The following is a 55,001-nucleotide window of genomic DNA, read 5'->3' on the forward strand; positions in this document are numbered from 1 at the left end:
CGGGTGCACCACGCCTCGGGCACGGGCCTGACGGCGACCGGGGAGGGCTCCGCGCTGGAAGCGGTGGGGTGCGAGATCTACGAGGTGCGCGGCTCCGGTGTGCAGGTCACCGCGCGGGCGACGGCGCATCTCACCGACTGCGACGTGCACCGCACCACCGCCGACGGGGTCACGCTGGACACGGACGCGGTGCTGACCCTCGCGGACTGCCGTATCCACGACATCCCGGAGAACGCGGTCGATCTGCGCTCGCGGTCGGTGCTGACGCTGACCCGCACGACGGTGCGTCAGTTCGGTCGCAACGGCCTGTCGGTGTGGGACCCGGGCACCCGGGTGGACGCCAACCAGTGCGAGATCTTCGACAGCACGGGCGACTATCCGGCGGTGTGGGTCAGCGACGGCGCCACCGTGGTGCTGGACTCCTGCCGGGTGCACGACGTGCCGGACGCCCTGTTCGTGCTGGACCGCGGCTCCCGCGCGGACGTGGTCGACAGCGATCTCTCCCAGGTGCGCAACACGGCGGTGTCGGTGAGTGACGGCGCCACCGCACAGCTCGACGACTGCCGGATCCGGGACGCGGCCACCGGCGCCTGGTTCCGCGACCACGGCAGCGGCGGCACCCTCAACAACTGCACGGTGGACGGCACCCAGACCGGCGTGATCGTCACCAAGGGCGCCGACCCCACCATCGAGCGCTGCACGGTCGACGCCCCGGCCGAGGCGGGCTTCTATGTGTCGGCGGGCGGCCGGGGCACCTTCGAGAACTGCCGGGTCACCGGCAGCGGCGGCTACGGCTTCCATGTGATCGACGGCTGCCGTACGACGCTGCGCAAGTGCCGCACGGAGCGGTGTGCGCGCGGGGGTTACGAGTTCGCGGACGGCGGTCCGGACGCGGGCTCGGGCACCGGTCCGGTGGTGGAGGACTGCACCAGCGACGAGAGCGGCAGCCTGCGGCCGCCCGCGGCGCTCGAGACGGCCGTACAGACCTCGCACCGGTCCCCCGGCCTGCTGGGCGCGATCCCCGGCCAGCGCAGCGCCGAGCAGGAGCCGCTCCTGGCCCCCGCCGCGCCCGAGGAGCCGGCCCGGAACTCCAAGGCGGTACTCGGCGAACTCGACGCCCTGGTCGGCCTGGACAGCGTCAAGCGCGAGGTGCGTGCGCTGACCGACATGATCGAGGTCGGCCGGCGCCGCCAGGAGGCCGGTCTCAAGGCCGCCTCCGTCAAGCGGCACCTGGTGTTCACGGGCTCCCCCGGCACCGGCAAGACGACGGTCGCCCGGCTCTACGGCGAGATCCTCGCCTCCCTCGGGGTGCTGGAGAAGGGCCATCTGGTCGAGGTGTCCCGGGTCGACCTGGTCGGCGAGCACATCGGTTCCACGGCGATCCGCACCCAGGAGGCCTTCCAGCGGGCGCACGGCGGGGTGCTGTTCATCGACGAGGCGTACGCGCTGTCGCCGGAGGACGCCGGGCGGGACTTCGGCAAGGAGGCCATCGACACGCTGGTGAAGCTGATGGAGGACCACCGGGACGCCGTGGTGGTGATCGTCGCGGGCTACACGGAGGAGATGGAGCGCTTCCTTTCGGTCAACCCCGGTGTGGCGTCGCGTTTCTCCCGGACCATCACCTTCAGCGACTACGGCCCGGGCGAGCTGTTGCGGATCGTGGAGCAGCAGGCCGACGAGCACGAGTACCGGCTGGCGCCGGGCGCGTCCGAGGCGCTGCTGACGTATTTCACGGTGCTCCCGAAGGGCCCGGCGTTCGGCAACGGCCGTACCGCCCGGCAGACGTTCGAGGCGATGGTGGAGCGGCACGCGAGCCGGGTAGCCCAGCTCGCCGACCCGACCACCGACGACCTCAGCCTGCTGTATCCGCAGGACCTGCCCGAACTCGCCTGATCAGCGGCCCGGTCGGGGCCGCTGCCCGGGCAGCTCCGGGCGCAGCCGGGCCAGCAGCCGCTCGCGTTCCTCGGCGAAGGCCGGATCCGCCTGGTAGTCGGAGTGACCCAGGATCGGGGCCGGGAGCGGGTGACCGGGGGTGCGGCCGTAGGCGAGCGGGTCCTTCAGGGGCGGGTGGTCGACATCGGGGCCGTCGCCGCCGGGGATCCGCACGGGGCCGCCGATGGGATCGGTGAGCCGGTAGAGGTTGCGCCAGCAGGCGACCTCGCGGTGCAGGGAGCCGAGTTCGGCGGGACCGAAGTGAGCCGGGAACCAGCGGCCGTACAGCCGCTCCAGCGGGGAGCCGTACGTGAGCAGGGCGACCCGCTTGCGGACGGCGGGGGTCAGCTGCCAGGCCGCCGCGGCCGCGAGGACGCTGCCCTGGGAGTGGCCGGAGATGACCAGCCGGCCGCCGGTGCGGCGGGTCCAGGTGTCGATCCGCCAGGTCAGGTCGGGGACCGCGCGCTCGGCGTAGCAGGGCGGGGCGAAGGGGTGGGCGGCGCGCGGCCAGAAGGTGCCGACGTCCCAGAGGATGCCGATGGTGCGCCGCGCGGAGGCGTCCTTGTAGGCGCGCCGCCCCCAGGTGACGAAGAGTATGAAGCCGAGCCCGACCAGCCAGGAGCCGAGCGCCTGCGAGGTCTGGGCCGCGCCGTGCACCAGGGCGTACGTCCGGTCGGCCGCCGTGTCCGGCGTCTTCCCGGTGACCAGCGCCCCCGCCAGCGCCCCGGCGCCGAGCACCAGCGTGGCGGCGCACAGCACGGTGACGACGAGCGGCGTCCGGTCGGTGAGGAGGGCCATGGCCCGGACCCGGGCGATACGGCGGCTGCGGGCCGCGTCCTCCGGCTCTCCGGGGTGGCCGAGGGCGACGGCTGCGCGTTCCGCGCGGCTGAGCCGGGAGGTGCGCCAGGACAGCCAGGCGACCGCGGCGAGCAGCACGACGAGCACCGGCGGGATCACCGAGGCCTGCCAGGTCAGCAGTACCGGTGGTCCGGCGATGGAGGTGCCGGTGCCGTCCAGCCAGTCGGAGACCCGCTGGGCGACCCCGCCCGAGATCACCCCGCCCAGCGCGCAGGCGAGCAGTGCCACCGCGGGCCCGCCGAGTCCGCGCATCGCGGCGCGCGGATCGGGCAGCCGGCGGTGCAGGTCGTGGGCGACGACCGCGAGGACGATCACCAGCCCGCCCTGGGCCAGGGCCAGGCCGCCGAAGACGGTGTCGCCGGCGAGCCGCCCCGGCGAACGCCACCCCGGACGGGACCAGCCGGCGTACCCCGCCGCCAGCACGAGCAGGGTCAGCGCACCCAGCGGCAGACGTCGTACGAGATGCCGGTCGAGTTCCTGGTCGAGGAGGTTCTCGGTACGGCCCCGGCGGCATACCACCCACACCACGGCGAGCGTCCCGGCGGTCAGCGCACCGGTCAGCAGCCATCCGGTCATGTCCAGTGCGGCGGCTCCGCCCGGCCGGCGGTCGAAGGCGGCCGCCGGTGCGAGGACCGCGGCGGCGACGGTGAGCAGAGCCGCCGCGGTGTGGGCGGCGCGCAGCCGGGCGACCAGCCGGCGCCCGTACCAGAAGCCGGGGCTGCCGAGGGAGGTGTGGCCGGGCTCGGGGTCGTGGGCCAGGGGCCGGGCGGACTCGTAGGCGCTCCAGGTGCGGTGCGAGAGGTACCAGAGCAGGCCGGTCAGGGCGGTGGGCACCAGGGCGGCCAGGGCGAGCCGGCGTCCGGGGGCGCTCCACCAGCCGCCGCCCGAGCCGGCGGGTGAGAGGAAGCGGAGCCAGGAGTGCCGGCCGGCGCAGGCGGTGACGCCCGCGCACTGCCAGGCGGTGAGGTCCAGGGCGACCTCGCAGGCGGCGGCTACCAGCAGGACGGTCAGGGTGAGCCCGGCGAGGCGGACCAGCAGGCCGTAGAAGCGCACGGTGCGCGGCCGGTCCTCGGCGGCGGGGCGCATCCAGTGGGCGAGGTTGACCACCATGAACGGCAGAAGCAGCAGCCACAGCGCGCGGGAGGCGTTGCCGGAGGTGAGGTTGCACCAGACGTATGCCTCGGGGACCGGCCGGTCGCGGTAGTCGCCGGGCCGGGACTCGGCGTGGACGTCCTCGGCACGCCTGAAGACGGCGGCGGTGTCGTCGCCGGTGATCCGCACCGTGCGCGGATCGTCGAGCATCTTCCCGGGTGTGGTGCCGCCGACGCCGTGGACCAGGAGTTCCAGGTCGATCTCCGGTGCGGCGGGCCGCCCGGCGGGGCCGCCCCCGGTGCGTTCCTGCGCGCGTTCCACTCTTCTCGCACTTCCCCCGTGACGCGCCGATGGTCTGTGTCCGTGCGGGTTTCAGGATCGCCGATTCCGGTGTGACGCACACCACTCGTCACCGAATCTCCCCGTTGTGTGTGACATCCAGGGCAACACGTGGTGTCCACCTGGCATGTGGGTACGGACACAGGGAGTGGCGCAACCTGTGCGGTCCCGTGAAAGGATGGGGCGCCCGCGCACCGGAGCCGGCCGGAACGTCCTGGTCGGGGGTGGTATGCAGGGCGTGTCTGACGGCTTTGAGGCGAGAGGACCGGAGCGTACGTGAGCGAGAACCAGAACCTCCTCGCGGAGCAGCGCCGCGCCCTGATCCTGGACGAGGTCCGGCGCCGGGGCGGCGTGCGGGTCAACGAGCTGACCCGCAAACTCGGCGTGTCGGACATGACGGTGCGCCGGGATCTGGACGCGCTGGCCCGGCAGGGTGTGCTGGAGAAGGTGCACGGCGGCGCGGTGCCGGTGGTCGAGGCGAGCACCCACGAGCCGGGGTTCGAGGCCAAGTCGGGGCTGGAGCTGACCGCCAAGGAGGACATCGCGCGGGCCGCCGCCGAACTGGTCGTGCCGGGTACGGCGATCGCCCTGTCCGGCGGTACCACGACGTACGCGCTCGCCCATCACCTGCTGGAGGTCCCCGACCTGACCGTGGTGACGAACTCGGTGCGGGTCGCGGACGTCTTCCACGCGGCCCAGCGGGTCTCCGGGCAGCGCCAGGGCGCGGCGACGGTGGTCCTGACCGGCGGGGTGCGCACCCCGTCCGACTCGCTGGTCGGCCCGGTGGCCGACCAGGCGATCGCGGCGCTCCACTTCGACCTGCTCTTCCTCGGCGTGCACGGCATATCGATCGAGGCCGGTCTCTCCACGCCGAACCTCGCGGAGGCGGAGACCAACCGCCGCCTGGTGCACTCGGCCCGTCGGGTCGTGGTGGTCGCGGACCACACCAAGTGGGGCACGGTGGGCCTGAGTTCGTTCGCCAAGCTGGAGCAGGTCGACACGCTGGTCACGGACGCGGGCCTGCCGGCCCCGGCACGTGCGGAGATCTCGGAGCATCTGCGCCGGCTGGTGGTGGCGGGCGAGGCGGAGAGCTGATCGCGTCCGCACCGCAGACATCTGACGGCCCATCAGTTATCGTGTCGGAGCCGGTCAACGGCCTTCTCGGCCAAGGGGGTTCTCGTCCATGACGCGCCGTCTGCGCCCCGTGGGGCTCGACTTCGTCGAGACCGCGCCCGTACGTCTGGTCTTCGCACGCGAGATGTCCGCGCCGCCCGAGCGGGTCTTTCACGCACTCAACGACGACGTGCCCGGCTGGGCGGAGTGGTTCGCCGCGGTGACCCACGCGGAGTCCGTCGACGACGGTGCCGGGCGTGACATCCGGCTCAAGGGCGGCGGGCGTTTCCGGGAGACGGTCATCGCGGCCAAGGAGGCGGAGGTGTACGCCTACCGGGTGGACCTGACCAACGCGCCCGGCGCGCACGCCATGGCGGAGGAGTGGCGGCTCGTCCCGTCGGGCGGCGGCACCCGCGTGCAGTGGACCTTCGCCGTGGACGGCACGGCGCCGTTCCGCCTCGTGGTCAGGATGGCGCGCGCAGGGCTGGGCCGGGCCTTCGGGAGCGCGGTGGCCGAACTGGACCGGCGCCTTACGCGGTAGCGGCTCAGCCGGCCCAGACTCCCGTCGCCAGCAGCGAGTCGATCGCCGCCGCGTAGGGCGCGACGTCCAGGCCCTGCCCGGCGAGCCACGTGTCCGAGTAGTACTTGTCGAGGTAGCGGTCACCCGGGTCGCACAGCAGTGTCACCACACTCCCCTGCCGTCCCTCGGCGACCATCTCGGCGACGATCTTCAGCGCGCTCCACAGCCCGGTCCCGGTCGATCCCCCGGCCTTGCGCCCGATCGCCCGCTCCAGCGCCCGCACCGCGGCCACGCTCGCCGCGTCCGGCACCTTCATCATCCGGTCGATGGCGCCCGGCACGAAGCTCGGCTCCATCCGCGGCCGCCCGATGCCCTCGATGCGGGACCCGCAGTCGCACGTGACGTCCGGATCGCCGGTGGTCCAGCCCTCGAAGAAGCAGGAGTTCTCGGGGTCGGCGACACAGATCCGCGTATCGCGCTGGGTGTAGTGGACATAGCGCGCGAGCGTCGCGGACGTACCGCCGGTCCCGGCGGTGGCGACGATCCAGGCGGGCTCCGGGAACCGTTCCAACTCCAGCTGGCGGAAGATGGATTCGGCGATGTTGTTGTTGCCGCGCCAGTCCGTGGCCCGTTCGGCGTAGGTGAACTGGTCCATGTAGTGGCCGCCGGTCTCCACCGCGAGGCGCGCGGACTCCTCGTACATCTTCCGGGAGTCGTCCACGAAGTGGCACCGCCCGCCGTGGAATTCGATGAGCCGGCATTTCTCGGCGCTGGTGGTGCGCGGCATGACGGCGATGAAGGGCACGCCGATGAGCTTGGCGAAGTACGCCTCGGAGACGGCCGTCGAGCCGCTGGAGGCCTCGATCACCGGCCGGTCCGGCCGGATCCAGCCATTGCACAGGCCGTAGAGGAAGAGCGAGCGGGCCAGCCGGTGCTTGAGGCTTCCTGTCGGGTGCGTGGACTCGTCCTTCAGGTACAGGTCGATGCCCCAGGCCTCGGGCAGCGGGAAGCGCAGCAGGTGGGTGTCCGCCGACCTGTTCGCATCCGCCTGGACTTTGCGGACGGCCTCTTTGAGCCAGTCGCGACATGCCGCGTCGCTGCGGTCGACGTCGAGGGTGACGCCGGTCCGGATCTGCGGGGTGATGCTCACGGCAGGACTCCTTAGGGCTTCGCGCCGACGACGTCCGAGCGCGGCCGACGCCTCGATCATAAGCACCTTCCACACCGCTTCCCACCTGCATAAACGCATCTTTGGGCAGCTCAAAGGCGCCCCTGGGGAGCAGTGGCGAGAACGCTTCGGGGGCGCACTGCGGCGAGTGCTCCGAGCGCCCCCGCCCGGCGGCCCCGGCGTACTGGTGCTGCGCGCCGAGGGCGGGCAGACTGCCACCGGACGGGACGAACGTCCCGAACGGGGGCGCACACTGGATCACGACACGGGCCGGAACGCGCCGGGCCGGGGCCGCAAGCTCCGGACGGCGACCGAGGCACTCGAAAAGGGGCGGGGCAGGATGGCGGAGCCGGAGTTCACGGCGAAGGGCGTGCGGATCGACAAGCGGCTGCGTTCGCTCACCCGGGCCGGTCAGGTCCGGATAAGGGACGGCAGGCTGCAGTTGCTGACGAGCTACGGCAGCGAGATCGACAGTGCGCCCGTGCAGGCCGTACGGGCCTCGAAGCCGTGGTTCGCGTCGCAGGACCGGGCTCTGGCCGACCTCAACGGCCAGCGCTACTCACTCACCCTGGGTGACCACGATCCGGCGCCGGGCGAGTCCGGTCCGCCCGCGGCGCGCCGCTTCATCGAGGCGGTACGGCGGGCCGCGGGGCGTGACCGCTGAACCGCGGCGAGTTGCGGGACCGTGTGCGCTGGGTCACGCTTGTCTCACGTCACTCTGGGTTTACCGGCGATAACGCTGCGAACCAGCCCGCCGGCCACGACAGCAGGCGGCCCCGTGGACGGCGGCGCCCTGCTGGATCCGTTCTCCGTGTTCTTCCGGACCTCACGTCGGGGAGTCGCAGCCGTGATCAAACACCCAAGCAGACACTGCTCGGTGGAGCTCCAAGCATTGCCCCCGCGGATCGGTCAGGTCCGCAGAATCGTATCTGCGCAGTTGCGGTACTGGCGCCTCGACCCGTTGATCGACCGGGCCGCGCTCGGTGTGACCGAGTTGCTGACCAACGTCCACCGGCACGCGCAGCCCGACAAGAACTGCACCGTGGAGATCGAGCTCCAGCTCGACCGCCTCACGGTGTCGGTCCGTGACCACGACCCACGCCTGCCCGTGATCGAGGACGGCACGGAGGTCGCGCTGATGGCCACCTGCGGCCGGGGGCTCGCGATGGTGGCGGCGGTCAGCGAGAGCTGGGGGGCGCGGCCGCACGACGACGGGAAAGTCGTGTGGTTCACCCTGCCCGCGCCGACGGCCGCACCGAAGCCGGCCCGCCCGCCGCGGCGGGTCGCCGAATCGGCGACCCGCCGGATCGGCGAGCCCGAACCCGCGCCCGCCGGTGCGCCCGCCCCCGCCCATGCGACCGCCGGTGCCCCGGCCCCCGCACACGCCACCGCCGCCGTGCCTGGCGCCGCGCACGCTCCCGCCCGCTCGGCTGTCGCCAGTTGAGCGGGCGGTGAGTCTCCTCGCCGCATCTCTCCCCCCGCATTCACTCCTGGGTCGTTCGCTCCCCGTCGACGACCCAGGGCACCTCAAGGCATACCGCCCGCGGGGCCGCTCCCGGCAGGCCTGCGGAGAGCGTCGGCCGCCGGCCCGCCGATGCGTTCCGTCGGCACCGCCGCGTCCACGCCGTCCGGGCTCGTACGGTGGGGTCGCCACCGCCGTACGGCCTCGCGGCGTACGCGACACGAGCCGCGTCCGGCGCCGCGGCGGGCGTGGTCATGCCGCGCCGGGTTTGCCGAGGCGGCCGAACTGCTCCTCCAGGACGGACAGCCTGCGCCAGTACTCGTCCTCGTCGATCTCGCCGGCGGCGAAGCGGCGGCCGAGGACCGCGAGCGGCGAGTCACCCGACGGCCGCCCCTCGTCCATCGGACGCCAGGGCCCGCCGCGGCCGCGCCACGCGGTGCGGCGCAGGAACGTGACGGTGCCGATCACGACGGCCGCCCAGATCAGCGGGAAGAACAGGATCCACGGGCCGGGGCCGCCGCCCCAGTTCGCCAGGGTCTGCATCTTGGTCCAACTCCTCCATCGGGAAGGTCTCGGTGTGCTGCCTTGAGCCTGACTCCGAGGCGGCGTCCGGGTCGTCGTGCGGACGACGGCAGTCGCCGTACCTCCCGGGGAGTACACGACCGCGGGCGCCGGGCTCCCGAAAGGACTGGCGTTCGCCGGCCCCGGACGGCGTAGACGCCGTGCGGGACCGCGGGGAGGCGGGTGTTCCCGCCGACCGGGTGATCCCCGGCCGCCTACGACCGCTGCCCCCGTCTCGGCGTCCAGCGGCGGGCCGCGGCCAGGCACGGGCAGTGGACGGCGGGCCCGGGATGCCGTATCCGCTGCCGCGGGTGCGGCTCCGCGGCCGGTGGCCGCGCCGGGTGCGGAGCACGTCGGCCGGATCCTCGCGGACGACCCGGCCCGGGCCTTCGCCGTCGAGTGCCGTCAGCCCTCAGGCAACGGAGATGTCGACCGACGGGCGGAGCTTCGCCGCGGCGGCCAGCGCTTCGTGGGCCGGGTGGGCCTCGAAGGCGGCCAACAATTCCTGGTCGGCGGGGAGTCCGGCCGCCGGGTAGGCGATCTGCTCGTAGGCCGCCTGGAAGCGCGGGCCCCAGCGGCGGGTGCCGAGGCGGGCCGTGCGGGAGCAGTTGTCGACCATGTACGCCACGTCGCGAGCGTGCATGTAGGGCAGCAGCGAGTCCACCGCCTCGATGACGGACTCGTTGACGATCTCGGACCAGGGGTGGCCGCGCTCGGCGAACTCGTCGACCTGCGCCATCATCGTGGCCACGAACACCCCGGCGGTGAACGGCTCGACGGGCAGCTCCCGTCCGGTCCGCCGGGCCCGCACCCGCTCCCCCGCCGCCCACATCGGTGAACCGCCGATCCGGCTCATCTCCCGCGTCCCGAGCCGGCGTTCGGCCAGGACCACGCTGCGCAGCTCGGTGCCGTCGGCGACCTCGTCGTAGATCTCCGCGACGATCTCGCGGGCGGGTGCGTAGGCCGCCGTGTACGCCCGGTCGAACTCCTCCCGGACGGCCGTGTCGAGGTTCTCCCGGACCGCCCTGATGCCCGCCCGGGAGATGGTCCGGGCGATGGGCCCGGTCACGTTCGCGCAGGACCGCTCGTACGCCGTCACCTCGTCGTCCCCGGCAAGCCGGTAACGGCTGTACAGGCTCTCCACGATGCCGTGCACGGCGCCGAGCAGAATGGCGCGCTCGCCGACGATGTCGGAGCGGTACTCGCTCTCCAGGGTGGTGCGGAAGGTGTACGGCGCCCCGAGCGCGACCGACCAGCCGAGCGCGAGGTCGGTGGCCCGGCCGTCGGGGTCCGCGTGCACGGCGAAACTGCTGTTGATCCCGGCGCCGTTGGTCTGCACGCCCTGTTCGTACAGGCGGCGCACGGAGTCGCCCATCCCCTTGGGACAGACGGCGATCACACCGTGGCCGGCCGGGAAGTCACCGCCGCTCTCGCGGAGATGGCCGAGCAGGAATCCGTGCGAAAGGCCGATGACCGCGCCGGGCCTGAGGACCTCGAAGATCTCCTGGTGGTGGGCGGCGAGGGCGGCGTCGGCGATCAGCAGGAGGAGCAGGTCGCTGTCGGCGGCGACGGCGAGCCAGTCACCGAGAGTGCCGTTCTCCTCGGTGAAGCCGTGCTCGCGGGCGTCGGCGGCCGAGGCGGAGCCGGGGCGCAGGCCGACGGTGACCGTGATGCCGGTGCCGGCGAGGGAGTCACGCAGGTTGCGGGCCTGGGCGCGGCCCTGCGGGCCCCAGCCCAGGACGCCGATCCTGCTCACCCCGGCGAACGCCTGGGGCAGCAGGGGGAAGAGGTGCCGTCCGCCACGCAGGATGGTCTCCGTGCCGCCGGGCACGTCCATGGTCTCGAGTGCGAAGACGCCGGAGGTGTAGCTGGTCGTCGAGGTCATGGTCGAGTTGTAGGCTCCGGGCGAACGTTGCGACAAGCGCAACTTTCGCAGCGGGCTGTTGCGGATTATGAAAGGGCCTGGTCACAGGGTGCTGGACGATCAACGGGGGCTGCGGCTCTTCCTCCACCTCGCGCAGTCGCTGAACTTCGGGCGGACCAGTCTGGACTGCCATGTCAGCCCGGCGACGCTGACCCGGACCGTGCAGCGGCTGGAGACGGAGCTGGGGCACCGGCTGTTCGACCGGGGCCCGCGCGGGGTGTCCCTGACCGCGGAGGGCCGGCGGTTTCGCGAATACGCGGTACAGGCGCTGGAGTTGTGGCAGGCCTACCGCGACGAACGCCCCGATCCGGCCGATCTCACCGGCAGGCTCACGGTGTTCGCCACCGTGACCGCCTGCCAGACCCTGCTGCCCGATCTCCTGGCGCCGTTCCGTACGGCGCATCCCCAGGTGCGGCTCGATCTGCGCACCGGGGACGCGGCGGCCGCGCTGGCCCGGCTCGACGAGGGCGAGGCCGATGTGGCCGTGGCCGGGATCCCGGCACGGCTCCCGGGACCGCTGGTCGGCCGGACGCTCACGGTGACCGACCTGGTCCTGGTGACCGCGCGCGACCGCCCGGACCCCGGTCTGGACGGCCCGTTCGTCCTCCCCCAGCGCGGTCTGGTGCGCGAGGCGGCCGACCGCTGGCTCCGGGCCCGGGGGCGGCCCGGGGCCGTCGCCTGTGAACCGGACGGCCACGAGGCCCTGCTGGCCCTGGTGGCCCTGGGCTGCGGCACGGGGGTGGTCCCCCGGCTGGTCCTGGAACACAGCGCGGTGCGGGACCGGATCGCGGTGCTGCCGGCCGACCCCGCGCCGGAGCCGTTCCCCATCGGTCTGTGCGTACGCCGGTCCGACCTCAGGCGGCCGCTGGTGGCGGCGTTGTGGAGCCTGACGGCGCACTGGTAGGCGGGCGGCGGGCCGGTTACCGAAGTGCCCCCAGCGGGTCGTCCAGCACCGGCTGCCAGGCCAACTCGGCTGCTCCCACGAGGCTGTTGTGGCTCAGCGTGCACGGCAGGATCGGCACGCTGCCGCTCTGGCCCCACAGGCTGCGGTCGGCGACGACGGCGCGCAGCCGCTCCGGGTCGGCGTCCAGCAGGGTGCGGTGCAGGCCGCCGAGGATGACGCGGTCGGGGTTGAGGATGTTGACCAGCCCTGCCAGGCCGAGGCCGAGCCGGTCGATCAGGGCCTCGGTGGCCCTGCGGACGGTCGGGTCGGCGTACTGGTCGCGGATCAGGTCCTCGGCCTGCCGGAGCAGCGACACCTCGGGACCGGGAGCGCGGCCCGCCTCGATCAGCAGCGCCAGCGGATCGGCCTCCACGTCCAGACAGCCCCGGCTGCCGCAGTGGCAGGGGCGGCCCTCGGGGTTCACGGCGAGGTGACCGACCTCCAGCGCGAGGCCCGAACTCCCCGTGTGCAGGCGGCCGTCCAGGACCAGCGCGCCGCCGACGCCCCGGTGCCCGGTGGCCACGCACAGCAGATCCCGGGCGCCCCGGCCCGCGCCGTGCCGGTGCTCGGCGAGCGCGGCCAGGTTCACGTCGTTGCCCGCGAACGCCGGACCGGTGATCCCGGCCGCCCGCACACACTCCGCGAAGATCCGGCGCACCGGTGCCCCGACCGGCCAGGCCAGGTGGAGGGGGTTGAGGGCCAGGCCCTCCGGCTCCGCGACGGCGGACGGCACGGCGAGACCGGCGCCGACGCAGCGGCGGCCGGTGGTGCGCAGCAGGTCGGCGCCCGCCTCCACCACCGAGCCGAGCACCTTGGCCGGATCGGCGTCGACCGCCTCGCAGCCGGGCGCGGTGGCGACGATGCTGCCGCCCAGGCCGACCAGCGCCGCGCGGAAACCGTCGGCGTGAACCTGCGCGGCGAGGGCGACCGGGCCGTTCTCGGCGACCTCAAGGCGGTGGGAGGGGCGGCCCTGCGAACCCGCGGCGGCGCCGGGGTGAGCGTCGACCCTGATCAGGCCGAGCGCCTCCAGTTCGGCGGCGACGGCACCGGCCGTGGCCCGGGTGACGCCGAGTTCCGCGGTGAGCACCGCGCGGGTGGGGGCGCGGCCGGTGTGCACGAGTTCCAGCGCGGGGCCGAGTGCGCCGCGCCCTCGGTCCAACCGGGGTTTCGAGGTTCCGTTCCCCGTCGGGCCGGGGGCCGCCTTTCCGCTCATGAGAGGGAGTCTGCCATGATCCGCAGGAGGGGCCGTATCGAAGGTGCGGCGCCGTCGGGGCTGGTCGCGTCCACGCGGTGGTAGCCGCATGTCGACACCGCCCCGCGCCCCTTTGGGGGCGCGCTCCAGCCGGGGTTCGTCAAAAGCCGCTCACTCTCAGCGTGACGTTGAGGCGGCCGGTCAGGCCCAGCTCCGGGGGCGCCGTGCCCGGGTACACCCTCGGCACCCCGTGGTAGGCGAGCCGCGACTCGCCCCCGAACACGAACAGGTCCCCCGACCGCAGCTCCACGTCCGTGTACGGCTTCCCTCGGCTCTCCGTGTTGCCGAAACGGAAGACGCACGTGTCCCCCAGGCTCAGCGACACCACCGGCGCGTCCGAGCGCTCGTCGGCGTCACGGTGCATGCCCATGCGGGCGTCGGCGCCGTAGAAGTTGATCAAAGCGATGTCGTACGACAATCCGCCGACCGCTTCCGGGCCGAGGGCGTCGGCCGCCGCGCGGCGGCCCAGTTCGTCGAGCCAGGCCGGGAACGGCTTCACGGGGCTGCCGTCGCCGTCGACGGCCGTGCGGGCGTAGGAGTACGGGTACCAGTGCCAGCCCAGGCAGACCTGGCGGGCGGTCATCGTGCCGCCCTGGGGCGTGCGGACCGTGCGCAGGCCCGCCGGGGGCCGGGCCCAGTCGCGGCAGGCGGTGAGCAGCGCGCGCTGCCGGTCCGCGTGCAGCCAGTCAGGGACGTGCACGGCGCCCGGCGCGATGCGGGCGCGCGCCCTCGGGAACAGCTCGTCCTCCATGCCCCCATCCTGCCCGACCGGGCCTGAGCTGCGATTCGGCTAGCCTGGACGCACGATGAGCGACCGTATGACGACTGCCTGGGGCGAGTTCGAGCTGTCCCGTTTTCCGGAGGATCCGCGCGACCGGCTGCGTGCCTGGGACGCCTCCGACGCGTACCTGCTGCGGTATCTCGACCGGGAGCGGATCGGACTGTCCGGCACGGTGGTGGTGCTCGGCGACCGCTGGGGGGCGCTGGTCACGGCGCTGGCGGAGCACCGGCCGGCGCAGATCACCGACTCGTACCTGAGCCAGGAGGCGACCCGGGTGAACCTGGGGCGCGCGGGTGTCGAGCCGGGCGCGGTGCGGCTGCTGACCACCCAGGATCCGCCGCCGGAGCGGGTGGACGTGCTGCTGGTGAGGGTTCCCAAGAGCCTTGCGCTCCTTGAGGACCAGCTGCTGCGGCTGGCGCCCGCCGTGCACGCGGGCACGGTCGTGGTCGGCACCGGCATGGTCAAGGAGATCCACACGTCGACGCTCCGGTTGTTCGAGCGGATCCTCGGGCCGACCCGGACCTCACTGGCCGAGCAGAAGGCCCGGCTGATCCACTGCACGCCGGACCCGTCGCTGGAGCGCCCGGAGAATCCGTGGCCGTACAGCTACGCGCTGCCCGAGGGCGTCGGCGCGGTCTCCGGGCGTACGGTCGTCAACCACGCGGGGGTCTTCTGCGCCGACCGGCTCGACATCGGGACCCGGTTCTTCCTGGCCCATCTGCCGGCCGGAGGACGGCGGATCGTGGACCTGGGGTGCGGGAACGGGGTCGTGGGGACGGCGGTGGCGCTGGCCGATCCGACGGCCGAGGTGCTGTTCGTGGACGAGTCGTTCCAGGCGATCGCCTCGGCGGAGGCCACCTACAAGGCCAACGGGGTGCCCGGGCACGCCGAGTTCCGGGTCGGGGACGGGCTGGCGGGGGTGGCCGCCGGGAGCGTGGACGTGGTGCTCAACAACCCGCCGTTCCACTCCCACCAGGCGACCACCGAAGCGACGGCGTGGCGGATGTTCAGCGGGGCGAAACGGGCGCTGCGGCCGGGCGGCGAGCTGTGGGTGATCGGCAACCGGCATCTGGGCTACCACGTGACGCTGCGCCGCCTGTTCGGCAACAGCGAACTGGTGGCGAGCGACCCGAAGTTCGTGGTGCTCAAGGCCGTCAAGCGAGGGTAGTCCGGCCGGCCGGCACACGGAGCGTTCGTCGGCGTAGTCGAGGACGACGAGGTCGTCGGCGGCCTCCGTGACGGGGGTGCCGGGGTCGGCGGTGATCGCCGCGGTGCGCACCCGTCCCTTCAACTCGCCGAGCAGTTCCAGCACTTCGGTGGTGGTGCCGGACCGGGTCAGGGCCGGCACCCGGTCGTAGGACCGCCCGTGCGGGAACTCCGAGGCGGCGAAGGCGTCCGTCTCGCCGTGCCCCGCCCTCTCGCGCAGTACGGCCGCGGCCTGGGCCATGAAACAGGAGGTGCCGCACCCGACGATCGCGACCCGCTCGCCCGGGGCCGGGAGCGCGTGGGCTTCACGGGCCGCCTGGGCGGCGGCTCGTGTCCAGCACTCGGGCTGGCCGTTCAGCTCGTGGATGATATGGGACTATCACCAGCCCTCCCCTGCGATGATTGTTCTTGCAAGATAGAGCGAGCTTTCAATCACAATCGAGCATTCCGCCTCAGATCGGGTGCGCTAGGGTCGCCGGGAGATCGAGGAACGGAGGGGCGGATGTCGCGCGATGCCCGCTGGAAGGCGCTGCTCGAGCTGCTGGCCGAGCGCGGCCGCCTTGAGGTCGAGCAGGCGGCGGCCGAGCTGGCGGTCTCGGCGGCCACCATCCGCCGGGACCTCGACCAGCTCGCCGAGCAGCAGATGCTGGTGCGCACCCGGGGCGGGGCGGTGGTGCACGGGGTGTCGTACGAGCTGCCGTTGCGCTACAAGACGGCCCGGCAGGCCTCCCAGAAGCAGCGGATCGCCAAGGCGGTGGCGGATCTGGTCACGCCGGGCGAGGCGGTGGGGCTGACCGGCGGTACCACCACCACGGAGGTGGCCCGTGCCCTGGCCGTACGCGCGGACCTCACCACCGGCACCCCGGCGCTGACGGTCGTCACGAACGCGCTCAACATCGCCAACGAGCTCGCGGTGCGGCCCCAGTTCAAGATCGTGGTGACGGGCGGGGTGGCGCGCCCCCAGTCCTACGAGCTGGTAGGGCCGCTCGCGAACGGGGTGCTGGGTCAGATCACCCTTGATGTGGCGGTGCTCGGGGTGGTCGGCTTCGACGTCACGCACGGGGCGGCGGCCCACGACGAGGCGGAGGCCGCGGTCAACCGGCTGCTGTGCGAGCGTGCGGCCCGCGTGGTCGTCGCCGCCGACTCCAGCAAGCTGGGCGCGCGGGCGTTCGCCCGGATCTGCCCGGCGGAACTGGTGGACACGCTGGTCACGGACACGGCGGCAACGCCGGATGCGGTGCGCCGGTTCGAGGAGGCGGGGATCCGGGTCCTGACCGCGTGACGCGACGCGCCGCTGCGGCTCGGCTCTCGGTCACATCCCGCTGGTGTCCGCGCTGACGAATCCCGCGCCCCGCTGGTCGTTGCAGCCGAACACGGGCCGGTCGGCCGGATCCGGCCAGCTCTGCTGGGCCTGGAGGGCGACGCTCACCAGGGTCAGCAGCAGGTCGACGTCGCTCGCCGCGTCGAGCCGGAAGGTCACCCACTGCGAACCCGGCACGATCCGGATCGCCCCCGTGCGCCTGAGGTTCTTGGCGAAGTGCCGGATGGCGTGGGCGGTGAGACGCAGGTCCACATCGCGTTCGGAGTGGAAGTGCGCGATCTCGCCCTGCGACGAACTCACCGCCTGCCCCAGCCCGCAGCTCGGTACGGCCTGGGTCAGGTCGGGCCAGGTCGCCAGTTGCGCCAGAGCACGCGCGGCCAACGTCATGGGGCCATCATGGCCCGCTCACTCTCCGGTAACCAACCAGCGAGCAGTTATTAACCGAGCTGTTGCCGGACTACGTCCGAACACAGACACCGGGGACGAGCGAATGTCCGCGGAATGTCAGCAGTTCGAGGGACGGAGGGTATCTCCCGGACGTCCGGGAGCGCCGTGGCCGGCGTCACGTGGCGCGCGGGTCCGGCATCTGCCCTACGCACGCCTGGCAGTCGTCGCCGCGAACGCGTCGGCGGCGGCGAGGTCGAAGTCCCCGTGATCACTGCCGAGGCCCTGGGCGACCAGTGCCGCCACGGCGTTGCCGAGGACCGCGGAGTCGTACGCGGTGCGGCCCAGCCCCATCCCGTAGACGAATCCGGCCGAGAAGGCGTCGCCGCAGCCGGTGGTGTCCACTACGTCGGTCTCGAAGGCGGGCACCGGCTCGGCGCCCTCTGCGGTGACCAGCAGCGCGCCGTCGCCGCCTCGGGTGACCGCGACCAGCCCGGCGCCGGCGCCGAGCAGCTTCTTCGCACCCGCCACCAGATCGTCCTCGCCGGAGAAGCCCAGCACCTGGTCGTCGTTGGGCAGGAGATGGTCGACGTAGGGCAGCGCCGCCGCGATCTGCTCGAAGCTGCCGAGGGCGCCGGGCGCGAGCAGGTCCACGGAGGTCGTCACGCCGTGCTCCTTGGCGAAGTGCAGGATGCGCGCGGCGGCGTCGACGCCGATCAACTCCGGTCCCCCGAGGTGGAGATGGCCGGCTTCGGCGAGGGCGTCCCAGGGCACGTCGTCGACGCCGTAGGTGATGTTGGCGCCCAGCAGGTGCAGCGAGGGCCGGTCGCCGCTCGGGCGGATGGGCAGCACGCTCGCCGAGGTGGCGGTGTCGGTACGGCGGACGAGGAAGCCGGTGTCGATCCCGGCCCTGCCGAGCAGTTGCACCAGCATGTCGCCGGTCGCGTCGGCGCCGACGGCCCCGGCGCTCTGCACGGTGGCACCGAGTTTGGCGAGGCTGAGCGCGGTCCCGCCGGCGGTCCCGGCCGCGGTCATCCTGATGTCCTCGACCAGGGTGGCGCCCTGGCCCTCGGGTATCGCGTCCACCGGCCGGACCAGCACGTCCAGCACGTGCACGCCCATCGTGACGACTCTCATGGCTTGCCCTCCTGCAGGGATTGGGTGGTGCCGTAGTTCCGGGCGATCGCGGCTTCGATCACCGCAAGTTGCTGCCGTTCGTCCAGGACGCGGGGCGTGCCGAGGGCCGCCGCGTGCTGGTAGACACCGCAGGCCCATTCGAGCAACAGGGCGTTCTCGACCGCCTTGTCGAGGGTCGGGCCGACGGTGACCGAGCCGTGGTTCGCCATCAGGGCGGCGCTGCGGCCGTCGAGCGCGGTGAGCACCGACTCGGCCAGTTCCGGGGTGCCGAAGGTGGCGTACGGCGCCACCCGGACGGTGCCGCCGAGGGCGAGCAACTGGTAGTGGACGCAGGGCAGTTCGTCGAGCACACAGGAGAGGGCGGTGGCCATCGGGGCGTGCGTGTGGACGACCGCGGCGGCGCCGTGACGCCGGTAGACCCCGAGGTGCAGGTCGAGTTCGGAAGTCGGTTGCAGGGTCCCGGCGACGACCTTGCCGTCCAGGTCGACCACCGTCACCTGGCCCGCGGTGAGCTGGGCGAGCACCGCGCCGGTCGCGGTGACCGCGACCCGGTCCCCCACCCGCACGCTGACGTTGCCCGCCGTGCCGATGAGCAGGCCCGCCGCTCCGAGACGACGGCAGACGTCCGCCACCGCGGCCCGCTCCTGAACCAGCGCGGAGCTTGAGTCCGTCATGGCCGCGACGGTAACCTAAACCTGAAACAAAGTCACGTTCAGATTCAGGAGCCGCAGGTGAGCGAGCCGAGCGCCGAGGAGGCCGGGACCGTGCTGCGTCGGACTCCCCAACAGGCCCGCAGCAAAGCCCGGTTGGCACGGGTGCTGCAGGCGGCGGAGCGCGTGCTGATCGCCGAGGGCGTACCGGCCCTGACCACGACCCGGGTCGCGGCGGAGGCCGGGGTGTCGGTCGGCTCGCTGTACCAGTACCTGCCCGACCGGGACGCGATCATCGACGCGCTGGCGGCCACGTACTTCTCCCGGCTCGAAGCGCTGATGGAGGAGTTCGTGCGCAGCGCGGCGACGGAGCGCTGGCCCGACCCGGTCGGCGTGCTGATCGACACGTACGCCGGGCTCTACCGCACCGAACAGGGCTTCAGGGCCCTGTGGTTCGGCAGCGGTCTGACTGACCGGACCCGAGCGGCGGACCGCGAGCACAAGCGCCGGATGGCCGACGGGGTGCGCCGGGTACTGCTCGCGCTGGGCATCGCCGACGACGCGCCGGGGCTCGGCCCCGCGTGCCATGCCGCCGTCCTGGCCGCCGACGCGCTCGCCCAGGAGGCCTTCCGCCGCGACCCCGAGGGCGACACGGCTCTCCTCGACGAGGCGAAGGTCATGCTGCGCGGCTACCTCACGGACCTCGCGGGGAGGCGCGGGCCGCGGGACGGCTGAGCGCCACCGGCCGCACGGCGGGCGCCGTGCCTTCGTACGCCTGCCCGTACGGCGTCCGCGGTTCCGGTCCGCCGCCCCGGCGCAGTTCCTCACCGCCCCCAAGGCCCCGGCCGAGAGCGATCGGCGCGAGCACACCCGTCGGCGGCCGATGCCCCATGCCGCCGCCGCCACCGCCACCGCCACCAGTGGGAGGAGAAGCACCGCACACCCGCTGACGGCGAGCGGGAGGCGGCCGGGGGCCGGTGCCGCGCGCAGAGGTCCGGTCGGCGGCGCGCCCGGCACACCGCCGAGCGCGCCCGCCGCGCGGGCCAGCCCGGCCACCCGCGGACGACGCCCCGGCCCGCGGAACGATCCGCCTGAACGATCCGCGTCGACCGGGGCGGCGGTCCGGTCCCGGTGGCCGCCCACCACCCTTGTCCCGTCCGCCGCCCTCACCTAGCCTGCATTTGTGCCGCTAATAAACAAAATCCGGACGCACAACGCCGTGCCCGGAAACGCCCTCGTCCGACTCCGCGTGGCCCTGACCGTCTTCTTCGCCATGGACGGCTTCGTCTTCGCCGGTTGGGTCGTCCGCATCCCGGCCGTCAAGGAACAGACCGGCGCCTCGGCCGGCGCCCTGGGTCTCGCCCTGCTCGGCGTCTCGGCCGGAGCCGTGATCACGATGATGTTCACCGGCCGGCTGTGCCGCCGCTACGGCTCCCACCTCGTGACCGTCGTCTGCGCCGTCCTGCTCTCCCTCAGTGTCGCCCTGCCCCCGCTCACCCACTCGGTCCTGGCCCTCGGCGCCGTACTGCTGGTCTTCGGCAGTGCCTACGGCGGCATCAACGTGGCCTTCAACAGCGCCGCGGTCGACCTGGTACGCGCCCTCCGCCGCCCGGTCATGCCCAGCTTCCACGCCGCCTTCAGCCTGGGCGGCATGATCGGCGCCGGCCTGGGCGCCCTGATCGCCGGAGTGCTGACGCCCACGCAACACCTGCTCGCCCTCACCGCCGTCGGCCTCGTGGTCACCCTGTTCGCGGGCCGCACGCTCCTGCGCACTCCCGCGCCGGCCACGCCCGAGGACGACCCAGCGCAGACGACATCCGTACCGCACCGCCTGGCCCCCGGCACCCGGCTGCTCGTCGTCACGTTCGGCCTGATCGCCCTGTGCACGGCCTACGGCGAGGGCGCCATGGCCGACTGGAGCGCCCTGCACCTGGAGCAGGACCTCGGCGCCGCACCCGGCACGGCCGCCGTCGGCTACTCCTGCTTCGCCCTCGCCATGACCGTCGGCCGGCTCAGCGGCACCAGACTGCTCGAGGTCCTGGGCCAGACCCGCACCCTGGTCTTCGGCGGCACCACCGCCGCGACCGGCATGCTGCTCGGCGCACTCGCCCCGGCCCTGTGGGCGGCCCTCCTCGGATTCGCCATCACCGGACTGGGCCTCGCCAACCTCTTCCCCGTCGCCGTCGAACGCGCGGGCAGGCTGGCCGGCCCCGAGGGGGTCGCCATCGCCTCCACGTTCGGCTACGGCGGCATGCTCCTGGGACCACCCGCCATCGGTTTCATGGCGGACTGGCTCTCCCTCCCCGCCGCCCTCACCACCGTCGCCGTCCTCGCCGCCACCGCCGCGGCCATCGCACTGCTGACCCGGCGCACGGCAGGGCACTGACCGGAGGTTCCCGCCCGTCCGCCGTCCGCACGCCCGTGCGGACGAGCGTGCGGGCGTGCGGGCGTGCGGGCGTGCGGGCGTGCGGCCAGGGCATCGCCTCAGTCCAGCAGTCCCGGTTCCGGTAGCGGCTCCAGTACCCCGGCCAGCCGCGCGGTGTCGGCGCCTGTCCAACCGGGCGGGCTCGTGATCTCCGCCCACGCGCTCGTCGGCAGGGTTCCGTACCGGTGTCCGAATCCGTCCGGCACGCTGTCGGCGCCTGCCAGGTCGCACGCCACCTGCCAGGACGTCAGCAGCGGGTACCACCGCATCGCCGGTGAGACGTCGCGGGCCCGCGGCCGGTCCAGCCAGTCCGGCCTGCGGAGGGCGAGGCCGGGCGACCACCAGACGACGGGGTCGGAGCCGTTCTGGAGGTAGACCGCGCGGGGCTCGCCCCAGGGCGCGTCCGGGATGCCGTAGTCCGCCGGCACCTGCGCGAAGCGCACATGCGCCCCGTCGGCGACCACCGGCCGCCACTCGGGGCTGCCCGGCTGCCGCCGTGCGGTGACCGTCTTCCACAGCGGGTTGTCGTAGGTCGGGCCGACGAACAGCGCGCCGCCGGTCTCGGCGACGAGCGCGGCAGGGGAACCGTTCAGGGCGGACTCCATGGAGAAGGATCCGAGGCTCTCGCCGTAGAGGACGAGCCGGGGACGGGAGCCGGCGGGGAGCGTCCGCCACTTGGTGTAGACGGCGTCGAAGAGGGCACGTCCGGTGGCGGCGGCCTCGTCCTCGGTGAGCGCGGATACCCAGCTGGGGAGATACGAGTACTGCATGGCGACCTCGGCGGTGTCGCCGTGCCACATGTACTCCAGGGGTTTGCTGCCCTGGTCGTTGATCCAGCCGGTGCCGGTGGTGCCCATGACGGCGAGGACCGTGCGGGAGAAGCCGCCGGTGCGTTCGAGTTCGCGTACGGCGAGGGCGGCGCGTTCACCGAGGGTGTCGGCGGAGCGCAGGCCGACATAGACCCGTACCGGATCCTTCGCCGGGCGGCCGGTGAAGGCGGCGATGTCGGCGCGGGGCGTGGCCGTGCCGACGAAGTCGCGGCCCTTGGCGCCCAGCGTGTCCCAGCGGGCGGCGGAGCCGGGGCTGCCGGAGAGGGTGGGCAGGGTGGACTGGTGGACGCCCTCGGTGGTGCCCTGGTCGGCGAGCGAGGCGCCGCTCTCGATCGCGTCCAGCGCGGCGCGCAGCAGGAAGCCCTGGACGATTCCGACGATCACGAAGGCGGCCAGGACGACCCCGGTGGCGCAGGCGACGGGGCGCGGGACGAGCGCGCCGAACGCGTGAACGACCACGCGGGTGGAGAGCCGTACCACGCGGGCGGCCAGGAGCAGCAGCGCCACGACCAGCGCGGCCACGAACGGGACGAGCGCCCACTGCCACCAGACAATGTGCGGGGGCAGGGTCACCGCCCGGCGGACCTGTCCCTCCCAGCGGACGCTCCAGGCGGTGACGGTGACCACCGCGGCGGCGCCGAGCACGCCCAGGGCGGCCCAGAGGGTACGGCGGGTCCGTGGGCGGACGCGGCCGCCGGCCCAGCTCAGCAGCAGCCGGGCGAGGGTCTCCAGCACGGCGCCGACGGCGTAGCCGACGGCCGCCGAGACGCCGGCCACGAGTCCCTGGAGCCACCAGGCACGCGGGAGCAGGGAGGGGGTGAGGGACAGGCAGTAGCACAGCACCGCCACGCCGACGCCGCCCCAGCACGGCCGCCGACGGACCACCCGGTCGGGGCCCGCATGCCGGCGCACCCGCTCCGCCGTCCGCCGGGTCCCGTCCTTCATACGATTCAGAGCCCTGCCCGCACCACTCACTTGGCCACCTCGGGACCACGATCGGCCACCGCATCCGCCGCCGCATCCGGAAAGTCCCCCAGGTTCACCCTTCCTCGCGGGAAAAGGTGCAAGCCGGCACGAGGTGTCCCATCGTGGTGGGCATGGCCCAGGCCCGGACGACCGCGAACGCACGCTCCACCCCGCCTGCGGCCGGACTGACGCCGACCGCGCCGACCGCGGCGGCAGGCGGCTCGGTGGCCGGTGCCGGTGTTCTCCGGCGGGGCACGAGCGAGCGCGCCGCTCGGCAGGCCGTCACCCGGGCCGCCCGCGCCCTGTCGCCGAAGGCGGGGATCCGGGTCGTCCCCGTCGTCGGCGCCGCACCGGGCGGGGGTCGCGGCGGCGGGCACCGCACGCCCTGCCGCACGCCGGGCGCCCCGACCGGGTTCTGACACCCCCTCGGCATGCCGCTCGCCCGGTTCCCCCGGCTCCCCACCCGCCCCGCCCTGGCGGCTGCGGTGGCCGTGCTGGTATCGGCGAACCTGCTGGACAACCGCTGGGCCGGGTCCTGGATCCTGCTCACCGCGGTCGTCGTCTCGGCCGTCCTGGTGGGGCTGCTGTTCTGGGCCGGGGGCAACTGGTTGGAACTGGGGCTCGGCCGCGACACCCTCGGCGACGGGGCACGTTGGGCGGTCACTTTGATCGGGATCGTCGCGGCGGTCTATCTGGGCGGGGCCTTGCTGCCGGTCACCCGTGGACTGTTCGCGGACCAGCGGACGGACGCGCTGAACGGGCCGGAGATCGCCTTCAAGGCGCTGGTCGTGGTGCCCGTGGGGACGGTACTGCTGGAGGAGACGGCCTTCCGCGGGGTGCTGTTCGCACTCCTGCGCCGCCTGCGCACGGCCACCACGGCGGCCGTCGTCTCCTCCGTGCTCTTCGGCCTGTGGCACATCCTGCCCTCGCTGAACCTCGACAAGGACAAGCCGACGCTGGGTTCGCTCTTCGGGCACTCGGTCGCCGGGGCCGTGCTGGTGGACATCGGCGCGGTGCTGTTCACGGCCGTGGCGGGCTGTCTGCTGTGCTGGCTGCGCGATCGCAGCGGCTCCCTGCTGGCGCCGATGGCCCTGCACTGGGCGGTCAACGCGCTGGGGTACACGGTGGGGTTCCTGCTGCGCTAGGGCCTGCTGCGAAAGTGGCGTCGCCGCCCGAAGGGCGGCCGCGCGGCGTCCGGTGCGGGCTCTGGGGATCCCCCCGGCCGAAGGCTGGGGGGAGTGCCGTCCGGAAGCCCTCGTACCGGGCGTACCCGGGCTTTCGGGCGGTGCGCCGAGAGGGCGCGCCGGGCGTCGCGCGGCAGACGGCACTTTCGCAACAGGCCCCAGCCGCGGGCACGGGCTCGTATCCGGCAGACTCACGGCATGGAGACTGACGAGTTTCTTGAGATCCTCGACCGGGAGGGCCGGTTGCTGGCCACGGCCGCCGCGGCGGCGGGGCTCGACGCCCCGGTTCCCACCTGCCCCGACTGGCGGGTGCGCGACCTGCTGCGGCACACCGGCACCATCCACCGGTGGGCCGCCGGTGTCGTCGCCGACGCCGAGACCTCACCCCGCCCCGTTCCGGACCCGCCGGCCATCGACGGCACCGAGCTGACCGCCTGGTACCGGGAGGGCCACCGCCGGCTCGTCGACACCCTGGGCGGCGCACCGCGGGACATGAACTGCTGGACCTTCCACCCCGCCCCGGTCTCCGCACCGCTGGCCTTCTGGCTCCGCCGGCAGGCCCACGAGACGACCGTCCACCGCTACGACGCGGAGGCCGCGCGGGGCGGCCGGGCCACCCCGGTCGGCACGGACTTCGCGGTCGACGGGATCGACGAACTGCTGCGCGGCTTCCACGCCCGCACCCGCAGCCGGGTCCGCAGCGAACACCCACGGGTGATGGTGGTGCGCACGGTCGACGCGGACGCCGCCTGGACCGTACGGCTGTCGGCGCGGCCGCCGGTCACGGGACTCGGCGCGCACGACGACGCGACGGCCGAACTCGCGGGCCCCGCCGACCAGTTGTACCTGGCCCTGTGGAACCGGGTGCCGGTGCCGACGGTGCACGGCGACCCCGAGGTGGTGGACCTGTGGCTGACGAACTCCGGTATCTGACCGGCCGGCCAGGGCAGGCGGCCGGACCGGCCGCTCTCAGCTCGGTTCGGCGGCCAGCATCCGGGTGAGCACCGCGCGCTGCACCGGCAGCACCTCGCCGTGCAGCGCGCGCCCCTTGCCGGTGAGCGCCACCCGCACGCCGCGCCGGTCCTCCGGGCACATGGTCCGCTCGACCAGGCCGTCCTTCTCCAGGCGGGCGATCAGCCGGGACAGCGCGCTCTGACTGAGGTGCACCCGTTCGGCGATCTCCTGGACCCGGAAGCTGCACGCGCGGTTCGCCGCCGGAGCGTCAGAGAGCAGGTCGAGGACCTCGAAGTCGCTGGCGCACAGGCCGTGGCCGTGCAGGGCGCGGTCGAGTTCGCACTGGGTGCGGGCGTGCAGGGCCAGGATGTCCCGCCATTGCTCCACCAGTGCCTGCTCGGGCTTCTTCGCCGCCATCGGGGCAACGTAGCAGAGAATCCCGACTGTTGCACAGTAATTAAATGCATTTGCATTCGATGCATGTGCATGTAGTCTCTCGGGTCATGACCTCTCCGCTCACCGCCCCCGTCGCCGGGGGACGCTGGACTCCCCGGCTCTGGGGCACCCTGCTGGTGCTCTGCGCCGCCATGTTCCTGGACGCGCTGGACGTGTCGATGGTCGGCGTCGCCCTGCCGTCGATAGGCTCCGACCTGCACCTGTCCACCTCGACGCTGCAATGGATCGTCAGCGGCTACATCCTGGGATACGGCGGCCTGCTCCTGCTCGGCGGCCGCACCGCCGATCTGCTGGGCAGGCGCCAGGTGTTCCTCGTGGCCCTCGCCGTCTTCGCGCTCGCCTCACTCCTGGGCGGCCTGGTCGACTCGGGTCCGCTGCTGATCGCCAGCCGCTTCGTCAAGGGCCTGAGCGCGGCCTTCACCGCCCCCGCCGGCCTCTCGATCATCACCACCACGTTCCCCGAGGGCCCGCTGCGCAACCGGGCCCTGTCCATCTACACCACCTGCGCGGCCACCGGCTTCTCCATGGGCCTGGTGCTGTCCGGCCTGCTCACCGAGGCCAGCTGGCGCCTCACCATGCTGCTGCCCGCCCCCATCGCCCTGGCCGCACTCCTCGCCGGCCTCCGGCTGCTGCCGCGCAGCTCCCGCGAACGCGACCACAACGGCTACGACATCCCCGGCGCCGTCCTCGGCACCGCCTCCATGCTGCTCCTGGTGTTCACCGTCGTGGAGGCCCCGCAGGTCGGCTGGGCGTCGGCCCGCACCCTGCTGTCCTTCCTCGCGGTCGCCGTCCTGCTGACCGTCTTCGTCCGGATCGAACGCCGCTCCCCGGGCCCGCTCATCCGCCTCGGCGTGCTCCGCTCGGGCAACCAGATCCGCGCCCAGCTCGGCGCGATCGCCTTCTTCGGCTCGTACGTCGGCTTCCAGTTCCTGACCACCCTGTACATGCAGTCCCTGCTCGGCTGGTCCGCGCTGCACACCGCGCTGGCCTTCCTGCCGGCCGGCGCGCTGGTGGCGGTGTCCTCGACCAAGGTCGGCGCGATCGTGGACCGCTTCGGCACCCCGCGGCTCATCGCGGCCGGCTTCGCGTTCATGGTCCTCGGCTACGCCCTGTTCCTCCGGGTCGACCTGAGCCCGGCCTACGCGGCGGCGATCCTGCCGTCGATGCTGCTGATCGGAGCGGCCTGCGCCCTGGTCTTCCCCTCCCTCAACATCCAGGCCACCAACGGCGTCGACGACCACGAGCAGGGCATGGTCTCCGGGCTCCTCAACACCTCGGTGCAGGTGGGCGGTGCGATCTTCCTGGCGATCGTCACGGCCGTGGTCACCGCGGGCGCGCCCGCCCACGCGACGCCGCAGGCGGTGCTCGACAGCTACCGTCCCGGCTTCCTGGTGGTCGCGGTCGTGGCCCTCGCCGGGCTGCTGATCACGCTCACGGGGCTGCGGGCCCGGCGCCCGCAGCAGACCGTCGTGATCGCCAGGTCCGCCTCCCTGGAGGCGGAGCGCGTGCCCGCGGGCGACTGAAGGGGGACGGCTGCGCACATGCGCCCGGCGGGGGACGTTGCCCCGCCGGGCGCCCGGCTGTGAGACTGTGGGGATGACGACGCACGGGGGACGGCGCGGTCAGGCCGAGCGGGCCGCGATCACCGTCGAGACCGGATACGCGCTGTGCAGTGCGGCGTTCGCGGCCGCGGCCGTCTACGGGGCGGTGGCCGGTCCGGCGCTGCTGTTCGAGCTGCCCGGCGGCCTGGAGCGCGCGCTGCCCGTCGTGGGCGCGGTGCTCGCGGCCGTGCTGTTCCCCGCCCGGGTCGTCAGCGTGCTGGTGAGGTTCCGGCACTCGTCTCAGCCCAGCCAGCCCGGCCGCACCAAGCCCGACTCATAGGCCAGCACGACCAGTTGGGCGCGGTCCCGGGCGCCCAGTTTGATCATCGTGCGGCTCACGTGGGTCTTGGCGGTGAGGGGGCTGACGACCAGGCGGCGGGCGATCTCCTCGTTGGACAGGCCGATGCCGACCAACGCCATCACCTCTTTCTCCCGTTCGGTCAGCCGGGCGAGCGCGTCGGCGGCGGCCGGTGCCTTGGAGCGGGCCGCGAACTCCGCGATCAGCCGGCGCGTCACCCCCGGCGACAGCAGCGCGTCCCCGGCCACCACCGCCCTGACCGCCCGCACCAGTTCGTCCGGCTCGGTGTCCTTGACCAGGAACCCGGAGGCTCCGGAACGGATCGCCTCGAAGACGTACTCGTCGAGCTCGAACGTCGTCAGCATGACCACCTTCACGTCCGTCAGCTCCGGCTCGCCGGTGACCCGGCGGGTCGCGGCCAGGCCGTCCAGACGCGGCATGCGGATGTCCATCAGGACGACGTCGGGGCGCAGTTCGCGCACCTTGCGCAGCGCCTCCTCGCCGTCCGCCGCCTCACCGGTCACCTCGATGTCCGGCTGTGCGTCGAGCAGCGCCCGGAAACCGGCCCGCACCAGCGACTGGTCGTCGGCGAGCAGTACCCGGATCATCGGTCCTCCCGGTCGTCCGACGGCAGTACGGCCAGCACCCGGAAGCCGCCGTCGGCGCGCGGTCCCGCCTCGATGGTGCCCCCCAGGGCGGCCGCCCGCTCCCGCATCCCGGCCAGCCCGTTCCCGCTGCCGCCCGCGTCCGCCCCGGTCGCCGGACCGTCGTCGTCGATCCGCAACCGCAGCTTCCCCGCGCCGTGTTCGAGCCGCACGCGCGCGTGCCGTGAACCGGAGTGCCGTACGACGTTGGTGAGGGCCTCCTGCACGATACGGAAGGCGGCCAGGTCGGCGCCGGGCGGCAGGCGCGGCGGCTCCCCCGTCACCTCGACGGTGAGTCCGGTGGCCGCCGCCTGTTCCACCAGTTCCGGCAGCCGCCCGAGACCGGGCGCCGGCGCCCGCGGCGCGGCTCCCGGTGCCCGCAGGGTGTCGAGCACCTGACGCACCTCACCGAGGGCCTCCTTGCTGGCCGCCTTGATGGTGGTGAGCGCTGACCTGGCCTGCTCGGGATCGGAGTCGAGGAGCGCGAGGCCCATGCCGGCCTGGACGTTGATGACCGAGATGCTGTGCGCCAGGACGTCGTGCAGTTCCCTGGCGATCCGCAGGCGTTCCTCGTCCGCGCGCCGCCGGGCCGCCTGGGCGCGGTCGGCCCGCTCCCGCGCCCACTGCTCGCGCCGCAGCCGGACCAGCTCGGCCACCGAGACGATGATCAGCACCCAGGTGGCGATGATCACTTCCGGGCCGAGGCCCGCCCTCGTGTCGCCCGGCGGCGGCAGCCGGCGGTACAGCCACAGCGAGATCAGCAGATGCCCGGCCCACAGCATCCCGAGCGCCGCCCAGGCGGCCCGCCGGTGCCCGGCGACGACCGTGCTGAAGCAGGCCACGGCGACGGCCGCGAAGACCGGCCCATACGGGTAGCCGGCGCCGAGGTAGACCAGCACGAGCGCGGCCGTGCCGAACACCACGGGCACCGGGTGCCGGTGCCGCCACAGCAGCAGGGCACAGGTGCCGAGGAGCAGCAGCCGGGCGTACGGGTCGAGGTGCTCGCGGTGGGGTTGCCCATGAGCGGCGAAGTTCGAGCCCATCAGCACCAGGACGGTCAGCAGCGCGGTGGTGCGCCACGGCAGCCGGAGACGGCGGGTGCCAGGGGCGGTGGCGTCGGCGCGGTCCCACCACGGGGGCCCGTACTGCCACCACTGCGCGGGGCCGCGCTCCCGTACCCGCTGCTCGTCCATGACCGCCACGCTAGACGCCGGCGGCGCACGCGGGCGTCAGTCCGGCGAGGTGATCACGCGTACTCCCGGGGAAGTAGGCCGCCGGTCCTGGCCGGCCCGGCTCCCTCCACCACCACTGCTCAGCGGCCGCCGCCGCGGCCCGTGAACGCGCCGTCGCCGGCGAAGGCCAGTGCGGCGAAGCGTTCGCCGATCAGGCCGTGGGTGGCCGCGTCCGGGTGGAGTCCGTCGGGCAGCGGGAGTCCGGCCGCGTCGGCCTCGCCGTAGAGGGCACGGCCGTCGAGGTAATGGAGGTGGGGGTCCTCGGCGGCGCGCTGGGCGACGATCCGGGACAGCTCGTCCCGGATGACGCTCAGGGTGAGTTTGCCGCTCGCGCGCTCGGCCGGGTCGCCGGCGGCCGTGAAGGCGACCCGGCCGGCGCCGAGGGCGCTCAGGTCCATGGCGGTGGGGCCCGGCGTGTCCTCGTGCATCGGGCACAGGATCGGCGACACGACCAGCAGCGGGGTGGTGGGGTGCCCCTCGCGGACGGTGTCGAGGAAGCCGTGTACGGCGGGGCCGAAGGCGCGCAGCCGCATCAGATCGGTGTTGACGACGTTGATGCCGAGCTTGAGGCTGATCAGGTCGGCCGGGGTGTCCCGGACGGCACGGGCGGTGAACGGGTCGAGCAGGGCGCTGCCGCCCAGCCCCAGGTTGACCAGTTCCACGCCGGCGAGCGCGGCCGCCAGCGCGGGCCAGATGGCGGTGGGGCTCGCGGCGTCGGAGCCGTGGCTGATGGAACTGCCGTGGTGCAGCCAGACCTTGCGGCCGTGGTCGGGTACGGCGGCGAGCGGGGCGTCGGTGCGCAGCGCGACCAGTTCGGTCGTCTCGTTGTGCGGCAGCCAGATCTCGACGGTCTTCTCGCGCTCGGGCAGCCCGGTGAAACGGAGGGTGCCGACCGGTCCGGGGCGCAGCTCCGTGGTCCCGGCGCCCAGGTCGACGACCTGGACCGTGCCGCCGGGCACGCTGCCCTGGCCGGCCAGGGTGCCGTCGACGAGCAGGTCGTAGACGCCGTCCGGGCGGGGCGGCGCGCCGGCGTAGAGCCGCTTGACGGGCAGGGTGTCCAGTTCCACGGCGGTGGCGTGGGTGCGGAACACCAGCCGCACGCCGGAGGGCTGGGACTCGACCATGGCGAGCTGCGGGTCGTCGCACTGGGCGCGGGCCCGGGCCGGGAGCCGGTGCGGCAGCACGCCGTGCTCGGTGTGCTCCAGGTCCAGGGCGCCGCGAAGGAGGCTCGCGGTGATCGGGGTGGTGATCCAGCGGGGGTCGGTGTTCATCGCCTCTGTTTTCCGTCTGCTTTCCGTCGGTGTTCCGTCGGTGTTCCGTCGCTGTTCCCCGCGAAGGAGGTCAGGCCGGTGCGGGCCAGTTGCGCAGCAGGGCGTCGAGGGCGTCGAGGACACGGGTCCAGGACTGCTGGCTGTCGGGGGCGCTGTGGCTGAAGCCGCCGCTCAGTTCCAGGTCGACGAAGCCGTGGAAGACGCTGCCGAGCATCCGGACGGCGTGGGTCTCGTCCGGTTCGGTCAGGTCGTAGCCGCGCAGGATCGCCCGGGTCATCTGGGCGTGCCGGACGCCGGCGCTCGTCGCGGCCGTCTCCGGGTCGAGGCGCAGCCGGGCCGCCGTGTAGCGGCCGGGGTGGGCGCGGGCGTAGTCGCGGTAGACGTCGGCGAACGCGACGAGGGCGTCCTTGCCGGCCCGTCCGGCCAGCGCGTCGGCGGCCCGGTCGGCGAGTTCCTCCAATGCCAGCAGCGCGATCCTCGTCTTCAGGTCCTGGGAGCTCTTGACGTGCGAGTACAGGCTCGCGACCTGCACGTCGAACCGTCTGGCCAGCGCCGAGACGGTCACCTGGCCGAAGCCGACCTCGTCGGCCAGCTCGGCTCCGGCCCGGACCAGCCGTTCCGTACTCAGCCCCGCTCGTGCCACACCCGCTCCTCGTCCTCCCGGTTCTCAGCCTTCAGGAATTATGTATTTGCCTAAAGCTTTTAGGCAAATTAGCGTGCGGTGTGTGAGACAGCTGACCGAACAAGAGATCCGTGCCGCGTTCGTGAACTGCACCAAGGGCGCGGCGAAACGCCTGAACATCCCCCACGACCTGGACGAACGACCGTGGGCCGACCTGGACTACTTCGGCTGGCGCGACCCCCAGGCACCGGACCGCGCCTACCTGGTGACCGAACTCGGCGACGGCCACGCGCGGGCGGTGGCGCTGCGCTGCCCCAGCCCCTCCTCCTGGCAGACCCGGCGCAGCATGTGCTCGATCTGCCTGACCACGCACACCGGGGGCGTCTCCCTGATGGTCGCCGCCAAGGCCGGCAAGGCCGGGCTGCAGGGCAACTCCGTGGGCGCGTACCTCTGCAGCGACCTCGCCTGTTCGCTGTACGTGCGGGGCAAGCGGGACGCGGGGCCGGGCGGGCGCATGCCGGAGTCGCTCACGCTGGAGGAGAAGATACGGCGGACGGTGACGAACCTCGCCGCGTTCCTGGACAAGGTGACGGCCTGAGCCGACGCCCCTAGGGGAAGACCAGGCCCACCCCGTGGGCGAGTTGCGCGGCCGCATGGCGGAAGAACCACTCCCGCTCCTCCACGACCCCCTTGAACTGGCCGAACACTTCGAACCCCACCAGCCCGAACAACTGGGCCCACGCCGCGGTCATGGCCACCGCCACCTCCGGCGGCAGGCCGGGCATCACCTCGTCGGCCATTCGGCGGGACTCGGGGGCGAGCTCGGCGGGCACGGGGGTACGGGCCAGACCGCGCCGCTCGAACGCGTCCCGCAGGATCCCGATGAGGACCATGGCGACCCGGGCGGCCGGCGGAATGGTCGTCTCCGGAGCCGAGTAGCCGGGCACCGGCGAGCCGTAGATCAGCGCGTACTCGTGGGGGTGGGCCAGCGCCCAGCCGCGCACCGCCTCGCACACCGCCACCCAGCGCCGCGCCGGCGCCGCGTCGGCGACAGCGGCGTGAGCGGCCTCGGCGGCCTCGCCGAGGGAGTCGTAGGCGTCGATGATCAGCGCGGTGAGCAGGTCGTCACGGCTGGGGAAGTAGCGGTAGAGCGCCGAGGAGACCATGCCGAGCCGGCGCGCGACGGCTCGCAGCGACAGCTTGGCCGCACCCTCGGCGGCGAGCTGTCTGCGTGCCTCGTCCTTGATGGCCGTGGCGATTTCCGTCCTGGCTCGCGCGCGGGCGCCCTGCGGGGTGGTCATGGGGAGCAGTTTGCCACGCTCGCAGAGCGGTGCACACGGTTTGGAGCAGTGCACTTGTTGTGGTTCGGTGCTCACGGATGAGGGCAGCGATCACGAAGGAGTGCGGTGCTCAAAAAAGAGAGCACTGCTCTTGCATTGGAACACCGATCCCCCTCACACTGTTGCTCAAGTGAGAGCACCGCTCTCCCAATCAAGTGGGGGTCACCATGTCGTCGTCGCAGTCACAGCGTCAGGCATCGCCCGAGCCGTACTACGTCAAGGCCAACGCGCTGGCCGTCCGCATGAACGGCCTCGTCGGCTGGCTCGCCCGGCACGGGATCAGCTTCGCGGGCAGCGCGGAGCTGTCCGTGCGCGGCCGCAAGAGCGGCAAGATGCAGCGCGTCCCGGTCAACCCGCACACGTACGACGGCGGCCAGTACCTGGTCTCGGCGCGCGGCAACTCCCAGTGGGTGCGGAACATGCGTGTGGCCGGCGGTGGCGAGCTGCGGGTGGGGCGGAAGGTGCAGGAGTTCACCGTGGTGGAGCTTCCCGATGCCGAGAAGCTCCCGGTGCTGCGGGCCTACCTGGAGAAGTGGGGCTGGGAGGTCAAGCAGTACTTCCCCGGGGTGACGGCCAGGTCCTCCGACGACGAACTCGTCGCGGCCGGCGCCGACCACCCCGTCTTCCGGGTCACCGTCAGGAAGTGACGGCCTCCTCGTCGGCGGCGTCCTCGGCGGGGGTGTTCTCCTTCGCCGCCGGCCCCGGGTCGAACGCCGTGAGGGCGCGCTGGGCCAGCGGGTGGGAGCGGATGAGCTCGCCGAGGGAGGTCCGGCCCTGGGTGATCTCCTTGAACGCCCGCCAGGCGGGACGGAACCCGGTCAGCGCCGCGTGGAACAGCCCTGGCCGGCGTTCGAACACCGCGAGCATCCGCTTGCCGACGCTCATCTCGACGCCGAGGCCCGCCTTGACGGCGAAGGCGTAGTTCAGCGCCTGGCGGCGGGTGTCGACGGCGTCGTGGGCCTCGGCGATCCGCACCGCCCACTCCCCCGCGAGCCGCCCCGAACGCAGTGCGAAGGAGATGCCCTCACGGGTCCACGGCTCGAGCAGGCCCGCCGCGTCACCGCAGACCAGCACCCGGCCCCGGGACAGCGGGGAGTCGTCGGCGCGGCAGCGGGTCAGGTGGCCGGAGGAGATGCTCGGCTCGAAGCCGGCGAGGCCGAGCCGGGCGATGAAGTCCTCCAAGTACCGCTTGGTGGCCGCGCCTTCGCCGCGCGCCGAGATCACGCCGACGGTCAGGGTGTCACCCTTGGGAAAGACCCAGCCGTAACTGCCGGGCATTGGACCCCAGTCGATGAGGACCCGGCCCTTCCAGTCCTCGGCGACCGTCTCGGGCACCGGGATCTCCGCCTCCAGGCCGAGGTCGACCTGGTCGACCTTCACCCCGACGTGGGCGCCTATGCGGCTGGCGCTGCCGTCCGCGCCGACCACCGCGCGGGCCAGCAGGGTCTCGCCGCCCTGGAGCACGACCGCGACCGTCCGCCGGTCCGGTACCGCCGAGCCGTGCTGCTCGACGCGCTGCACGGCGGCGCCGGTGCGCAGCTCGGCGCCCGCCTTCTGGGCGTGCTCGACCAGCTGCTGGTCGAACTCGGGCCGGTTGATCAGCCCGAACATCATCTGCTTGGAGCGGCGCGTGCGGGTGAACCGCCCGTTGTTGGAGAAGGTGACGGCGTGCACCCGGTCTTTGAGGGGCAGCTCGAAGCCGGGCGGCAGCGCGTCGCGCGAGGGGCCGATGATGCCGCCGCCGCAGGTCTTGTACCGGGGCAGCTCGGCCTTCTCCAGCAACAGCACGCGCCGTCCCGCGACCGCCGCCGCGTAGGCGGCCGAGGCCCCCGCGGGTCCCGCGCCCACCACGACGACGTCCCACACCCGCTGTACGTCGTCCGCCCGCACGTCGTCCGCCGAAGAATTCTCGCCGCTCACGATGGTCCGCTGCTCCGATCAAGCCGTAGAAGCCGTATCACGCCGTATCAAGCCGTAGCCGTAGGTCAGGCCCTGTCCGTCCGTAGGCCGACACCCGCCACCTGTCCCCCCGCATCCTACGGCGGAGATCGCCGCAGGCCACTGTGGGAGGATCGGTCCACTCACCAGTTCAACGTCGCACCCACGAGGAGCGTGCCCATGTCGTCCAATCCGGTCGCCGAGACCGTCGCTGCCCTGCTTCCGAGGGCCAAGGCGGAGCTCGCCGAGCTGGTGGCGTTCAAGTCGGTGGCGGACTTCGCCCAGTTCCCGAAGAGCGAGAGCGAGGGCGCCGCGAACTGGGTGGCCGACGCGCTGCGCGCCGAGGACTTCACGGACGTCGCCATACTGGACACCCCGGACGGCACACAGTCGGTGTACGGGTGTCTGCCGGGCCCGGAGGGCGCCAGAACGGTCCTGCTGTACGCGCACTACGACGTGCAGCCGCCGCTGGACGAGGCCGCGTGGACCACCCCGCCGTTCGAGCTGACGGAGCGGGACGGCCGCTGGTACGGGCGCGGTGCCGCCGACTGCAAGGGCGGCCTGATCATGCACCTGCTGGCGCTGCGCGCGCTCAAGGCCAACGGCGGCGTCCCGGTCACCGTCAAGGTGATCGCCGAGGGCTCGGAGGAGATGGGCACCGGCGGCCTGGAGCGGTACGCCGAACAGCACCCCGAGCTGCTGGCGGCGGACGCGATCGTCATCGGTGACACGGGCAACTTCCGGCTCGGGCTGCCGACCGTCACCACGACCCTGCGGGGGATGACCTCCGTCCGCATCCAGATCGACACGCTCCAGGGCAACCTGCACTCGGGCCAGTTCGGCGGTGCCGCCCCGGACGCGCTGGCCGCGCTGATCCGGGTCCTGGACTCGCTGCGCGCCGAGGACGGTGCCACGACGGTCGACGGGCTCACGCCCGGGACCCGCTGGGAGGGCCTGGAGTACGACGAGAAGCAGTTCCGTACGGACGCGAAGGTGCTGGACGGTGTCGGGCTGATCGGCGACGGCTCGGTCGCGGACCGCATCTGGGCCGGTCCGTCGGTCACGGTGCTCGGCATCGACTGCCCGCCGGTGGTCGGCGCCACCCCGTCGGTGCAGGCCAGCGCCCGCGCCCTGGTCAACCTCCGGGTGCCGCCGGGCGTGGACGCGGCGGAGGCGGGCAAGCTGCTCCAGGCCCACCTGGAGGCGCACACGCCGTGGGGTGCGCGGGTGCGGACCGAGCCGGTCGGCCAGGGCCAGCCGTTCCGCGCGGACACCGGCAGCCCGGCCTACCGGGCGATGGCCGACGCGATGGCGGTCGCCTACCCGGACGAGACGATGCAGTACGCCGGTCAGGGCGGCTCCATCCCGCTGTGCAACACCCTCGCCGGCCTCTACCCGCAGGCCGAGATCCTGCTGATCGGCCTGAGCGAGCCGAAGGCGCAGATCCACGCCGTCAACGAGAGCGTGTCCCCCGAGGAGCTGGAGCGCCTGTCGGTGGCGGAGGCGCTGTTCCTGCGGAACTACGCGGCGAGCTGACACACCCGGGCCGGCCCGCGTACGCGGTCGGGCCTGCTTACGCGGTCGGGCCGCGTACGCGGTGGGCTGCGTACGCGGTGGGCTGCGTACGCGGTGGGCTGAATCGCTCCGCCCACAGCGGAGGGCCCTCGTCCATGGACGGGGGTCTTCCTACGGTCGGGACATGGACGTCGTCGAGCTGCTCCCCCGGCTGCACCTGCTGCGCTTCCCGGTGGGCCAGGCCTACCTCTGGCACGACCCGGACACCGGCGCCTCGACGCTGATCGACTCCGGCCCGCCCGGCTCGGGCCGGCCGATCGCCGACGCGCTCACGGCGCTGGGGCGGTCTCCTTCGGCGGTACGACGGATCGTCCTCACCCACTTCCACGAGGACCACGTCGGCGGGGCCGCCGAGTTCGCCGCGCTGAGCGGAGCCGAGGTGCTGGCCCACCGCCTGGACGCTCCGGTGATCCGGCGCGAACTCCCTGGCCCGCCAACGGTGTTCGAGGACTGGGAGCTGCCGATCCGCGCCGCGGTCCTCGAACTGCTGCCCGCCGGCGAGCCGGCGCCCCCGGCCGAGGTGACGGAGCTGTCCGACGGGGACGTCCTGGACTTCGGCGGCGGTGCCCGGGTCGTCCACGTACCCGGGCACACCCACGGCAGCGTCGCCCTCCATCTGCCGGCGTACGGTGTGCTGTTCACCGGAGACGCGGTGGCGGCCGCCCCGGCCACGGGTGCGGTGATGCCCGGGGTGTTCAACCTCGACCGGGACGAAGCCGTCGCCTCCTTCCGGCGGCTGGCCGCCCTGGACACGGAGACGGCGTGCTTCGGCCACGGTGATCCGGTGACCACCGGCGCGGCGCAGGCGCTGCGGGAATCCGCGGACAGCTGTGGACCGCCGCGGTGACCATGGGGGGATGACCGACACCACGAGCCGCGTTGCCGCCCACGCCGGCATCGCGACCTCCCTGGCCCTGCTGAGCGACGTCGAGCTGGCCGGACTGGTCGCGGCCGGCCGGCCTCTCGGCACCGGGATCGGCGGCAGAGCGGTGCGGCTCACGGTGGACGGCAGACCGGTGTTCGTGAAGCGGATCCCCCTGACCGACCGGGAACAGGACCCGCGGCACACCCGCTCCACCGAGAACCTCTTCGCCCTGCCGGCGTACTGCCACTACGGCATCGGCACGATCGGCAGCCCGGGGTTCGGCGCCTGGCGGGAGCTGGCCGCACACCAGGTGACCACGGACTGGGTGCTGGCGGGCCGGTTCACCGGTTTCCCGCTGCTGCACCACTGGCGGGTCCTGCCCGCCACGCCGGCCCCGCTGCCGGATGAACTCGCGGACATCGAAGGGGCGGTGGCCTACTGGGGCGGTGCCACCGGAGTGCGGGAGCGCATCGAGGCCCTGCGGGACGCCTCCGCGAGCCTCACGCTGTTCCTGGAGCACATCCCGTACACCCTGCACGACTGGCTGGACGCCGAACTGCGCACCGACCGGGCGGACCCGGCCTGCCACTTCACGGCCCACGGCCTGACGGAACTCACCGCATTCCTCTCGGCGAGTCATCTCCTGCACCTGGACGCCCACTTCGGCAACATCCTCACCGACGGCCGGCGGCTGTACCTCACCGACTTCGGGCTCAGCCTCAGCTCCCGCTTCCGGCTGGCCCGCGACGAACGGGAGTTCTTCGGCCGGCATCGGCACTACGACCGCGCGTACACCGGCTACTACCTGGTGATCTGGCTGGTCACCGCCCTGTACGGGTACCGGGGCGAGGAGCGCGCCGAGTTCGTGCGCTCCTGCGCCGCGGGCAGCCGGCCCGAGGGCATTCCCCGGGCCGCCGCCGACCTGCTGGTCCGGCACGCCCCGCACGCCGTGCCCATGGAGGTGTTCTGCCGGCGGCTGGAGCGGGAGAGCCGGCTGACGCCGTTCCCCGGTCCGGACGGTCACAGCAGCTGCACGTTCTCCGCGTAGTGGCAGGCGACCGGGTGGCCGCCGCCCCGGTCGACCAGGTCCGGTACCTGTTCGACGCAGGCGGTGCGCTCGCTGTCGGTGAGCCGGCCGGCGAACGTGGGACAGCGGGTACGGAAGCGGCAGCCGCTGGGCGGGCGGACCGGGCTGGGGACGTCGCCCTGGACGGTGATCCGTTTCCGGGCGCGCTCCTTGCGCGGGTCGGGCAGCGGGATCGCCGAGACCAGCGCCTGGGTGTAGGGGTGGGCGGGGCGGGCGAAGAGCCGGCGGGCGGGGGCGATCTCCACCAGGCGGCCCAGGTACATCACCGCGACCCGGTGGGCGACATGGCGCATCACGGAGAGGTCGTGCGCCACGAACAGGAAGGACAGGCCCAGTTCGCTCTGGAGGTCCATCAGCAGGTTGAGGACGCCCGCCTGGATCGACACGTCCAGCGCGGAGACCGGCTCGTCCAGCACGACCACCCTGGGGCGCAGCGCCAACGCCCGTGCGATGCCGATGCGTTGCCGCTGGCCGCCGGAGAACTCGTGCGCGAAGCGGTTGCCGTGCTCCGGGTTCAGGCCGACCAGGCGGAGCAGTTCGCGTACCTCGTCGGGGGCGCCGGGGCCGTAGCGGCCGTGGATGCGCAGGGGTTCGGCGACGATCTCGTGGACGGAGATCCGGGGGTCCAGGGAGGCGTAGGGGTCCTGGAAGACGATCTGCAGCTCACGGCGCAGCGGCCGCATCTGGCGTCGGCTCAGGTCGGTCAGCGGCCGGCCGCGGTAGTGGACGGAGCCCGAGGTGGCCGTCTCCAGGTTGAGCAGGGTCCGGGAGACGGTCGTCTTGCCGGAGCCGGACTCGCCGACCAGGCCGAGCGTCTCGTTCGCGTACAGGTCGAAGGAGACCCCGCAGACGGCGTGCACGTCGCCGACCCGGCGGCGGACCACGCCCCGCGACATCACGGGGAAGTGTTTGACCAGGTCGCGCACTTGAAGGACGGGGTCCTCGGTGCCGCCGTGACCGGGCAGCGGGGGCAGTACGGGCTGTGGACCGATCATCGGGCATCGTCCTCCAGGTCCGCGAACCGGGCCAGGGCCTCGGTGTCGGCGCCGACGGTGCCGAAGACCTCGCCGGCCGCCGTGCCGACGAGTTCGTCGGCGAAGTGGCAGGCGCTGCGGTGGGCGGCCGATCCGGCGGCGCGCAGGGCGGGTTCGGTGCTGTCGCAGGGCTCCCGGCGCATCGGGCAGCGGGGCGCGAAGGGGCAGCCGGGTGGCAGGTTGAGCAGGGAGGGCGGGGATCCGGTGATGGGGGTCAGGCGTTCCTCCTCGCGGTCGAGGCGGGGCAGGGAGCCGAGCAGGCCCAGGGTGTAGGGCATGCGCGGGGTGTAGAAGATGTCCTCGACCGAGCCGGTCTCCACGATCCGCCCGGCGTACATGACGGCGACCCGGTCGGTGTGGCCGGCGACCACGCCGAGATCGTGGGTGATCAGGACCAGCGCGGCGCCGGTCTCGGCGCGGGCCGCCTCCAGGGCCTGAAGGATCTGTGCCTGGACGGTGACGTCGAGGGCGGTGGTGGGCTCGTCGGCGATGATCACGTCCGGGTCGTTGGCGATCGCGATGGCGATGACGACGCGCTGGCGCATGCCGCCGGAGAGCTCGTGCGGGTAGCTGTCGACGCGCCGTTCGGGGCTCGGGATGCCGACCGTGCCGAGGAGGTCCACGGCACGTGCGCGGGCCGGGCGCCTGCCGAGCCCGGGTTTGTGCCTGAGCAGGGTCTCGGCGATCTGGTAGCCGACCGTGTAGACGGGGTTGAGGGAGGTCATCGGGTCCTGGAAGACCATGGCGATGCCGCTGCCCCGGATGTCCGAGAGGCGGGCGTCGGACATGCCGAGGAGCTCCGTGCCCTCGAACCGCACCGAGCCGCGCACCCGGGCCGAGCCGGGCAGCAGCCCCATCACCGCGAGCGCGGTGACGGACTTGCCGGAGCCGGACTCGCCGACGATGCCCAGCGCCTCGCCCCGTTCCAGCCGGTAGCCGACGCCGCGCACCGCGCGTACGGTCCCGTCCTCGGTGGGGAACTCCACGCTGAGGTCGTCGACTTCGAGAACGGCGCCGGACTCCTCGCCCTTCCCCACGACCCTGTCGATGCCCTTGCGGTTGCCCGTGTCGGTCACTGTCGCACCCTTTGCTGCCGGGGGTCGAAGGCGTCGCGCAGCCCGTCGCCGATGAAGTTGATGGTGAGGGCGATGGCGATGATGAAGGCGCCGGGGATGTAGAAGAGCCAGGGCCGGGTGTCGACCGCGGTCTGCGCCTGGGCGACCAGCAGCCCGAGAGAGGTGTCCGGTGGCTGGACGCCGAACCCGAGGAAGGACAGGGCGGTCTCGGTGAGTATGCCGGTGGCGACCAGGACGGTGGCGTTCACGATGACCGGGCCGAGCGCGTTGGGCAGCAGATGCCGGAAGATGATCCGGGTGTCGGAGGCGCCGAGCGCCCGGGCCGCCTCCACGAACTCCTTCTCGCGCAGGGACAGGACGGACGAGCGCACCACCCGGGACACGTACGCCCAGGTGAGTCCGGCGATCACCACGGCGATCCAGTACCAGGAACCGCCGCTGCGCGAGGAGATGACCAGCGCGATCGCGAACAGCGGGAGGGTCAGCACCAGATCGGCGATGCGCATCATCAGCGCGTCGACGAACCCCCGGTAGAAGCCGGCGATCGCGCCCCACACGGCGCCGACCAGGGTCGAGCCGAGCGCGATCAGGATGGCGATCTTCAGCGAGGTCTGGGTGCCGCGCATCACCTGTGCGTAGGCGTCGTACCCCGAGGAGTCGGTGCCGAACGGGTGCTTCCAGGAGGGGGGCTGGGAGTTGTCGGGCGTGTACTTGGCGTACGAGTAGTGCCACAAGTGCGGGCCGGCGAAGGCCCACAGGACGATCAGCACGAAGACGGCGAGGCTGATCATCGCGGCCCGGTGGCGCAGGAAGCGGCGCAGGACGAGCTGGGTCTGGCTGCGCTGCACGACGGTGAACTCGCCGTCGTCGCCCGGCGTCCGGGTGCCGGCCGGCCCGAGTGCCCCGATGTCAGTCATAGCGGATCCTCGGGTCGAGAACGGCGTAGAGGAGGTCGGCGAAGAGGTTGAAGACGATGACGACGACGGCGGACAGCAGCAGCCAGGCCATGGTCCGGTAGACGTCGAGGGTGGTGGCGGACTGGACGAGCATCTCGCCCATGCCGTGCCACTGGAAGATCGTCTCGGTGATGACCGCGCCGCCGAGGATGATCGCGATGTCGAGGGCGGTGACGGTGGCGAGCGGGATCAGCGCGGTGCGCAGGGCGTGCCGGGTGAGCACCCGGCCGCGGCGCAGCCCCTTGGCGCGGGCGAGCCGCACATAGTCGCTGTCGAGGACTTCCAGCATGGCTGCGCGGGTGTAGCGGGTCCAGGAGGCGAAGGAGACCAGGGCCAGGGTGATGGTGGGCAGGACGAGGTGGCCGACGCGGTCGGTGAACTCGTTCCAGGTGGTGTCGACTTCCAGGTACGGGGACTTCTCGCCGATGGTGCCGAGGAACTGGCTGCCGGTCTGCTGGTTGAACCAGATCCCGGCCTGCTTGAGCAGTACCGCGAACCAGAACACGGGCATGGCGAGGAACAGGAAGCCGAGGAAGGTGATGGTGTAGTCGGCGACGCTGTACTGGCGGATCGCGCTGAACACGCCGAAGACGATCGACATCACGAGGGCGAGGAGCATGGCGGCGGCGACCAGGGTGACGGTGACCCGGAAGCGGGTGAACAGGTCGTGGCCGATGTCCAGGTTGGACTGGACGGACGGGCCCCAGTCGCCGTGCAGGACGCCGGTGATCCAGTTCCAGTAGCGTTCCACGACCGGTTCGTCGGCGTGGATGTGGCGGGCGAAGGCGGTCACGGCGGCCTTGCTGGGCGGCGGTTGCCGGGAGGTGGCGAAGTTGGCCACCGGGTTCCCGGAGTTGACGACGACCAGGAAGACGATGAACGTCGAGACGATCAGGACGGGCAGGGAGACGAGGATGCGGCGCACGGTGTAGGCGAGCATGCGGTCTTCTCTCACGGATCTCACGGATCTCACGGATACGGCTGCCGAGGCGGAGGCGGAGACCCGGCCCCGGGATCGCCGGGGCCGGGCGCGGAGGATCCGACGGGCTTCGGTGGGGCTACTTCTTCAGGCCCCACTCGCCGACGTTGTACGGCGGTCCGACGTTGGTGGAGTTGTTCCGCATGTTGACGAACCGGGTCTGCACCGCGAGGAAGGTGGGTTTCTGGTAGAGCGGCAGCACATAGGCGTCGTCGACCATGAGCTGGTCGGCCTGGTTGAGCAGGGCCGCGGCCTTGGTCTGGTCCGTCTCGCCGACGGCCTGGCTGATCAGGGAGTCGACCTTCTTGTTGCTGTAGCCGCCGTAGTTGCCGCCGCCCCCGGTCGACCAGGTCTGCTGGGCGTTGCTGGTCGGGAAGGGGGAGGCGACCCAGGCGAAGACGATGATGTCGTACTGGTGGCCGGCCAGGACCGTGCCGAGGTCGGCGGCGCCGATCGGCTTGATCGTGACCTTGATCCCGAGGTTGGCGAGGTCGCTCTGCAGGATCTGGCACTCGCTCTGCCGGATCTGGTTGCCGGTGGTGTAGCGGCAGTCGAAGGGTCCGACGGCCGTGCCGTCCGGGGTCTTCAGGGCCGTGCCGACTCCGGTGAAGCTGGCGTCGGTGAGGTACTTCCTGGCCTTGGCGAGGTTGCCCGAGCCCTGTCCGCCGGCGCTCACCACGTCTTGGTAACCGGCCTGGCCCGGGACGTAGTTGTGGTTGCCCAGCTGCTTCACGCCCGGATCGAACTGGGCGACCGTCTTGGCCATGATGTCCTTGACGCTGATGGCCGTGAACATCGCCTGCCTCAGCGCCAGGTACTTGCCGATCACCGGGTTGTGCAGGTTGAGGTCGAAGTGCTCCCAGGTCAGCCCGTTGCCGATGGCGTAGGTGACGCCGGGGATGGCCTTCACCTGGTTGACGAGGTCCACCTCGGGCTGCGGGTAGATGCCCTGGACCTCGTTGTTGCGCAGCGCGATCGGTTCCTGGGTGGCGTCCGAGATGACCTTGAAGATCAGCCGTTGCAGAGTGGCCTTCCTGCCCCACCACTTGGGGTCGGGCTCGTAGGTGGCGTGGTCGTTGTCGGCCCAGTCGGTCATCTTGTAGGGCCCCGCGGTCGCGTACTTGGTGGGCGGGTTCTTCTGGAAGTACTGCCAGCCCTCGGTCAGCTGAACGGCGGTCATCCGCGCCGCGTCACCGGCCGTGGCGCCGGAGAGCTTCTCGGCGACGTGCGCGGGGTAGAGCGGGTAGCCCGCGCCGAACATCTGCCGCCAGTCGGAGTACGGCTTGGCCATCACGACGGTGACGGTCCTGCCGCCGTCGGAGCCGGTGACCGACTTGATCCGGTCGTAACCGGCGGTGCTCTGCGGCAGGCAGCCCTTGGTCTGGGTGGAGTCGGCGGCGGGCGGTGGCGGGCAGTCCTTGCCGTCGTTGGTGCGCCAGTAGTAGACGAAGTCGTCGGCGGTGATCGGCGTGCCGTCGTTCCAGGACGCCTTGGGGTTGATCCTGTAGACGAGGGTCTGCGGGCTGGTGCCGGTCTGGGCGGCCGAGGTCACCAGGTCGGTGTTGAGCTTGACGCTGAAGTCCGGCTGCGGAACGAAGACCTGGGGCAGCACGGCGCTCAGCGCTTCGGCGTTCTCGAAGGTGTTGCCGTTGGTGTCCTGCACGTTCCACTGCTGGATGTTCTTCTCGATGACGTAGGTGAACGTGCCGCCGGCCTTGGTGGCGCCGGAGTTGCAGGTGTCGGCCTTGCCCTGGGTGGCGCAGGACGTGAGACCGGCCGAGGTGCCCTTGCCGCCGCTGCCCCCGCCGCCTCCCCCGCTGCTGCAGGCGGCGAGTGCCAGGATGAGCCCGGCGGTCAGTGCGAGTCCCCTTGTGAGGGTCGAAGAGTGCGCGCGCATGTCCCTCCTTCAGCCGGCGGTTCACCGGCCTGTGCAAGGCGGCCAGCGGCCGCGAGGAAGTTGAGCTGCGCACCGACGGTAGAACGTTTGTGTACCTCCTTCACGTTCTTGTTCATACCGGGACGGCGACAATTCACTCTCGTTTCCCCCCAGGAACCTTCCACTCCAGGCAAAGTCCCCTACACACGTCCAGATATGTCGAAGTACCCGCCAACATCACGCAGCCGACAGGTACTTGACGAAGCATCAGAGGACGTCAACCGACCGGGACGCCGGCTTCCAGATAGAGCGCGGCGCCGCGCTCGCGGGCGCGCAGCGCCCAGCGCAGCCGTTCGTAGCGCACCGGCGGCAGCAGCTCGGCCGCCTCCTGCTCGGTGACGAACCGCCAGCCACGCAGCTCAGGCCCCGGCAGCACCAGCCGCCCGGCCTCGGCGGAGTCCAGCCGGCCGCCGTCGAAGAGCAGCCGCAGGCCGCCGTAGCGAGGTGGCGCGGGCTGTTCCCAGTCGACGACGAGCAGCCTCGGCGGCTCCTCCAGGCGGATCCCGGTCTCCTCCTCGACCTCGCGCACTCCCGCCCGGGCCGGGGCCTCACCGGGCTCGACGACACCACCGGGGAACTCCCAGCCGGCCTTGTAGGTGGGGTCCACGAGGAGGAAGCGGTTCCGTTCGTCGAAGAGGAGGACGCCCGCGGCGACGGTCTCGGCGGTGGGTTCGGGGGTTTGCACTATGTCGCAAGCCGCGGCTTCGCCGCTGCTCACCGCTCCCGCGATCCGCACCGCCGTTTCGTACGGGCTGAGCCCGCTGCTGTCGACGAGATGGGCGTCGGCGCTGATCCAGGAGGAGAGGGCGGTGCGGTAGGGCTCGATGTGGTCGTACGACCACTGCCGGACCCGTATCTCGCCGTCGGGCAGGTCGGGCGGGATCTCCCGGCCGGCTATTCGTTCGCGCAGGATCGTTTCGGCCGGGGTGAGACACAGGTGCCGGACCGCGATCCGGCGGGCGGCGAGGCCGCCGAAGATCTCGTCGCGGTACTCCTGGCGCAGCAGTGTCATCGGAACGACCAGGGTTCCGCCCAGTTCGGCGAGCATCGCGGCCGCGGTGTCGATCACCAGCCGGCGCCAGATCGGCAGATCCTGGAAGTCGCCGACCTCGGCGAGGTGCTTGGCCGGCAGCAGGTGCGTCAGTGCCCCGCCGATGAGCTCGGGGTCGAAGAGCGTGCTGTTCGGGATCAGTTCGATCAGTTCACGTGCGGTGGTGGTCTTACCCGCACCGAACGCGCCGTTGACCCAGACGATCACGGACTCCCCCTCTTCTGTTGGCCCCCTGTGGCTTGCCCGCTCCACACTGCCACGGAAACCAGTTCCCGTTGAGGGCGCGCAAACGGGGTGCCGGCGTCCCCTGCCCGGAACGCCGGCACCGTGGCCCGCCGTCGCCGCGCGGGGCTACTCCTGGCCCGGGAAGTCCTGGCCGGTCCGGAAGCCGTCCTGACCGACGATGTGGTCGGCGTGGTCAACGGTGCCCGAGACGTTCAGGTCACCGAGCGGGTGTTCGTCGGCCGCGTGGGACGGGGTGACGGCGGCCACGACGAAACCGGTGGCCAGGCTTGCGATGGCGAGCATGCTGCGCTTCTTCATGCCCGTTTCAACTCCGCGGACGGCCAGGAGTCACGCCCGTACCCGCGAGGGGAGCAACACGGTCAGGCACGACGGCGCGGGCTCCGTGACCCGCTTCGGGGCGGACGCGGAGTCGTCCACCGCTGTCCCGCATAGCGGGCGGACGGCAGAACGATCCTGGCAGCCTGGGTCGCCGCCGGGGAGCTGGACGAGTTCAACGCGCGCATCGTCGCCACGATCGAGGTGGTCCACGAGTTCCACCCGGCCGACCGGAACATCGGATGACCCGATTCGTTCCGGTCCGGACCAAGCCGGCGCCTGTTGCGTCGTCGAACCACCATCTCCGCTCTCTGTCCAACACAGTTCGACGCGTTCTAACATAACCACACAGATCGATGACGAGTACGTGCGTCATCGCAGCTTTCGCGAGTCGGAGGAACGTAACGATGCGTCAACCTCACACCCGCACGACCCGCCGAAGAGTGGTCGGAGCACTCGCTGTGACCCTGCTGTGTGCGGCAGGCCTCGCCGCACCCGCAGCCGCCGACGTGCGGACCGCGTCCCCCGCCCGGACCGACGGTCTCGCGCCGACCCCGCCGATGGGCTTCAACAACTGGAACTCCACGCAGTGCGGCGCGGGCTTCAACGAGGCCATGGTCAAGGACATCGCCGACCTTTTCGTGACGAAGGGCCTCAAGAAGGCCGGCTACCAGTACGTCAATCTCGACGACTGCTGGGCCCTGCCCGAACGGGACGCGGACGGCAAGCTGGTCGCGGACCCGGCCCGCTTCCCGGGCGGCATCAAGGCCGTCGCCGACTACGTGCACGCCAAGGGCCTCAAGCTCGGCATCTACACCAGCGCCGGCACCAAGACCTGCAACGACGCCGGCTTCCCGGGCGCGCTGGGCCACGAGTACAGCGACGCCCGGCAGTTCGCCGACTGGGGCGTGGACTACCTCAAGTACGACAACTGCAACAACCAGGGCGTGGACGCCAGGCAGCGGTACACCACGATGCGCGACGCGCTGAAGGCGACCGGCCGGCCCATCGTCTTCAGCATCTGCGAATGGGGCGAGAACAAACCCTGGGAGTGGGCGGGCGACGTCGGCCAGCTGTGGCGCACCACCGGGGACATCAGCGACAACTGGGGCTCGATGGTGTCGATCCTCAAGCAGAACCTGCCGCTCGCACCGTACGCGGGCCCCGGGCACTGGAACGACCCGGACATGCTGGAGGTCGGCAACGGCGGGATGACCGACACCGAGTACCGTTCGCACTTCTCGATGTGGTCGGTCATGGCCGCACCGCTGCTCATCGGCACCGACCTGCGCAAGGCCTCCGCGGCGACCTTCGGCATCCTGGACAACAGGGAGGTCATCGCCGTCGACCAGGACCCGCTGGGCAAGCAGGGCACGGTGGTCTCCTCGGAGGGCGGACGCTGGGTCGTCGCCAAGGAGATGAGCGACGGCAGCCGCGCCGTCGCCCTGTTCAACGAGTCCGGCTCCCCCCAGCGCATCGCGACGTCGGCGGCGGCCGTCGGCCTTCCGAAGGCCCCCGCCTACACCCTGCGTGACCTGTGGCGGCACCGGAGCTACAACACCGCGGGCACCGTCTCCGCGACGGTCCCGGCGCACGGCACCGTCCTGGTGCGGGTGGCCGCCGACCGGCGCTGGGCGGCAAACCCGCCGGCCGTCGAACTCGGCCTGGACGGCAGCCTGTTCAGCGAGCCGGGCAAGGCGTCGGCGCTCACCACGTCGGTCACCGACCTCGGCCGCACCACGGCCGGGAAGGTCTCGGTGTCGCTCACCGGCCCCGCGGGCTGGACCGTCCGGGCGACCTCGCCGGCCAAGGCCCCGGCGCTGCCGACCGGCCACACCCTGCGCACCGGTTGGCGGGTGACCGCTCCTCCAAGGGCGCCGAGGGGGTCGTACGACCTGGAACTCAGGGCGCGTTACCGGTCGCCGACCGGAGTACGCGCCGAGAGCACGGCGACCGTCACCATGACGGTCGCGGACCCGCCGCCCGCCGGAAGTTCCTACCTCAGCGACCTGCCCTGGCTGTCGGCCGGCAACGGCTGGGGGCCGGTGGAGCGGGACACCAGCAACGGGGAGACCGCCGCCGGCGACGGGCATCCGATCACCATCGGCGGGGTGGTGTACCCCAAGGGGCTCGGCACCCATGCCCAGAGCGAAGTCGACTACTACACCGGGAAGACGTGCGAGAAGGTCACCGCGGACGTCGGGGTGGACGACGAGGAAGCCGCCAACGGCACCGTCTCGTTCGAGGTGTGGGCGGACGGTACGAAGGTCGCCTCGACCGGCGTGCTGACCACCGACATGCCCGCCCAGCCGCTCACCGCCGACGTGACCGGCGCCGAGGTGATCCGGCTCGTCGTCACCGACGGCGGTGACGGCATCACCTCCGACCACGGGGACTGGGCGGACGCGCGGATCACCTGCTGAGTCCCGCGCGTGCGTCCTCGGCCCGGTCGGCCGGACCTGAACCCCGGCCGACCGGGCCTGAACACTCCCGCACGGCGCTTGGACCGTCGCCGTCGAAGCCTCTAGTGCTGTGGCCGGGAAGGTTTGCCGGAAAGCTCGCGGCGTCCGGTGCGGTGCATCGCAAGGCGGAGCATCGCCCGCGTACTGGATGTACTCGGGTGATGCGACAACGCGGCGAGGTGCCGTGCCGGGCGTCGCGAGCCGGTGAACCTTTCCGGTCGCAGCACTAGGCCCCGGAAACCCCCGAGACGCCCGGGATCTCCCCCGCCTGCGCGTCCGGCCGGGCGGCCAGCGCCGCCGCCGCTGCGCCCACCAGGCCCGCGTCCGTGCCCATCTGGGCCGGCACCACCGTCAGACGCTGGACGAAGGAGAGGGTGGCGTAGTCGGTGAGGGCCTTGCGCAGCGGCGTGAGGAGGATGTCCCCCGCCTTGCCGACGCCCCCGCCGATCACCGCGATGTCGATCTCGACCAGGGTCGCGGTGGCCGCGATCCCGGCCGCGAGCGCCTGCGCGGCCCGCTCGAAGGAGGCCACCGCGACCGGGTCGCCGGCCCGGGCCGCGGCCGCCACCGCCGCGGCCGAGGTGTCGCCGTCGGATCCCGGCTGCCAGCCGCCCTCCAGCGCGCGCCGCGCGATGTTCGGGCCGCTCGCGATGCGCTCGACGCAACCGCGCGACCCGCAGGGGCAGGGATCCCCGTCGAGGTCGACGCTGATGTGGCCGATGTGGCCCGCGTTCCCGGTCGGGCCGGGGTGCAGCCTGCCGCCGAGCACCAGGCCACCGCCGACACCCGTCGACACCACCATGCACAGCGCGTTGTCGTGGCCGCGGGCCGCCCCCTGCCAGTGTTCGGCGGCCGTGATGGCGACGCCGTCGCCGATCAGCTCGACCGGCAGCCCGCCGGCGGCCGCCCGCACCCGTTCGACGAGCGGATAGTCCCGCCAGCCGGGCACGTTGACCGGGCTCACGGTGCCGGCGGAGGCGTCCACCGGGCCCGCGCTGCCGATCCCGACCGAGCGGGCGCGTCCCCACAGAGGTGAACCGGCGAGTTCGCCGACCACCTCCTCGACGGCCCCCATGACCGTCTCGCCGTCCTGCTGGGCGGGTGTCGCGCGCTGGGCGCGCGCCTGGATCCGTCCGTGACCGTCCACCAGCGCGCCGGCGATCTTGGTGCCGCCGATGTCGAGGGCCGCCACGAGGTCGGTGTGCATCAGAGTCAGTTCTCCCCGTCAACCATGAGTAGCCGAGTGACACAACAGGCCGGTCAAGCGGTGGGGGCGCAGGCCGGAGATTGCGGTGGACAGTCTCCCTTGCATCTGACAACGTTGTCCAGGCTCTATGCTCGACGCCACATCCTCATACAAACCCACGAGCCTGTGTATCCCTGATACAAACCCATGAGCCCATACACAACCAATGAGCCCATGCATCCCGTGGACGACAGGACAGGACGCCGCATCGTGCCCGACACCTCCCGCCGCGCAGACCGTCTTCCCGGCTCCCGTTACGGGACCCGGCCGACGATGAAGGACGTCGCGGCGCGGGCCGGTGTGGGCCTCAAGACGGTCTCCCGGGTGGTCAACGGCGAGCCGGGGGTGACCCCGGACACCGAGCGCCGGGTCCAGGAGGCGATCGACGCACTGGGCTTTCGCCGCAACGACAGCGCGCGGGTGCTGCGCAAGGGCCGTACGGCGAGCATCGGCCTCGTCCTCGAGGACCTCGCCGACCCGTTCTACGGCCCGCTGAGCCGCGCGGTGGAGGAAGTGGCACGCGCGCACGGGGCGTTGCTCATCAACGGCTCCAGCGCCGAGGACCCGGACCGCGAACAGGAACTGGCCCTGGCGCTCTGCGCGCGGCGGGTGGACGGCCTGGTGGTGATCCCGGCCGGGGACGACCACCGCTATCTGGAGCCGGAGATCAGGGCGGGCGTGGCGACGGTGTTCGTGGACCGCCCGGCCGGGAAGATCGACGCCGACGTCGTGCTGTCCGACAGCTACGGCGGCGCCCGGGACGGGGTCGCCCACCTGATCGCGCACGGCCACCGCCGGATCGGGTTCATCGGCGACATGCCCCGCATCCACACGGCGGCCGAGCGGCTGCGCGGCTACCGGGCGGCGATGGAGGACGCCGGGATAGCCGTCGAGGAGGCGTGGACCTCGCTCGGGGTGACGGACCCCGAGCGGGTGCGCAGGGCCGCCGAGGAGATGTTGACCGGCGTCGATCCGGTCACCGCGATCTTCGCGGGCAACAACCGTGTCACCGTCACCGTGATCCGGGTCCTCGCCGAGTGGCCCCGTCCGGTCGCGCTCGTCGGCTTCGACGACATCGAACTCGCCGACCTGCTCCACCCCGGCCTCACGGTCGTCGCCCAGGACGCGGCCCTGCTCGGCCGCACGGCCGCCGAACGGCTCTTCCGCCAGCTGGACGGCACCCTCCTGGCGCCGGAGCGGATCGAGCTGCCGACCAGGCTGATCACCCGCGGCTCGGGCGAGCTGCCCCCGGCGGACTGAGCCGCCCATGACGGACCGGACGCCCGCGCCGCCGACCCGCCCGGCGAACGGCCGTACGCGCACGGGTTCGAGCCGCCCGTGACCGGCCGTACGCTCGTCGAGTTAGGGCTCCACACGGCGCCGCGCGACCATCCGCTGACCTACCCCGGTGCCTGGCCGCCCGACTCGGCTCTCCTCGACGGTGACCGGCTGCTGCCGCTCGACAGCCTGGTCCACGGCAACGGCCGGGTACCGGTCCTCGCGGTCGGCTCCAACGCCTCTCCCGCCCAGCTCCAGCACAAGATGGCCGAGTCCGGCGTCAGCGGGCCGATCCCCATGGTGCGTGCCCGGGTGGCGGGCCTCGACGTGGGCGTCTCCGCGCATGTCAGCCGCCTCGGCTATGTCTCGGCGTCACCGGTCGCGTCCCCTTCGGCGGTACGGGAGTTGTTCGTCCTCTGGCTGGACGGGCGGCAGCTGGAGGTGATCGACGCGAGCGAGGGCGTACCGCTGCCGGACGGCAACTTCGAGCGGGCCTGGCTGCCCGCCCCGGCGGTACGCGCCACGCTCGCGGACGGCACGGCACTCCCGGGCGTGCACGCGTACGTCAACCGGCACGGCGTGCTGCACGACGGCACCGGCACGCCCCGCCGCCACCCCGGCGAGCGCGCACTCCTCACCGAACTCCTCGCGGACTCGGCCGAGTTGAGAGAGCTGTTCGGTGGCACGCCCGAGCAGTTCTGCGCGCGGGCGCGGGCCGACTCCGCGCTGTGCCGGCGGGGCACCCGGCTGTTCGCGCAGTGGAGGTGGGCGGTCGCGTCGGGCCTGGAACGGTACGTCCGTGCTCAGCAGACCGGAAGTCCGGGGAGCGGCTCCTCGTCGACGCCGCCCTGGATGTAGACGTCGCTGACGTACACCCCGGTGTTGCCCTCGTCGTCGTCCGTCTCGGCCCACCAGGCACTGGTGCGCCGGCCGTGGGTCTCCCGGCGGCCCAGGTCGGCCTGGCAGTAGAAGGAGTGGCTGCCCTGGCGGACCTTGCCGGCCTTGACGCCGTCGGCGGTGTAGGACTTGGCGCCGCCGCTGCGCACCAGGCAGGTGTACGTGCCGTCGCCCGCGGCCTGGCAGACCGGGGCCGCGGTCGCGGGGTCGGTGGCCGTCGCGGTGGCGGGGGCGGTGGCACCGGCAGTGCCGGAACCGCCGGTGGGGGCCGGGCCGGAGGTCCGCGCCGAGGACGGTGTGGCCAAGGCGCGGTCCGCCGGTTCGCCTCCGGCGGCCGTGACGCCGGGGGCCGGTACGGCAGCCGTCTCCTCGCCCTGTCCGACGGGATCCGCGACCGCCGGGTGCCGGGCGCCGGTGCCGCGGACGCTCGCCGAGGGGCCAGGCGCGGTCGGGGCGGGCGGCCCCGCGTCCGTCCGAGCCGGCTGTCCCCTGTCGTTCCGTAACACGACGGTCAGGCCGGTCACCGTGAGGGCGACGGCGACGGCCGCCACGACGAGCAGCCGGACCCGGCGGCGACCGCCGCGGTTCGGCCGGGCGGGGCTCGGCGGGCCTTCCGGGGCGCCGGGCAGGGTCGCGGGGTCTGATCCGGCCACGTCGGCCGGCCTGTCGTCGGCCGCGACTTCGGCCGCGGCTTCGGCCCCGACTTCGGCCGCGGCTTCGTCCCCGACTTCGACTGCGGCTTCGTCCCCGACTTCGACTGCGGCTTCGGCCCCGACTTCGGCCCCGGCTTCGGCCGCCGGGGCCGGTCCGTGTCCCGGAGGCGGCGCCGGTACGCCGGTTCCGGGTCCCGGCCGCGCGGGCTCCCGCAGGGCCGTCGTCGGGGTGTCCGGGATCGCTTCCCGCGCCACGGCCCGCAGCAGCCCGCCGGCCTCCTCGGCGTCCGGGCGGGCCTCGGGCCGCTTGTCCATCAGGCGGCGGAGGACGGGGGCGAGCGGGCCCGCCCTGCGGGGCTCCGGGAGGGGCTCGTCGACTATCGCGGTGAGCGTCGAGAAGGTGGACGTACGGCGGAAGGGCGAGGCGCCCTCCACGGCCGCGTACAGAGCCGCGCCGAGGGCCCAGGTGTCGGAGGCCGGTCCGGGGGCCGCGCCCTTGGCCCGCTCGGGTGCCAGGTAGTCGAGGGAGCCCACCAGTTCGCCGCTGCCGGTCAGGTGGGTGGCCGAGCCGTCGCCGGGATCGGCCATGGTGGCGATGCCGAAGTCGGTGAGGACGACCCGGCCCGAGCGGTCGAGGAGGATGTTGCCCGGCTTGACGTCGCGGTGCAGGACGCCGACCCGGTGGGCCGCGGCCAGGGCGTCCATGACCTCGGCGCCGACGCGGGCGGCCTCGTGCGCCGGGAGCGTGCCGCGCTCGCGCAGCAGGTCGTCCAGGGAGGGGCCGTCGACGAGTTCCATGACGATCAGCGGCCGGCCGTCGATCTCGGCGATGTCGTGCACGACGATCACACCCCGGTGGCGCACCCGGGCGACGGCCCGCGCCTCGCGCTGCATCCGCAGTCGCAGATCAGCCAGTTCCGGCCCGGCGCTGTCGGTGTAGGCGCGCAGTTCCTTGACGGCGACCTCACGGCCGAGGACCTCGTCGACGGCGCGCCACACCACACCCATACCACCGCGCCCGAGCCGGGCCACGACCCGATACCGCCCTGCCAGCAGGCGACCGGTCGCGTCAGCCTGTCCGTACGAACCCGACACCACAGCCCCGTTCCTCATGACACGTCCGTGAATGGCGCACCAGAGTACGGGGGGATGACAGGGTCGGTTCAAGTCGGTGGGAAAAGCCGTGACTTGACCGGTACGCGCTACTTGCCGCGGGCCGCCGGGCCGCCAGGCCGGGGCATCGCGAAGCCCTCCAGACGGGCCCGGGTCAGACCGGTCAGGCGGGCGACCTCGGCGGTGTCGAGGGCGCCGCAGTCCAGGCCGCGCAGCAGGTAGCCGCTGAGGGCCTTGGCGGTGGCGGGCTCGTCCATGACGTCACCGCCGACGCGGTCGGCGTACCGGGCGAGCCGGGCGGCCGCCTGCTCCAGGCCCTCGCGGTAGAAGGCGAACACGGCCGCGTACCGGGTCGGGAGGTGGCCGGGGTGCATGTCCCAGCCCTGGTAGTAGGCGCGGGCCAGGGCGCGCCGGGTGAGACCGTAGTGCAGCCGCCAGGCGTCGTGCACCTTGGCCGTCGGACCGACCGGCAGGACGTTGGTGGAGCCGTCCGACACCCGTACGCCCGTGCCGGCGGCGGCGACCTGCATGACCGCCTTGGCGTGGTCGGCGGCCGGGTGGTCGCTGGCCTGGTAGGCGGCGGAGACCCCCAGGCAGGCGCTGTAGTCGAAGGTGCCGTAGTGCAGTCCGGTGGCGCGGCCCTCGGCGGCCTGGATCATCCGGGCGACGGTGGCGGTGCCGTCGGTGGCGAGGACGGACTGGCTGGTCTCGATCTGGATCTCGAACCCGATCCGGCCGGGCCGGAGTCCATGGGTCTCCTCGAAGGCCTCCAGGAGCCGGACCATCGCGGTGACCTGATCGGGGTAGGTCACCTTGGGCAGGGTCAGCACGAGTCCCCGGGGCAGCCCGCCGGCGGCCATCAGCCCGGTGAGGAAGATGTCCAGGGTGCGGATGCCGCGGTCGCGCACCGCGGCCTCCATGCACTTCATCCGGATGCCCATGTACGGCGCCGCCGTGCCCTCGGCGTACGCCTCGGCGATCAGCCGGGCGGCACGGGCGGCCGTCTCGTCCTCCTCGGCGTCGGGGCGCGGGCCGTAGCCGTCCTCGAAGTCGACGCGCAGGTCTTCCACCGGTTCACGCTCCAGCTTGGCGCGGACCCGGGAGTGGACGGGCCCGGCGAGGGCCTCCGGCAGGCCGAGAACGGCGGCGAAGGCGGCGGCGTCGGGGGCGTGTTCGTCGAGGGCGGCGAGGGCCTGGTCGCCCCAGGAGCGAATCGTGCCGGCCGTGAAGGCGTCGCCGGGGACGTACACGGTGTGGACGGGCTGCCGGGTTCCCGGGTCACCTGGATAGCGGCGCTCCAGTTCGGCGTCGACGGGTGCGAGGGAGGCACTGATCTTCTCGCTGACGGCGCCCGCGAGGCTCGTCGCCACCTTCTCCTGCCGACCCTGGCCCATCCCGCGCCTCCCGTTTTCCACTGTACGGAATCAACAATCCGTTGAATGACGGTATCCGGGCTTTTTCGGAGCGGTCAACACCGTGTCCACGAGACGACACGCCCCCATCTGGGCATGTTCACGCTCATCACACGCCGGGGTATCACACTGCTCAACGCCCGCCCGTCCGGCTTGTGCCCCCTGAAGGAGCCGCCGTGCCGAACCAGCGCCGAGTCACCCGCCGGCTGGGACTGCAGGTCCTGCTGGCCGCAGCGGTCACCGTGCCCTTGTCCAGTGCCGCGGTCTCCGCCTCCTCCGCAACACCTCGCACCCGTCGGCTGACCACCCTCGCGGCACCGTCCCGGCCGGCGCCCCGCCTCGACGTCATGACCTTCAACCTGCGGTACGCCAGCAGCGCCGAGCCCAACAGCTGGGCCGACCGCCGGCCGGTGATG

General features: G+C 72.7%; 51 protein-coding genes and 1 pseudogene (2 of these 52 only partly in view). 24 read left to right on the forward strand and 28 right to left on the reverse strand.

Going from position 1 to position 55,001, the window contains the following annotated elements:
* A protein-coding gene (locus tag LQ326_RS22345; protein WP_234539103.1) for a right-handed parallel beta-helix repeat-containing protein crosses the window boundary here: on the forward strand, positions 1 to 1,893 show its 3' portion. 546 nt of this gene lie to the left of the window's left edge; 1,893 of the gene's 2,439 nt are visible here — the last part of the coding sequence; its start codon lies off the left edge, out of view; it ends in the stop codon at positions 1,891 to 1,893.
* On the opposite strand, the gene LQ326_RS22350 is transcribed toward LQ326_RS22345, so the two are convergent.
* Positions 1,894 to 4,203: a hypothetical protein gene (locus LQ326_RS22350; RefSeq protein ID WP_234539104.1), complete on the reverse strand. Its 2,310-nt coding sequence runs from the start codon at positions 4,201 to 4,203 to the stop codon at positions 1,894 to 1,896.
* Between the two features lie 294 nt (positions 4,204 to 4,497).
* Here LQ326_RS22350 and LQ326_RS22355 point away from each other — a divergent pair, with 294 nt between their 5' ends.
* Both LQ326_RS22355 and LQ326_RS22360 read left to right on the forward strand, forming a co-directional pair.
* On the forward strand, positions 4,498 to 5,316 hold the full coding sequence (locus LQ326_RS22355; RefSeq protein WP_234539105.1) for a DeoR/GlpR family DNA-binding transcription regulator: 819 nt from the start codon (positions 4,498 to 4,500) through the stop codon (positions 5,314 to 5,316).
* A gap of 88 nt (positions 5,317 to 5,404) precedes the next feature.
* The gene (locus tag LQ326_RS22360; RefSeq protein WP_234539106.1) at positions 5,405 to 5,875 is read left to right on the forward strand and encodes an SRPBCC family protein; all 471 of its coding nucleotides are present in this window, start codon (positions 5,405 to 5,407) and stop codon (positions 5,873 to 5,875) included.
* Between the two features lie 4 nt (positions 5,876 to 5,879).
* On the opposite strand, the gene cds1 is transcribed toward LQ326_RS22360, so the two are convergent.
* Positions 5,880 to 7,004, reverse strand: a complete 1,125-nt coding sequence (gene cds1 / locus LQ326_RS22365; RefSeq protein WP_234539107.1) for an L-cysteine desulfhydrase Cds1 — start codon at positions 7,002 to 7,004, stop codon at positions 5,880 to 5,882.
* 358 nt (positions 7,005 to 7,362) lie between these two features.
* Between cds1 and LQ326_RS22370 the strand changes: the two genes are divergently transcribed.
* Entirely contained in the window at positions 7,363 to 7,686 is a 324-nt protein-coding gene (locus LQ326_RS22370; RefSeq protein ID WP_181807920.1) for a hypothetical protein, read from the forward strand.
* A 183-nt stretch (positions 7,687 to 7,869) separates the two neighbouring features.
* Complete coding sequence (locus LQ326_RS22375) at positions 7,870 to 8,466, forward strand: ATP-binding protein (protein ID WP_234539108.1); 597 nt, start codon at positions 7,870 to 7,872, stop codon at positions 8,464 to 8,466.
* Positions 8,467 to 8,736: 270 nt separating this feature from the next.
* On the opposite strand, the gene LQ326_RS22380 is transcribed toward LQ326_RS22375, so the two are convergent.
* Both LQ326_RS22380 and LQ326_RS22385 read right to left on the reverse strand, forming a co-directional pair.
* Positions 8,737 to 9,027, reverse strand: coding sequence for an SHOCT domain-containing protein (locus LQ326_RS22380; RefSeq protein ID WP_234539109.1), 291 nt, complete (start codon positions 9,025 to 9,027; stop codon positions 8,737 to 8,739).
* 430 nt (positions 9,028 to 9,457) lie between these two features.
* Positions 9,458 to 10,930: a ketol-acid reductoisomerase gene (locus tag LQ326_RS22385; protein ID WP_234539110.1), complete on the reverse strand. Its 1,473-nt coding sequence runs from the start codon at positions 10,928 to 10,930 to the stop codon at positions 9,458 to 9,460.
* An 88-nt stretch (positions 10,931 to 11,018) separates the two neighbouring features.
* On the opposite strand from LQ326_RS22385, the gene ilvY reads away from it, so the two are divergent.
* Positions 11,019 to 11,873 carry an HTH-type transcriptional activator IlvY gene (gene ilvY / locus LQ326_RS22390; protein ID WP_234539111.1) on the forward strand — a complete coding sequence of 285 codons (855 nt, stop codon included), beginning with the start codon at positions 11,019 to 11,021 and terminating at the stop codon, positions 11,871 to 11,873.
* 16 nt (positions 11,874 to 11,889) lie between these two features.
* On the opposite strand, the gene LQ326_RS22395 is transcribed toward ilvY, so the two are convergent.
* Both LQ326_RS22395 and LQ326_RS22400 read right to left on the reverse strand, forming a co-directional pair.
* Positions 11,890 to 13,125 (reverse strand): ROK family protein, encoded by a 1,236-nt coding sequence (locus tag LQ326_RS22395; protein WP_234539112.1) that lies wholly within the window; start codon positions 13,123 to 13,125, stop codon positions 11,890 to 11,892.
* A 139-nt stretch (positions 13,126 to 13,264) separates the two neighbouring features.
* Positions 13,265 to 13,915, reverse strand: a complete 651-nt coding sequence (locus LQ326_RS22400; protein ID WP_234539113.1) for an alpha-ketoglutarate-dependent dioxygenase AlkB family protein — start codon at positions 13,913 to 13,915, stop codon at positions 13,265 to 13,267.
* A gap of 67 nt (positions 13,916 to 13,982) precedes the next feature.
* On the opposite strand from LQ326_RS22400, the gene LQ326_RS22405 reads away from it, so the two are divergent.
* Positions 13,983 to 15,113 (forward strand): methyltransferase, encoded by a 1,131-nt coding sequence (locus LQ326_RS22405; RefSeq protein ID WP_234539114.1) that lies wholly within the window; start codon positions 13,983 to 13,985, stop codon positions 15,111 to 15,113.
* Between the two features lie 15 nt (positions 15,114 to 15,128).
* Here the strand turns inward: LQ326_RS22405 and LQ326_RS22410 are convergent.
* Positions 15,129 to 15,521, reverse strand: a pseudogene (locus LQ326_RS22410) (SIS domain-containing protein); the annotation flags it as partial.
* A gap of 132 nt (positions 15,522 to 15,653) precedes the next feature.
* Here LQ326_RS22410 and LQ326_RS22415 point away from each other — a divergent pair.
* Positions 15,654 to 16,433: a DeoR/GlpR family DNA-binding transcription regulator gene (locus LQ326_RS22415; protein ID WP_234539115.1), complete on the forward strand. Its 780-nt coding sequence runs from the start codon at positions 15,654 to 15,656 to the stop codon at positions 16,431 to 16,433.
* A gap of 30 nt (positions 16,434 to 16,463) precedes the next feature.
* On the opposite strand, the gene LQ326_RS22420 is transcribed toward LQ326_RS22415, so the two are convergent.
* The 3 genes from LQ326_RS22420 to LQ326_RS22430 all read right to left on the reverse strand — a co-directional run bounded on the left by LQ326_RS22420 (position 16,464) and on the right by LQ326_RS22430 (position 18,667).
* Complete coding sequence (locus LQ326_RS22420; RefSeq protein WP_181807983.1) at positions 16,464 to 16,859, reverse strand: luciferase domain-containing protein; 396 nt, start codon at positions 16,857 to 16,859, stop codon at positions 16,464 to 16,466.
* A 204-nt stretch (positions 16,860 to 17,063) separates the two neighbouring features.
* Positions 17,064 to 17,993 carry a carbohydrate kinase family protein gene (locus LQ326_RS22425; RefSeq protein ID WP_234539116.1) on the reverse strand — a complete coding sequence of 310 codons (930 nt, stop codon included), beginning with the start codon at positions 17,991 to 17,993 and terminating at the stop codon, positions 17,064 to 17,066.
* Positions 17,990 to 18,667, reverse strand: coding sequence for a class II aldolase/adducin family protein (locus LQ326_RS22430; protein ID WP_181807981.1), 678 nt, complete (start codon positions 18,665 to 18,667; stop codon positions 17,990 to 17,992). Before LQ326_RS22430 ends, LQ326_RS22425 begins: the two co-directional genes overlap by 4 nt.
* Positions 18,668 to 18,724: 57 nt before the next feature.
* On the opposite strand from LQ326_RS22430, the gene LQ326_RS22435 reads away from it, so the two are divergent.
* Together LQ326_RS22435 and LQ326_RS22440 are read left to right on the forward strand one after the other, a co-directional pair.
* Entirely contained in the window at positions 18,725 to 19,378 is a 654-nt protein-coding gene (locus LQ326_RS22435) for a TetR/AcrR family transcriptional regulator (RefSeq protein ID WP_234539117.1), read from the forward strand.
* Positions 19,379 to 19,916: 538 nt separating this feature from the next.
* Positions 19,917 to 21,029, forward strand: coding sequence for an MFS transporter (locus LQ326_RS22440; protein ID WP_268207410.1), 1,113 nt, complete (start codon positions 19,917 to 19,919; stop codon positions 21,027 to 21,029).
* A gap of 98 nt (positions 21,030 to 21,127) precedes the next feature.
* Here the strand turns inward: LQ326_RS22440 and LQ326_RS22445 are convergent, their stop codons facing one another.
* Positions 21,128 to 22,843, reverse strand: a complete 1,716-nt coding sequence (locus LQ326_RS22445; protein ID WP_234539119.1) for an alpha/beta hydrolase — start codon at positions 22,841 to 22,843, stop codon at positions 21,128 to 21,130.
* 152 nt (positions 22,844 to 22,995) lie between these two features.
* On the opposite strand from LQ326_RS22445, the gene LQ326_RS22450 reads away from it, so the two are divergent.
* The 3 genes from LQ326_RS22450 (at position 22,996) to LQ326_RS22460 (ending at position 24,981) form a co-directional block, all read left to right on the forward strand.
* Positions 22,996 to 23,283 carry a hypothetical protein gene (locus tag LQ326_RS22450; RefSeq protein WP_234539120.1) on the forward strand — a complete coding sequence of 96 codons (288 nt, stop codon included), beginning with the start codon at positions 22,996 to 22,998 and terminating at the stop codon, positions 23,281 to 23,283.
* A 12-nt stretch (positions 23,284 to 23,295) separates the two neighbouring features.
* A complete protein-coding gene (locus LQ326_RS22455) occupies positions 23,296 to 24,009 on the forward strand; it encodes a CPBP family intramembrane glutamic endopeptidase (RefSeq protein WP_234539121.1) in 714 nt (237 codons plus the stop codon).
* A gap of 237 nt (positions 24,010 to 24,246) precedes the next feature.
* The gene (locus tag LQ326_RS22460; RefSeq protein ID WP_234539122.1) at positions 24,247 to 24,981 is read left to right on the forward strand and encodes a maleylpyruvate isomerase family mycothiol-dependent enzyme; all 735 of its coding nucleotides are present in this window, start codon (positions 24,247 to 24,249) and stop codon (positions 24,979 to 24,981) included.
* Positions 24,982 to 25,017: 36 nt separating this feature from the next.
* On the opposite strand, the gene LQ326_RS22465 is transcribed toward LQ326_RS22460, so the two are convergent.
* The gene (locus LQ326_RS22465) at positions 25,018 to 25,419 is read right to left on the reverse strand and encodes a MarR family winged helix-turn-helix transcriptional regulator (RefSeq protein WP_234539123.1); all 402 of its coding nucleotides are present in this window, start codon (positions 25,417 to 25,419) and stop codon (positions 25,018 to 25,020) included.
* 86 nt (positions 25,420 to 25,505) lie between these two features.
* Between LQ326_RS22465 and LQ326_RS22470 the strand changes: the two genes are divergently transcribed.
* Both LQ326_RS22470 and LQ326_RS22475 read left to right on the forward strand, forming a co-directional pair.
* On the forward strand, positions 25,506 to 26,981 hold the full coding sequence (locus LQ326_RS22470; RefSeq protein ID WP_234539124.1) for an MFS transporter: 1,476 nt from the start codon (positions 25,506 to 25,508) through the stop codon (positions 26,979 to 26,981).
* Between the two features lie 73 nt (positions 26,982 to 27,054).
* The gene (locus LQ326_RS22475; protein ID WP_234539125.1) at positions 27,055 to 27,339 is read left to right on the forward strand and encodes a DUF6332 family protein; all 285 of its coding nucleotides are present in this window, start codon (positions 27,055 to 27,057) and stop codon (positions 27,337 to 27,339) included.
* On the opposite strand, the gene LQ326_RS22480 is transcribed toward LQ326_RS22475, so the two are convergent.
* The 4 genes from LQ326_RS22480 to LQ326_RS22495 form a co-directional block, all read right to left on the reverse strand.
* On the reverse strand, positions 27,300 to 27,965 hold the full coding sequence (locus LQ326_RS22480; RefSeq protein WP_234539126.1) for a response regulator transcription factor: 666 nt from the start codon (positions 27,963 to 27,965) through the stop codon (positions 27,300 to 27,302). The two genes, LQ326_RS22475 and LQ326_RS22480, sit on opposite strands and share 40 nt — an antisense overlap.
* Entirely contained in the window at positions 27,962 to 29,194 is a 1,233-nt protein-coding gene (locus LQ326_RS22485) for a sensor histidine kinase (RefSeq protein ID WP_234539127.1), read from the reverse strand. Before LQ326_RS22485 ends, LQ326_RS22480 begins: the two co-directional genes overlap by 4 nt.
* 119 nt (positions 29,195 to 29,313) lie before the next feature.
* Positions 29,314 to 30,504, reverse strand: a complete 1,191-nt coding sequence (locus tag LQ326_RS22490; RefSeq protein ID WP_234539129.1) for a GDSL-type esterase/lipase family protein — start codon at positions 30,502 to 30,504, stop codon at positions 29,314 to 29,316.
* 70 nt (positions 30,505 to 30,574) lie between these two features.
* Entirely contained in the window at positions 30,575 to 31,147 is a 573-nt protein-coding gene (locus tag LQ326_RS22495; protein ID WP_234539131.1) for a TetR/AcrR family transcriptional regulator, read from the reverse strand.
* An 82-nt stretch (positions 31,148 to 31,229) separates the two neighbouring features.
* Between LQ326_RS22495 and LQ326_RS22500 the strand changes: the two genes are divergently transcribed.
* A complete protein-coding gene (locus LQ326_RS22500) occupies positions 31,230 to 31,724 on the forward strand; it encodes an FBP domain-containing protein (RefSeq protein WP_234539132.1) in 495 nt (164 codons plus the stop codon).
* A 10-nt stretch (positions 31,725 to 31,734) separates the two neighbouring features.
* Here LQ326_RS22500 and LQ326_RS22505 read toward each other — a convergent pair whose 3' ends face one another.
* On the reverse strand, positions 31,735 to 32,427 hold the full coding sequence (locus LQ326_RS22505; RefSeq protein WP_234539134.1) for a TetR/AcrR family transcriptional regulator: 693 nt from the start codon (positions 32,425 to 32,427) through the stop codon (positions 31,735 to 31,737).
* 206 nt (positions 32,428 to 32,633) lie between these two features.
* Between LQ326_RS22505 and LQ326_RS22510 the strand changes: the two genes are divergently transcribed.
* On the forward strand, positions 32,634 to 33,113 hold the full coding sequence (locus LQ326_RS22510; RefSeq protein WP_234539136.1) for a nitroreductase/quinone reductase family protein: 480 nt from the start codon (positions 32,634 to 32,636) through the stop codon (positions 33,111 to 33,113).
* Here the strand turns inward: LQ326_RS22510 and LQ326_RS22515 are convergent.
* Complete coding sequence (locus tag LQ326_RS22515) at positions 33,103 to 34,386, reverse strand: geranylgeranyl reductase family protein (RefSeq protein WP_234539138.1); 1,284 nt, start codon at positions 34,384 to 34,386, stop codon at positions 33,103 to 33,105. The two genes, LQ326_RS22510 and LQ326_RS22515, sit on opposite strands and share 11 nt — an antisense overlap.
* A 198-nt stretch (positions 34,387 to 34,584) precedes the next feature.
* Between LQ326_RS22515 and LQ326_RS22520 the strand changes: the two genes are divergently transcribed.
* The 3 genes from LQ326_RS22520 to LQ326_RS22530 all read left to right on the forward strand — a co-directional run bounded on the left by LQ326_RS22520 (position 34,585) and on the right by LQ326_RS22530 (position 37,892).
* Positions 34,585 to 35,940: a dipeptidase gene (locus LQ326_RS22520; RefSeq protein ID WP_234539140.1), complete on the forward strand. Its 1,356-nt coding sequence runs from the start codon at positions 34,585 to 34,587 to the stop codon at positions 35,938 to 35,940.
* A 163-nt stretch (positions 35,941 to 36,103) separates the two neighbouring features.
* On the forward strand, positions 36,104 to 36,826 hold the full coding sequence (locus LQ326_RS22525; RefSeq protein WP_234539141.1) for an MBL fold metallo-hydrolase: 723 nt from the start codon (positions 36,104 to 36,106) through the stop codon (positions 36,824 to 36,826).
* Positions 36,827 to 36,836: 10 nt separating this feature from the next.
* Positions 36,837 to 37,892: a protein kinase family protein gene (locus LQ326_RS22530; protein ID WP_234539143.1), complete on the forward strand. Its 1,056-nt coding sequence runs from the start codon at positions 36,837 to 36,839 to the stop codon at positions 37,890 to 37,892.
* Here the strand turns inward: LQ326_RS22530 and LQ326_RS22535 are convergent.
* From LQ326_RS22535 to LQ326_RS22570, 7 genes are all read right to left on the reverse strand, one after another.
* Entirely contained in the window at positions 37,865 to 38,926 is a 1,062-nt protein-coding gene (locus LQ326_RS22535; protein ID WP_234539146.1) for an ABC transporter ATP-binding protein, read from the reverse strand. The genes LQ326_RS22530 and LQ326_RS22535 overlap by 28 nt on opposite strands.
* Positions 38,923 to 40,041 (reverse strand): ABC transporter ATP-binding protein, encoded by a 1,119-nt coding sequence (locus LQ326_RS22540; protein WP_234539148.1) that lies wholly within the window; start codon positions 40,039 to 40,041, stop codon positions 38,923 to 38,925. Before LQ326_RS22540 ends, LQ326_RS22535 begins: the two co-directional genes overlap by 4 nt.
* A complete protein-coding gene (locus LQ326_RS22545) occupies positions 40,038 to 40,958 on the reverse strand; it encodes an ABC transporter permease (protein WP_234539149.1) in 921 nt (306 codons plus the stop codon). The genes LQ326_RS22540 and LQ326_RS22545 overlap by 4 nt, the downstream gene beginning before the upstream one ends.
* Positions 40,951 to 41,937, reverse strand: coding sequence for an ABC transporter permease (locus LQ326_RS22550; protein WP_234539151.1), 987 nt, complete (start codon positions 41,935 to 41,937; stop codon positions 40,951 to 40,953). Before LQ326_RS22550 ends, LQ326_RS22545 begins: the two co-directional genes overlap by 8 nt.
* A 118-nt stretch (positions 41,938 to 42,055) precedes the next feature.
* Positions 42,056 to 43,873: an ABC transporter family substrate-binding protein gene (locus LQ326_RS22555; protein ID WP_234539153.1), complete on the reverse strand. Its 1,818-nt coding sequence runs from the start codon at positions 43,871 to 43,873 to the stop codon at positions 42,056 to 42,058.
* Between the two features lie 256 nt (positions 43,874 to 44,129).
* Positions 44,130 to 45,170 (reverse strand): NUDIX hydrolase, encoded by a 1,041-nt coding sequence (locus tag LQ326_RS22560; protein WP_308401998.1) that lies wholly within the window; start codon positions 45,168 to 45,170, stop codon positions 44,130 to 44,132.
* A 144-nt stretch (positions 45,171 to 45,314) separates the two neighbouring features.
* The gene (locus tag LQ326_RS22570) at positions 45,315 to 45,506 is read right to left on the reverse strand and encodes a hypothetical protein (protein WP_234539155.1); all 192 of its coding nucleotides are present in this window, start codon (positions 45,504 to 45,506) and stop codon (positions 45,315 to 45,317) included.
* Between the two features lie 425 nt (positions 45,507 to 45,931).
* Here LQ326_RS22570 and LQ326_RS22580 point away from each other — a divergent pair, with 425 nt between their 5' ends.
* On the forward strand, positions 45,932 to 47,947 hold the full coding sequence (locus tag LQ326_RS22580) for an NPCBM/NEW2 domain-containing protein (RefSeq protein WP_234539157.1): 2,016 nt from the start codon (positions 45,932 to 45,934) through the stop codon (positions 47,945 to 47,947).
* A gap of 265 nt (positions 47,948 to 48,212) precedes the next feature.
* Here the strand turns inward: LQ326_RS22580 and LQ326_RS22585 are convergent, their stop codons facing one another.
* Positions 48,213 to 49,193, reverse strand: a complete 981-nt coding sequence (locus LQ326_RS22585) for an ROK family protein (RefSeq protein WP_234539159.1) — start codon at positions 49,191 to 49,193, stop codon at positions 48,213 to 48,215.
* Positions 49,194 to 49,406: 213 nt separating this feature from the next.
* Here LQ326_RS22585 and LQ326_RS22590 point away from each other — a divergent pair, with 213 nt between their 5' ends.
* Positions 49,407 to 50,492, forward strand: coding sequence for a LacI family DNA-binding transcriptional regulator (locus tag LQ326_RS22590; RefSeq protein ID WP_234539161.1), 1,086 nt, complete (start codon positions 49,407 to 49,409; stop codon positions 50,490 to 50,492).
* 78 nt (positions 50,493 to 50,570) lie between these two features.
* Positions 50,571 to 51,368: a hypothetical protein gene (locus LQ326_RS22595; RefSeq protein ID WP_234539163.1), complete on the forward strand. Its 798-nt coding sequence runs from the start codon at positions 50,571 to 50,573 to the stop codon at positions 51,366 to 51,368.
* Here the strand turns inward: LQ326_RS22595 and LQ326_RS22600 are convergent.
* Both LQ326_RS22600 and LQ326_RS22605 read right to left on the reverse strand, forming a co-directional pair.
* Complete coding sequence (locus LQ326_RS22600) at positions 51,314 to 53,173, reverse strand: serine/threonine-protein kinase (RefSeq protein ID WP_234539165.1); 1,860 nt, start codon at positions 53,171 to 53,173, stop codon at positions 51,314 to 51,316. The two genes, LQ326_RS22595 and LQ326_RS22600, sit on opposite strands and share 55 nt — an antisense overlap.
* A gap of 89 nt (positions 53,174 to 53,262) precedes the next feature.
* Positions 53,263 to 54,567 carry a DUF6986 family protein gene (locus LQ326_RS22605; protein WP_234539167.1) on the reverse strand — a complete coding sequence of 435 codons (1,305 nt, stop codon included), beginning with the start codon at positions 54,565 to 54,567 and terminating at the stop codon, positions 53,263 to 53,265.
* Between the two features lie 194 nt (positions 54,568 to 54,761).
* Here LQ326_RS22605 and LQ326_RS22610 point away from each other — a divergent pair, with 194 nt between their 5' ends.
* Positions 54,762 to 55,001: the beginning of an endonuclease/exonuclease/phosphatase family protein gene (locus LQ326_RS22610; RefSeq protein WP_234539169.1), read on the forward strand. It continues 696 nt past the right edge of the window; 240 of the gene's 936 nt are visible here — the first part of the coding sequence; its start codon is at positions 54,762 to 54,764; its stop codon lies beyond the right edge, outside the window.

Origin of the sequence: Streptomyces shenzhenensis (assembly GCF_021462265.1) — a bacterium.
Lineage (GTDB): Bacteria > Actinomycetota > Actinomycetes > Streptomycetales > Streptomycetaceae > Streptomyces > Streptomyces shenzhenensis.

What these genes read in the sequence shown, in the direction of transcription:
- LQ326_RS22400 (WP_234539113.1), bottom strand. Translation starts at nt 13,915, where the DNA reads ATGGAGGACGAGCTGTTCCCGAGGGCGCGCGCCCGCATCGCGCCGGGC.
- LQ326_RS22385 (WP_234539110.1), bottom strand. Translation starts at nt 10,930, where the DNA reads ATGACCTCGACGACCAGCTACACCTCCGGCGTCTTCGCACTCGAGACC.
- LQ326_RS22480 (WP_234539126.1), bottom strand. Translation starts at nt 27,965, where the DNA reads ATGATCCGGGTACTGCTCGCCGACGACCAGTCGCTGGTGCGGGCCGGT.
- LQ326_RS22395 (WP_234539112.1), bottom strand. Translation starts at nt 13,125, where the DNA reads ATGAGCGGAAAGGCGGCCCCCGGCCCGACGGGGAACGGAACCTCGAAA.
- LQ326_RS22505 (WP_234539134.1), bottom strand. Translation starts at nt 32,427, where the DNA reads ATGACCACCCCGCAGGGCGCCCGCGCGCGAGCCAGGACGGAAATCGCC.
- LQ326_RS22550 (WP_234539151.1), bottom strand. Translation starts at nt 41,937, where the DNA reads ATGCTCGCCTACACCGTGCGCCGCATCCTCGTCTCCCTGCCCGTCCTG.
- LQ326_RS22490 (WP_234539129.1), bottom strand. Translation starts at nt 30,504, where the DNA reads ATGAACACCGACCCCCGCTGGATCACCACCCCGATCACCGCGAGCCTC.
- LQ326_RS22510 (WP_234539136.1), top strand. Translation starts at nt 32,634, where the DNA reads ATGTCGTCGTCGCAGTCACAGCGTCAGGCATCGCCCGAGCCGTACTAC.
- LQ326_RS22370 (WP_181807920.1), top strand. Translation starts at nt 7,363, where the DNA reads ATGGCGGAGCCGGAGTTCACGGCGAAGGGCGTGCGGATCGACAAGCGG.
- LQ326_RS22470 (WP_234539124.1), top strand. Translation starts at nt 25,506, where the DNA reads ATGACCTCTCCGCTCACCGCCCCCGTCGCCGGGGGACGCTGGACTCCC.
- LQ326_RS22380 (WP_234539109.1), bottom strand. Translation starts at nt 9,027, where the DNA reads ATGCAGACCCTGGCGAACTGGGGCGGCGGCCCCGGCCCGTGGATCCTG.
- LQ326_RS22535 (WP_234539146.1), bottom strand. Translation starts at nt 38,926, where the DNA reads ATGATCGGTCCACAGCCCGTACTGCCCCCGCTGCCCGGTCACGGCGGC.
- LQ326_RS22545 (WP_234539149.1), bottom strand. Translation starts at nt 40,958, where the DNA reads ATGACTGACATCGGGGCACTCGGGCCGGCCGGCACCCGGACGCCGGGC.
- LQ326_RS22580 (WP_234539157.1), top strand. Translation starts at nt 45,932, where the DNA reads ATGCGTCAACCTCACACCCGCACGACCCGCCGAAGAGTGGTCGGAGCA.
- LQ326_RS22455 (WP_234539121.1), top strand. Translation starts at nt 23,296, where the DNA reads ATGCCGCTCGCCCGGTTCCCCCGGCTCCCCACCCGCCCCGCCCTGGCG.
- LQ326_RS22530 (WP_234539143.1), top strand. Translation starts at nt 36,837, where the DNA reads ATGACCGACACCACGAGCCGCGTTGCCGCCCACGCCGGCATCGCGACC.
- LQ326_RS22460 (WP_234539122.1), top strand. Translation starts at nt 24,247, where the DNA reads ATGGAGACTGACGAGTTTCTTGAGATCCTCGACCGGGAGGGCCGGTTG.
- LQ326_RS22430 (WP_181807981.1), bottom strand. Translation starts at nt 18,667, where the DNA reads ATGACGGACTCAAGCTCCGCGCTGGTTCAGGAGCGGGCCGCGGTGGCG.
- LQ326_RS22405 (WP_234539114.1), top strand. Translation starts at nt 13,983, where the DNA reads ATGACGACTGCCTGGGGCGAGTTCGAGCTGTCCCGTTTTCCGGAGGAT.
- LQ326_RS22590 (WP_234539161.1), top strand. Translation starts at nt 49,407, where the DNA reads ATGCATCCCGTGGACGACAGGACAGGACGCCGCATCGTGCCCGACACC.
- LQ326_RS22475 (WP_234539125.1), top strand. Translation starts at nt 27,055, where the DNA reads ATGACGACGCACGGGGGACGGCGCGGTCAGGCCGAGCGGGCCGCGATC.
- LQ326_RS22420 (WP_181807983.1), bottom strand. Translation starts at nt 16,859, where the DNA reads ATGACGTTGGCCGCGCGTGCTCTGGCGCAACTGGCGACCTGGCCCGAC.
- LQ326_RS22525 (WP_234539141.1), top strand. Translation starts at nt 36,104, where the DNA reads ATGGACGTCGTCGAGCTGCTCCCCCGGCTGCACCTGCTGCGCTTCCCG.
- LQ326_RS22415 (WP_234539115.1), top strand. Translation starts at nt 15,654, where the DNA reads ATGTCGCGCGATGCCCGCTGGAAGGCGCTGCTCGAGCTGCTGGCCGAG.
- LQ326_RS22445 (WP_234539119.1), bottom strand. Translation starts at nt 22,843, where the DNA reads ATGAAGGACGGGACCCGGCGGACGGCGGAGCGGGTGCGCCGGCATGCG.
- LQ326_RS22570 (WP_234539155.1), bottom strand. Translation starts at nt 45,506, where the DNA reads ATGAAGAAGCGCAGCATGCTCGCCATCGCAAGCCTGGCCACCGGTTTC.
- LQ326_RS22485 (WP_234539127.1), bottom strand. Translation starts at nt 29,194, where the DNA reads ATGGACGAGCAGCGGGTACGGGAGCGCGGCCCCGCGCAGTGGTGGCAG.
- LQ326_RS22450 (WP_234539120.1), top strand. Translation starts at nt 22,996, where the DNA reads ATGGCCCAGGCCCGGACGACCGCGAACGCACGCTCCACCCCGCCTGCG.
- LQ326_RS22360 (WP_234539106.1), top strand. Translation starts at nt 5,405, where the DNA reads ATGACGCGCCGTCTGCGCCCCGTGGGGCTCGACTTCGTCGAGACCGCG.
- LQ326_RS22465 (WP_234539123.1), bottom strand. Translation starts at nt 25,419, where the DNA reads ATGGCGGCGAAGAAGCCCGAGCAGGCACTGGTGGAGCAATGGCGGGAC.
- LQ326_RS22440 (WP_268207410.1), top strand. Translation starts at nt 19,917, where the DNA reads ATGGACGGCTTCGTCTTCGCCGGTTGGGTCGTCCGCATCCCGGCCGTC.
- LQ326_RS22600 (WP_234539165.1), bottom strand. Translation starts at nt 53,173, where the DNA reads ATGAGGAACGGGGCTGTGGTGTCGGGTTCGTACGGACAGGCTGACGCG.
- LQ326_RS22605 (WP_234539167.1), bottom strand. Translation starts at nt 54,567, where the DNA reads ATGGGCCAGGGTCGGCAGGAGAAGGTGGCGACGAGCCTCGCGGGCGCC.
- LQ326_RS22425 (WP_234539116.1), bottom strand. Translation starts at nt 17,993, where the DNA reads ATGAGAGTCGTCACGATGGGCGTGCACGTGCTGGACGTGCTGGTCCGG.
- LQ326_RS22520 (WP_234539140.1), top strand. Translation starts at nt 34,585, where the DNA reads ATGTCGTCCAATCCGGTCGCCGAGACCGTCGCTGCCCTGCTTCCGAGG.
- LQ326_RS22585 (WP_234539159.1), bottom strand. Translation starts at nt 49,193, where the DNA reads ATGCACACCGACCTCGTGGCGGCCCTCGACATCGGCGGCACCAAGATC.
- LQ326_RS22555 (WP_234539153.1), bottom strand. Translation starts at nt 43,873, where the DNA reads ATGCGCGCGCACTCTTCGACCCTCACAAGGGGACTCGCACTGACCGCC.